Origin of the sequence: Phenylobacterium sp., from assembly GCF_041691455.1 — a bacterium.
Taxonomy (GTDB): Bacteria; Pseudomonadota; Alphaproteobacteria; order Caulobacterales; family Caulobacteraceae; genus Phenylobacterium.
Genome location: NZ_JBEPUO010000012.1, coordinates 1 through 54250, shown reverse-complemented (window position 1 = coordinate 54250; position 54250 = coordinate 1). Strand labels below are relative to the sequence as shown.

Here is a 54250-nt window from a genome sequence, read left to right as displayed (position 1 = left end):
ACAAGAACGACATCTCCACCCTGAATTCGGCGAACCGGTCGCTGTTCATCGACACCCATACGACGCCGACCGAGTTCCACGACGGCGCCTTCACCACGACCCAATGGACCAACAACCTCGATATCACCCGCGGCTTCGACGTGGGCATGGCCACGCCGCTGAACGTCGCCTTCGGGATCGAGCAGCGCAACGAGAGCTATGAGATCACGCCCGGCGATCCGGCCTCGACCTACAAGGAAGGCGGCCAGTCCTATCCCGGCTTCCTGCGAAGCGACGGGGGCAAGCACACGCGCAACAACTACGCCGGCTACATCGACATCGCCGCCTCGCCGGTGGAGGCCCTGAAGCTCGACGCGGCGGTGCGCTACGAGCATTTCAACGACTTCGGCGACACGACCGTGGGCAAGCTCACGGCGCGCTACGACTTCAGTCCGATGTTCGCGCTTCGCGGCACCGTCGCCAGCGGCTTCCGGGCGCCGACGCTGGCTGAAGAGTTCTATTCGGCCACCAACGTGTCCCCAACCTCGGCGGTGGTGCAGCTTCCGCCCAACTCGCCGGCCGCCGCTCTGCTCGGCTTCTCGCCGCTTAAACCGGAGAAGTCGACGAACTACAGCGTCGGCTTCGTGGCCCATCCGATCGAAAAGGCGACGGTGACACTCGACGCCTACCAGATCGAGATCCGCAGCCGGATCATCGGCTCCGGCCTCTACCTCGGCCAGAACGGCGCCACGGTGATCTCGCAGGCGGTGCTGAACGCCATCGTCGCGCACGGCAACGTGCTCGATCCGACGGTGACCTTCGTGGGGGTGAGCCTGTTCGCCAACGGCGCCGACACCCGCACCCAAGGCGTCGACCTGACAGCGGCCTACAGCACCGACCTCGACGCCTGGGGCCGCATCGATTGGACGCTGGCGGCCAACTACAACAAGACCACCATAACCAAGCAGACCCCGACGCCGGCCCCGCTGGCGGCCCAGGGCGCCCTGCTGTCGCCCACCGCCATCAGCGACCTGACGACCGCCTCGCCCCGCGAGAAGGTCAGCCTGGGCGGCGTCTGGGTGAAGGACCGCTGGGCGGTCAGCCTGCGCGAGACGATCTACGGCGAGTCCTCGGAGATCGTCAGTCCCGACGGGACCGGCGCGCCTCCGAATTTCACCGACAAGATCGGCGTGAAGGGGATCACCGACCTGGACGTTTCCTTCCAGATCACGAACGCGGTGCGGCTCTCGGCCGGAGCGAACAACCTGTTCGACCAGAAGACGCCGAACGTCATCCAGTTTCCGCCCACCGGCGGCCTGGCGGACGGCAGCAACGTCTATGACGCCCCGATGGGCTTCTCTCCCTTCGGGATCAACGGCGGCTACTACTACGCCAAGGTCGTCGTCACGTTCTGAGGTCGGGCGGCGGGGGCGCCGGCGGGGCAATTTGACGGACCCGTCAACTGTTCCGGGAGAGGCGCCCCCTCCGCCGGCTGATGAGATTCTGAGCGGCGCCGTGGGCAAATCCGCCTCTTCCGACCTTCGTCGCCTGACCACCCGAGACGGGCGCCGCGAAGCGCGTAGAAGATTCGCATGCCAACCGCTTCGCCGCGGCCGGCCAACCCACCCATCGTCAGTGAAGCGCACCAGCAGAGCGAGATGACGGAATGATCGACACGCTGAACGAAGAGACCAAGGACGACCTGTTGGTCCGGGGATATTCCCGCCGCCACCTCATGGGCATCGCCGCGGTGTTCGGCGCGGGCCTGGCCGCCACCGCCGGCCGGCCCGCCTGGGCCTCGGGCGGCAAGCCCGACGCCGCGCCCTCGGCGAAATTCCGGATCGGCGCCAACGAATGCTGGACCGGGCCGCTGGCTCCGGGCCAGGCGGCCGCGGCGGCGATGATCCCCTACGGCAATCGCTATTCCCCGAGGGATGAGCGCGGCGACTTCATCAAGGCGGTGAGCAAGGTCGAGGGCGTGCCCGAGGACCATGTCGCCCCCTGGCCGGGCTCGAGCGATCCCCTGTCCCGCTCGGTGGTCACCTTCACCTCGCCGACCCGCGGCCTGGTCACCGCCGACCCGACCTTCGAGCTCGCCGGCCGCACCGCGGAGTGGCTGGGCGTCCCGGTCAAGCGCGTGCCGCTGAAGGCCGACTACACCCATGACGTGAAGGCGATGCTGGCGGCCGACCCCAACGCCGGGCTCTACTACATCTGCACGCCGAACAACCCGACCGGCACGGTGACGCCAGTGGCCGACATCGAGTGGCTGGTGGCCAACAAGCCGGCCGGTTCGCTCGTGCTGATCGACGAAGCCTACACCCACTTCGCGGGCGTCCCGACCTGCTCCTTCATGGCGACGGCGGGCAAGGACGTCATCGTCATGCGGACCTTCTCCAAGATCTTCGGCATGGCCGGCATGCGCCTCGGCTACACGATGGCCAGGCCCGACATCCTCGACAAGATGATGCGCTACGACGGCGGCATGCAGTCGGGCGCCCTGCCCCTGCCGACGCTGGTCTGCGGCACCGCCAGCCTGACGGCCGCCCCGCTGATCGCCGCGCGGCGCAAGGAGATGCAGGAGGCCCGCGCCATGTCGATCGAGCATGTGAAGAAGCGCGGGCTCAGCGTCGTCCCAACCGACGCCAACATGTTCATGATCGAATGGAAGACCGTGCCCGCGCCCAAGATGCTGGCGGCCTTCCGCACCCAGGACGTGGAGATCGGCCGCTCCTGGCCGATCTGGCCCAACACCAGCCGCGTCACGGTGGGGTCGATGGAGGACATGAAGGCCTTCTGCGGGGCGCTGGACAAGGTCTGGACGTGACGCCCGGGGCTCCCGGCTTCGGACGCGGTGTGAACTCCAGAGGACAGTATTTTGCTTATTGACGGTTTTTCGCCGGTCACAATCGTTTTGCTCGTTGCGATACTTGCGGCCTCCGCGCTGATGAGCGGCCTCTCGGGCTTCGGCTTCTCGGCGATCGGGGCGCTGTGCCTGATCCTGCTCCCGCCGAAGCTGGGCGTGCCGCTCCTGATGACGCTCTCGGCGGCCAACCAGATCATGTCGCTGCGCCAGCTGAAGGCCGACATGAAGCCGATCAAGCACTGGTGGCCCGACGGACCCGCGCCCTATCTGCTGGGCGGACTGCTCGGCGTGCCGGTGGGGATCGCGATCCTCGGCTCATTGCCGACCTCCGACCTGATGATGGTGTTCGGCGCCTTCCTGGTGGTCTACGCCGGCTATTCGCTGCTCCGGCCGCACACGGCGCACGCGACGGTGCAGGGGAGCTGGCTGAGCTCTTCCCTCGTCGGCATGTCGGGCGGGGTGATCGGCGGGTTCACCGCCTTCCCGGGCGCGCCGGTGGTGGTCTGGAGCGGGCTGCGCCATCTTCCGAAGAAGGAATCGCGGGCCATCGTCCAGCCCTACATCTTCGTCCTGCAGATCCTGTCGATCTCGCTCCTGGCGCTGCAGCGGCCGGAGACCTTCGGCAGGACCTACTGGCTGCTGGTGGCGATCACGGTTCCGGTGGTCCTGCCCTGCACCCTGATGGGGGTGAAGCTCTACAGGTCGCTCTCGGACGTCAACTTCCGGCGGGTGACCTTCATCCTGTTGGGAATCTCCGGCCTGGGCCTGCTGATCAAGGCCGCCGACAGCTTCCCGGCGGTCGCCAGGGCGATCAAGACCGCCGCGCTCTAGTCCGCCGGTAGCGCCTCGATGATCACGAACGCCTGGGCGTAGGGGTGGTCGTCGGTAAGGCTGAGGTGGATGGCGGGCCTGTGCCCGGGCGGCATGATCTCCAGGAGCCGCGCCTGGGCGCCGCCGGTCAGCGCCATGGTCGGCTGGCCCGAGCGCAGGTTGACCACCCCCATGTCACGCCAGAAGACGCCCCGGCGCATGCCGGTGCCGAGCGCCTTGGCGCAGGCCTCCTTGGCGGCGAAGCGCTTGGCGTAGCTGGCGGCGCGGTCGGCCTTGCGCTCCGATCGGGCGCGCTCGATGTCGGTGAAGATGCGCTCGATGAACCGGTCGCCGAAGCGCTCCAGGGTCTTTTCGATGCGGCGGATGTCCGAGAGGTCGGATCCGAGACCGATGATCATGCAGCCCTTTCGGCGCGGGCTTCGTCCATCAGGGCGCGCATGCGCTGGATGGCCGGGCCCAGGCCGATGAAGATCGCCTCGCCGATCAGGAAGTGGCCGATGTTGAGTTCCATCACCTCGGGGATGGCGGCCAGCGGCTTGACGGTCTCGTAGTCGATCCCGTGGCCCAGGTGGACCTCCAGGCCCAGGCGCTGAGCCTCGGCGGCCGCCGCGCGGATCTTGTCGAGCAGGCGCTGGGCGCTCGGCAGCCGGTCGCGCACAGCCTGGCAATAGGCGCCGACGTGCAGTTCCACCACTTGGGACCCGGCGTCGGCCGCGGCGGCGACCTGCACCAGGTCGGCGTCGATGAAGCAGGAGACCCGGATGCCGGCGTCGGCCAGGCGGCGGACCACCGGGGCGATGGCGTTGTGACCCCTGACCACGTCGAGACCGCCCTCGGTGGTCACTTCCTCGCGGCGCTCAGGCACCAGGCAGGCGGCATGTGGCAGGTGGGCCAGGGCGATGGCCTCCATCTCCGGCGTCACCGCCATCTCGAAGTTGAGCGGGCGGCCCCGGCGGCGGCAGGTGACGGCCAGCGCGTCGATGTCGGCGTCGGAGATGTGCCGGCGATCCTCGCGCAGATGGGCGGTGATGCCGTCGGCTCCGGCCGCCAGCGCCATCTCGGCGGCCCGCACGGGGTCCGGATAGCCCTCGCCGCGCGCGTTCCGCACGGTGGCCACATGGTCGATGTTGACGCCCAGGCGGAGCTTGGTCATGCGCGCAGCCTCTTCGAGCCCGGCTCCTCGGCCGGCAGGGCGGCGAGCTCGGGCGGCAGTTGGTCGGCGGGATAGGACGGGACGTCCAGCGTCGCGAGCGCCACCAGCGGGAAGCCCACATCGGCGCGGCCGCCGGAGCGGTCGACGATGCAGGCGCAGCAGAGCACCACGCCGCCCGCCGCCTCGATCGGCTCGATCGCCTCACGGAACGAGCCGCCGGTGGTGATCACGTCCTCGATGACCACAACCTTGGCGCCGGGCGCGATCTTGAAGGCGCGGCGCAGCCTGAAGGCGCCCTCCTCGCGCTCGACGTACATCGCCGGCACGCCCATCCAGCGGGCGGTCTCGTAGCCCGGGATGATCGCGCCCACCGCCGGGGAGACGATGACGTCGGGCTTGCCGAACTGCGCCTCGATCTTCTCGGCCAGCGCCTTGCAGAGGCGCGCGGTGCGGTCCGGAAACTGGAAGACCAGATTCTTCTGCAGGAACATCGGGCTGTGCCGGCCCGACGCCAGGATGAAGTGGCCTTCGCGCAACGCGCCGGCGCCGCGGAACTCGTCGAGGACGTCATCAGTGTTCATATTCGCTGGATAACCTTCTTTCGGCCCTCTCGAAAGATATGGGCTTCGGATCGCGCCGGCTGTTGCAGCCTTGCGCGGCTCACCCTTAGGTGCCGACATGCGCAGGATGCTCATCGGCCTGGTTCTGGTTGTCGTCGCCTGGGTCGCGGCGGGCGCTCTGATGGTGGCGACGGCCGGGCCGTTCACGCCGTCGGGGACCTATGTGGACATCGGCGGGCGCAAGCTGAGGCTGGTCTGCGCCGGCCCCGCGCCCGGCGATACGCCGACAGTCTGGATGGAGGCCGGGGCTTTCGGCCTCGCCGCCGACTTCGCGGCCATTCAGGAGAAGCTGACCGCCAAGGGCATCCGCTCCTGCGCCTATGACCGGGCCGGCATGGGCTGGTCCGATCCCGGACCCCAGCCGCGCGACAGCGACGCCATCGTGAGCGACCTGGAGAAGCTGATCGCCGCCTCGGGCGAGCGCGGGCCCTTCATCCTGATGGGCCATTCCATGGCGGGCCTTAACACCCGCCTCTTCGCCGGGCGCGACCCGGACAAGGTCGCCGGCCTGGTGCTGATCGAGGCCACGACACCCGAGCAGATCGACAATCCCGGCACGCTGAAGTTCCTGAGTGCTTTCACGGCGATCTCCCGCGTCGCTGCGGTGTCGGCCTCGGTCGGCACGACCCTGCCCCTCTACTGGAAGGCCGGCGACCGCATCGGCCTGCCGCCGCAGGGAAGCGCGGAGAAGCGCCACGCCTATGTCTCCGGACGCCATGCGCGCACGGCCGCCAACGAGGTGGTCAACTGGCCGCGGAGCGCCGCGGAGGCCAGGCTCGCGCCGCCCTACGATCCGCGCTGGCCCGTGGCGGTGATCGTGGCCGGCGGCCGCGGCCTCGGACCCGGCTGGAACGAGGCCCGGCGGGTCCCGGAACGGGCGTCGAAGGCCGGCTATTTCGAGGCCGTCGACGGCGCCTCGCACACCACGATCCTCGGCCGGACCTACGGCGACGCCGTGGTGCGCGGCGTCGAGTACGTGCTGGCCCACCAATCCCCGAAAGGCTGATGACGGGCTGATGGCGCACCGCATCTGGCTTGAGCGCCTGTGGCTGGCGGCGGCGGCGTGTGTGGCGCTGGCGATCCTCGGCTTCTATGCGAGCCGGCTCCTCATGCCGTTGCCGATCTATGCGGCGGACGAGGCCGCCTACCTGATCCGGGCGATCTATCCCGACCCGGTGGTGGCGTTGAACCCCGCGGTCGCGCCGCTGAACAACGGCGTGCACCTGAGCGTCATCCGCGCCGTCTACCGGCTGGGCGCGCCGTTCATCGTCGGCGACCGGCTGGTGAACGCGGCGGCCTATCTCGGCGGCCTCCTCCTGCTCTGGCGGGCGAGCGCGGCGCGGCTGCCGCGCGGCGATCAGTTCGCCCTGCTGCTGATCGCAGTCGGCTTTCCCTACTATCGCTTCGCCTTCTCCAACCTGGCTGAGGGCCTGTTCGTCGGCGTGCTGGCGATGTTCTGCGTCGCCACGGGGCGCTGGTACCGGTCGCGCCCATCGGCCCACGCGCTGCTGGCCGGCCTGCTCGGCGCGACGCTGGTGCTGGTGAAGCCCAACGGGATGGCCAGCATCGCGGCCCTCGCGGTCCTGGCGATCCTGGAGGCGGCGGCGAGCGGTCAGTGGCGCCGGCTGCCGCTGCGCGCCCTGATCTTTGGCGTCGCCTTCTTCGTCGCCGGCAACCTGATCCAGATCGCCGCCGAGGCCCCGGCCGCCCATCCGCTGGCCTTCTTCGTCGGGGACCTCTACGGCGGCCAGCTGGCCTCGCAAATGCCGCCCGGCGCCCTGCGCTTCGGCCTGCTCACCCTGGACTCGATGATCTCGGCCATGGCGCTGCTGGCCGGTCCGCCGATCGTCGCCGGCCTGACCGACCTCTGGAGCCGCCGGCGCAAGGCGCGGGGTCCGTTCGAGGCGAACGGACGCGACCTGGTGTTCGTCCTGCTGGTGCTGTCGCTGCTCGCCACCCTCGCTATGGTCGCGATCTTTGCGATGAAGATCTCGTCCACCCACGGCGAGACCGAGCGGCTGTGGGGCCGCTATTTCGAGTTCCTCGCGCCGATGATCTGGCTGGCCGCCGCGCCGGCCCTGGCGCAGCCTATGACGCCCCGGGTGCGGCTGGCCTGCGCGGCCGTGGCCCTGGCGGGCCTCGCGGGCCTGATCGTGAGCTTTCAGGCCGGGATCGTGCTGTTCCCGTGGGACGCCAGCATCCTGACCGCCTTCTTCCATCCGGACCCGGTGCGCGCGCCGGTCTATTTCGCCTTCCCCTATCGGGCGCTGGCGGTGGCGGCCAGCCTGGCGGCCGCGGCCGCGATGGCGCTGCAGATCCGGCCGCTGCAGGCGGGCCTCGGGCTGATCCTCGCCCTGGGGGCGCTCTCCACCTGGCTCGACCATGTCTGGGTCGGGCCGATGGCGGCGCAGCGCGACGCATTGGAGCGCGACATCCGCGCCCTGCAGCCGCAGCTGCCGGTCACCGGGGAGATCGTCCTGCTGGCGCCGGACGAGAACGACGGCCACCTGGGATTCCTGCGCCTAGACGCCCGGCCGCGGGTCTTACTCGGGCCGCCCGGCCAGCTGCCGCTCGGCATCCTGACCGACGTGAAGGCGGTCGTGGCGGCAGGTCCGGAGGCGCCGCCCGGCGGGCCGTGGATCCAGACCTACAAGGGCGCTGAGCTTTCCCTCTATCGGCGGCCCTGACCGCCGCGGAATCGGGCCTTGCCCGCGGCGGCGCGGCCTGAAAGCCTGCGCCCATGGCCGCAGCCGCCGACACCCTCGTTCCCGCCGGCCCGAGCGAGGCGGAGCGCGCCTTCTTCGGCCATCCCGCGGGCCTGGGCTACCTGGCGTTCATGGAGGCCTTCGAGCGGTTCTCCTTCTACGGCATGCAGGCGCTGCTGGTGCTCTATATGACGAGCCAGCTGCTGCATCCCGGGCACGTCGAGCATGTGGCCGGCTTCGGGGCGTTCCGGGCCGGTCTGCAGGCGGTGTTCGGCCCGATGAGCCCGCAGGCGGTCAGCTCGGAGGTCTTCGGGCTCTACGCGGGGTTCTGCTCCTTCACCCCGGTATTCGGCGGCATCCTCGGCGACCGGGTGCTGGGCCAGAAGCGAGCGGTCCTGGTCGGCGGCGCGATGATGGCGGCGGGCCATTTCCTGATGGCGTTCGAGGCGCCGTTCCTGCTGGCGCTGGCGCTGCTGATGCTGGGCTGCGGCCTCTTGAAGGGCAATATCTCCGCCCAGGTGGGCAACCTCTATCGCGGCGCGGACCGCCGGCGGCAGGACGCCTTCCAGGTCTTCTACATGGCCGCCAACGTCGGGGTGTTCAGCGCGCCGCTGGTCTGCGGGACCCTGGGCGAGACCGTCGGCTGGCACTGGGGGTTCGGGGCCGCCGGGGTCGGCATGCTGGTGAGCCTGGCGATCTATCTGGCGGGTTACAGCCGCATGCCGCCCGACACCCTGCCGCCGCGGGGCGAGCGGCGCGCCGACGCGGCGCGACTGACGCGCGAGGACGCTCCGGCTCTCGCGGCCATGGGCGTGCTGCTGGTGGTGGTCGCGCTCTTCTGGATCGCCAACGGCGAGGTGCTGAACGCCTATATGATCTGGGCCAAGGCGCACCTGAACCGGCAGGTCGGATCCTTCACCCTGCCGACCACCTGGCTGCAGGCGGTGAGCGCCCTCGTCGGCATCACGCTCGCGCCCGTTTTGATCGCGCTCTGGACCGCCCAGGCGCGGCGCGGCGCCGAGCCCAGCGCGCTCGGCAAGATGGCCCTGGGCTGCGGCATGGCCGTTACGGCCTATGGATTGCTGGCGCTGGGCGTCGCCGTGACCGGGGCGGGCAAGGTGCCGCTCGTGTGGGCGCTGGGCTTCCACCTGATCGTCCAGACCGGCTACCTGTTCGTCTATCCGATCGGCATGGCGCTCTTCAGCCGGGCCGCGCCGCCGGCGATCAATTCGCTGATGATCGGCATCTATTTCCTGTCGGTGTTCGCTGGCTCCCTGCTGGTGGGCTGGGTGGGCCAGTTCTACGAGAAGATGAGCACGCCCGCCTTCTGGCTGCTGCACGCGGGCGCGGCTGGCGTGGCAGGTCTGATCATCGTCGTCCTGTGGAAACCGCTCAGCGCCGCGTTGGCGCCGCGATCCGTCACGATCCAGGCCTAGGAGCCCGATGATGAAGCTCTACCAGACCTACGCCTCGCCGTTCCCGACGCGAGTGCGGCTGCTGCTCTACGCAAAAGGGATCGAGGCGGAGATCGTCGAGCCGCCCGGCTTCCACGCCTCGACCGAGAGCAAGGGCGAGTACCTGCGGATCAATCCGATCGGCCGCGTCCCGACCCTGGTGCTGGACGACGGCCGGGCGCTGCCGGAGTCGGAGGTGATCTGCGAATATCTCGAAGACGCCTATCCGGAGCCGAGCCTGCGGCCCACCGACCTGTGGGCGCGCGCCCGCATGCGGCTGCTCAGCCGCATCTGCGACTTCTACGTGGTCATGGCCATGGTCCCGCTGTTCAGCCTGTCTGGCCGGTCACGGCGGCATTGGGAGCCGGCGGTGGTGGCGGCCGCGGTCGACAGGCTCGCCGACGCCCTGGCCTATCTGGAGGCCTATGTCGGCGAGGACGGATATGCCGTGGGCGGCGCGCTGAGCCAGGCCGATGGCGCGATCGCGCCGCAGCTGGTGCTGGCCAGCGAATGGATCCCCGATCTCTTCGGAACGCCCGATCCGCTTCTGCGACTGCCGCGGCTCGCCGGCTACTGGCGGGCGGTCCAGACCGATCCGATCGTCGCGCGGCTGGTGGCGGAAACCCGGCAGGCGATCGCCGAGCAGCAGGCCGCCTCGCGGGCCCTGGCGTCGCGGCGGACCTAGTCCTTCCGCCTATCCACGGTCTCGACGCTGGGGTTGGCGCGCAGGGCCGCGGCGATATGGGTCAGGTGCTTGGCGTCATGAACGTCGACGTCGATGTCCACGTCGAAGAAATCGGCCTGGCGATGGTGCATGCGCAGCTGGACGATGTTGCCGCCGGCCTCGCCGATGATGGTGCAGACCTGGCCCAGCACGCCGGGCGAATTACGGATGGTGGCGATCAGCTTGGCGCGGGCGACGGAGTTGCGCTCGGCCTCCGGCGTCCACTGCAGGTCTCGCCAGACTTCCTCATGGTCTTCGAAGCTCGCCAGCCGCTCGCAGTCGATGGTGTGGACGGTGAGGCCCTTGCCGCCCTCCTCGACGATGCCGACGATCCGGTCGCCGGGCACCGGCGAGCAGTGCTCGTCGAAATGGATGCTGACGCCCGGCGTCAGGCCGCCGCCGCGGACGTAGAGCTTGGCCGACTTGCCGTCCTCGATGCGATGGCGGGCGGCGGCGGCCTTGCGTTCGTCGGCCTTCAGGCCCGGGAACAGCGCCTCAAGCACCTGCGGCGGCGAGACGCGGCCGCGGCCGACGGCGTCGAACAGCTCCTCCTCGGTGGCGACAGCGAAGCGGTCGAGGGCGGGCCGCAGCGAGACGTCCTTGCGCGACTTGCCGGCCGCCTCGAAGGTCTGGTCGACGGTGGCGCGGCCAAGTCTCGTGAACTCTTCCTTCTCCGTCTGGCGGATGTGGCGGCGGATCGCCGAGCGGGCCCGGCCGGTGACGGTGATCGAGCGCCAGTCGGGCGGCACCACGGGCTTGCCGCCGCGGATCACCTCCACCACGTCGCCGTTCTGCAGCACGGTGCGCAGCGGCTTCAGCTCGCCGTTGATCTTCACCCCGATGGTGGTGTCGCCGACGTCGGTGTGCACGGCGTAGGCGAAGTCGAGCGGCATGGCCCCGGTCGGCAGGCTGACCAGCCGGCCCTTGGGCGTGAAGACGAAGGCCTGATCGAGGAACATCTCGAGCTTGGCGTGCTCCACCAGCTCTTCGGCGTCGCCGCCGTGTTCCAGCACCTGGACGAGGTGGCGCAGGTTGACCAGCGGGTCGCGGCCGCCGGCGGCGGCCTGGTGCTCGGCGTCGAAGCCGTAGGTCTGGTCCTTGTAGCGCCAGTGGGCGGCCACGCCCTCCTCCGCCACCCGGTCCATGGCCTCGGTGCGGATCTGCATCTCGATCCGCATGCCGCGGGGGCCGACCACGGTGGTGTGCACCGAGCGGTAGTTGTTGCGCTTGGGCGTGGAGATGAAGTCCTTGAACCGCTCGGGCACCGAGGGCCAGGCGCGATGGATGACGCCCAGCGCCCGGTAGCAGTCCTCCTCCGTGTCGACGATCACCCGGAAGGCGTAGATGTCGGAAAGCTGCGAAAAGCCGATCGATTTGCGCTGCAGCTTGCGCCAGATCGAATAGGCGTTCTTCTCGCGGCCGAAGACCCGGGCCGGCACGGCGGCGGCCTCCAGCCTGGCGGCGATTTCACCGGAGACCAGCGAGACCGCGCCGCCCTGGTCGTGGCGCAAGGTCTCGAGCCGGCGGCCGATGGCGTCGCGGGCCACCGGGTTCAGGTGCTCGAAGGCCAGCTCCTCCAGCTCCGTGCAGATCCGGTGGACGCCGATCGAGCGGGCGAGCGGGGCGTAGATGTCCAGGGTCTCGCGGGCGATCCGCTCGCGCTTGGCGGGGCTGGCGATGTGCTGCAGCGTGCGCATGTTGTGCAGCCGGTCGGCCAGCTTGACCATCAGGACGCGGACGTCGCGGCTGATCGCCAGGATGAACTTGCGCAGGTTCTCGGCCTGGCGGAGGTGCTCGGAGGAGAGTTCCAGCTTGGAGAGCTTGGTCACTCCCTCCACCAGCTCGCCGATCTCGGCGCCGAACAGTTCGTCGATCTCGCCGCGGGTGACCGGGGTGTCTTCGATCACGTCGTGCAGCAGGGCGGTGACGATGGTCGCGGTGTCGAGCCGATAGTCGGTGAGGATCCCCGCCACCTCGATCGGGTGGGCGAAATAGGGATCGCCCGAGGCGCGCTTCTGGGCCCCATGCATCCGCATGGCGTAGACATAGGCGCGGTTGAGCAGCGCCTCGTCGGCGGTGGGGTCGTAGGAGCGGACCTTCTCGATCAGCTCGAACTGGCGGAGCATCTTCGGACGCGGGGCCGGCCCCTTGGCGGGAGCCGCGATCCCCTTGGCCAGGACGGGGGCGTCCTTCAGCGGGGCGGCGGGGTCAGACGCCGCCTTGGCGGTGAGTGGTTCTGCGCCTTCCGGGCTCAGTACCGCTCCTCCTGACCGCCATCGCGGTCGCTCTGCAGGGCGCGAACCAGTTCAAGCTCGCTCATCTGCATGTGGGTCGGGTCGGCCAAGAGGGCGAGGGTTTCGGCCTCTTCCTCGGCTTCCGAACGCTCGTCCACCCGTTGCAGGGTGCCGATCAGGGTCTCACGCAGTTCCTCGGCGTCGACCACGTCATCGGCGATCTCGCGCAGCGAGACGACCGGGTTCTTGTCGTTGTCGCGATCGACCAGGATCTGGGCGCCCGCCGAGATGGCGCGGGCCCGATGCGCCGCCAGCAGCACGAGATTGAAGCGGTTGGGCACCTTTTCGATGCAGTCTTCGACAGTGACGCGAGCCATGGATTCCTCGGAACGGGGAGAGAACCAGTGAAAATAGAGGTTCGCTGCTCATTGTGCAACGCCGCAAAGGCCGCAGGCTCCGCTCCCGGGCGGCGATTAAGCATCATTCACCACAATAGGTTGCAAAGCTTCAATAGATGGCCGGCATTATGGCGCGGTTATTCCGCCGGAGCCTCCCATGTCGTCGCTCGCGCCCGCCGCCGCCCCAGCGCCCGCCCCTCGCCAGGAGCGGTTCCCCTGGGAGCCGGAGTCCGTCAACCGCGCCAATCTGGTGACGGCGGCGTTGCGCCAGCTGCTGCTGTCGAAGCTCCCCGCGAAGGGTGACCACGCCCAGACGCTGCTGGTGGCGGCCGGCGCGCTGGTGGGCTTCGCGGCGCAGAACGCGGCCCTGGAACAGGGCGAACTCCTGACCACACGCCGCGACCTGGTGGCCCCGGAAAGCCTGATGCTGCGCAAGACCAAGGACGGGCGGCGGTTCCTGGCCGGGCGCTGGATCAACGCCGCCCTCCTCCTGGGCTACGGACACGGCTTCCCGCTGCAACGGTTCGTGATCCAGGCCGCCGGCGCCGCAGGCGCGAAGCGGACGGAGTTCGCCGACTATTGGGAGATGGAGCGCCGCATCGCCAAGAGCGCCACGGAGGGCGAGTTCGGGCAGATGGAGGCCGGCGAGGGCCGGGTTCCGCTGGGCCGGCCGCAGGACCTCCTGCGGGTGTTCTGGCCCACGGCGCGCAAGGTGATGATCGCGCCCATGCCGATGGAAGTGGCCGACGAGCCGACGCTGAACGAGGCGCACTGGCCGATCGCCGCAGCCATCGTCGCCGCGCGCATGATCACCCAGACCGCCGAGATCGTGCCGGCCGGGATCGCCGCCAACCTGGTCATGGAAGGCGCCTTCATCGGCTCGAAGCTCGACCCGGACCTCGGCGACCCGGGCCGCTGGACGCTGGCGCCCAGCCCCCGCGGCCTGCAGATCGCCCGCGACGACCGCAAACGCGCCGCCGCGCGCCGGATCGCCTAGACCGGCGTCGCGTCCCGTCCGACGCTCGCCTCGCGCGCCAGCTCAGCCGCCGTCCTGCCGATCGCCGGATGCCGCCAATCCGGCGCGATCTCGGCCAGGGGCCCCATGACGAACAGGCGCTCGTGGGCGCGGGGATGGGGTAGGATCAGCCCCGGACCGTCGTTGAGCCGCCGGCCATAGGCGATCAGGTCAAGATCGAGGGTGCGCGGCGCGTTGGGCGCCCCGCGTATCCTGCCAAACGACCGCTCGATGGCAAAAAGCGCCTCCAGAACCGCCTCGGGAGGGGCGTTCGTCTCGACAATGGCGATCCCATTGCGATATTCGTTTCCGTTCGCGTCGGGCCAGGCGGCGGACCGCCACCAGCGCGACCTGGCCAAGACAGGCAATCCGGCCTGAGGGAACCGCGCCAGAGCCGCCTCCAGTAGCGCTTCGGACGACGTGAAATTGCCGGCGAGGTTGCCGCCCAGGGCCACGACGACGGCGTCGTCACCGCCCGCGGGGCCGACCTCCGGGATATTTTGATTTGGGAATTTTGAGACGATGACCTTCTACCCCACGGACCGGCTGGCGCTCTTCATCGACGGGGCCAACCTCTATTCGGCGGCCAAGGGCCTGGGCTTCGACATCGACTACCGCAAGCTCCTCGAGGAGTTCCGCAAACGCGGCGTCCTGATCCGCGCCTACTACTACACCGCCCTTGTCGAGGACGAGGAGTACTCGCCGATCCGGCCGCTGGTCGATTGGCTGGACTACAACGGCTACTCGCTGGTGACCAAGGCCGCCCGCCAGTACACCGACAGCCAGGGCCGCAAGCGCTGGCGCGGCGACATGGACGTCGAGATCGCCGTCGACATGATGGAGATGGCCGCCGCCTCGGCCGACCATCTGGTGCTGTTCTCCGGCGACGGCGACTTCCGCGCCCTGGTGGAGGCCGTCCAGCGGCGGGGCGCGCGGGTGACCGTCGTCTCGACCGTGAAATCGCAGCCGCCGATGGCCTCCGACGACCTGCGCCGCCAGGCCGACAACTTCGTGGACCTGGCCGACCTCTCCGACATCATCGGCCGGCCTTCGCGCCTGCCAAGGTTCATCCAGGAAAGCCGCTCCGAGCGCCACCACGAGGAGGAGCCGGAGGCCGATGCCGAGGCCTGATCTGGCCTCGATCGGTCCGGCGCTTGGCCCCGAGCCGCCGCGCGGCTGCCCGCTGTGCCCGAGACTGGTGGCCTATCGCGCCGAGAACGCGCGGGCTCATCCCGACTGGTTCAACGGCCCGGCGCCCTCGTGGGGCGACCTGGGCGCACGCCTGCTGGTGACCGGCCTCGCTCCTGGCCGCACCGGCGCGAACCGCACCGGTCGGCCGTTCACCGGCGACCACGCCGGCTGGCTGCTCTATGCGACGCTCGGCAAGACCGGGTTCGCCCACGGGACCTATGACCCGGACGGCGAAGACTACCTCACCCTGGTCGACTGCATGATCACCAACGCGGTCCGCTGCGCCCCGCCGGGCAACAAGCCGGAGACCTCGGAGGAGGCCAACTGCCGGCCGTTCCTGGCCAGCCGTATCGCCGCCCTGCCCCGGCTGAAGGTGATCGTGACCCTGGGCGACGTGGCGCGGCGCAACGTGCTGAGGGCGCTGGGCCTGAAGGCCTCCGACGGCCCTCCTGGCCACGGCTCGGAGTTCCGCGCCGGTCCCTATGTGGTGCTGAACAGCTATCACTGCTCGCGGCTCAACACGAACACCGGGCGCCTGACGCCGGCGATGTTCGAGGCGGTGTTCAGGCGGGCGCGGGCGTTGCTCGACGGCTAGGACTTGCCAAGTCCCCTGCGCCGGACATAGGTCGGGAAGCTGACGGTCGGGGGACCTAGATGATCTTCGAACAGGTCGCCACGGGCGGATGCCAATCCTATCTGGTCGGCTGCGAGGCCACCTGCGCCGCGGCGCTGATCGACCCGGAGCTCAGCCAGATCGACCACTACCGCGGCCTCTGCGCGCAGCACGGGCTGACCGTCAAATATGTCATCGACACCCACACCCACGCCGACCACTTCTCGGCGAGCCACGAGTTGGGCAAGGCGCTGGCGGCCCCCGTGGTCATGCACCGCCTGGCGCCGGCCCCCTACGCGGACCTGCGGCTCGACGACGGCGACATGCTGATCGTGGGCCAGCTGCGGCTGAAGGCGCTTCACACCCCCGGCCACACGCGGGATTCCATGAGCCTGGTGATGGACGACCGGGTGTTCACCGGCGACGCCCTGCTGATCGGCGGCACCGGGCGCACGGACCTGCCGACCGGCGATCCGCACGAGCTGTTCGAGAGCCTGTTCGGGCGCCTGCTGACGCTGCCGGCCGAGACGCTGGTCTTCCCGGCGCACGAGTACAAGGGCCGTTCGCACTCCACTATCGGCGCGGAGATCGCCGACAATCCGCGCCTGCAGAAGACCGACCGCGCCGAGTTCGTGGCCATGATGCAGGCGCTGGACCTGGCCGCGCCCACCCATCTGACCGAGGCGCTCAGGACCAATATGAGCGGCGGCAAGACGGTGGCGCAGCTGCTCTCCGAGGCCGCGGCCAAGATCCCCTTCATGTCGCTGGCAGAGCTCCATGAGCGGTTGGGCGGCAACCGGCGCGACCTGGTCATCCTCGACATCCGCGAGAAGGACGCCTTCGACGCCGGCCATGTGCCGGGCGCCGTCCACCTGCCGCGCGGCCAGCTCGAACTGCGGGTCGACACCGAGCTGCCGGACCCCACGGTCCGCATCCTCACCTGCTGCGAGTTCGGCAAGATCTCGACGCTGGCGGCCGCCACGCTGCGCGAGCTGGGCTATGGGCGCGCGGCCGCGCTCGACGGCGGCATGAAGGCCTGGCGCGAGGCGGGCTTCCCGCTGGAGGGCTGAGGGGCCTCGCTTCGCCCGGCGCCCACGGCTAGGGTCTGGCGACCTCGCCGTTCAGTGGATTTATTCGCCTTGAAAACCCGCTCCCTCCTCGGCCTCGCCGCATTGGCCGCCGCGCTCGCGTCCCCTGCCCTGGCCGCCCCCGCCGCGCCGCCCAAATCCGAGACGTCGCTCCACGACCAGGCGCTCGACCTACTGAAGAAGGGCATCGCCTTTCGCACCGTGATCCCGGGCGACCAGGTCCCGCGCTACGCGGCCTATCTGAAGAGCGTGCTGGTGAAGGCCGGCTTCAAGCCCGACGAGGTGAAGATCGAACCGGTGGCCGGCAGCGCCATCCTGGTCGCCCGCTACGCCGGGACGGACCGGACCAGGAAGCCGATCGTGATCATCGACCATATGGACGTGGTCGAGGCCAAGCCCGCCGACTGGACGCGCGACCCGTTCACGCCTGTGGTGGAGGACGGCTACGTCTTCGGCCGCGGCGCCGTGGACGACAAGTTCGACGTCTCCATCGTGGTCGCGGTGCTCTCGAAGCTGAAGCGCGAGGGCTGGAAGCCCGGCCGCGACGTGGTTCTGGCGCTTTCCGGCGACGAGGAGACCCTGCAGCGGACGGCGCGCAAGTTCGCGGGCGACCTGAAGGACGCCGAGCTGGTGCTGAACGGCGACGCCGGCGGCGGCCAGCTCGCCGAGGACGGAACGCCGGTGTTCTACGGCCTGCAGGCGGCCGAGAAGACCTATGCCGACTTCCAGATCACCGTCACCAATCCTGGCGGCCACTCGAGCCGGCCCGGCAAGACCAACGCCATCTACCAGCTCGCCCGCGACCTCGACCGGTTGGCCGCCTACCAGTTCCCGGTGATGCACAGCGAGATCACCACCGCCTCGTTCAAGGCCGCCGCGCCCAACACCCCCGGCGCCATCGGCGAAGCGCTCCGCCGCTACGTCGCCAACCCGAACGACAAGGCGGCGCTCGAGACCCTGTCGGCCGATCCGGACTTCGTGGGTCAGCTCAAGACGACCTGCGTGGCGACGATGATCAACGGCGGCCACGCGACCAACGCCCTGCCCCAGAAAGTCACCGCCAACGTCAACTGCCGCATCTTCCCCGGCACGCCGTCCGACGAGGTCCGCCAGACGCTTGTGAAGGTGCTGGCCGATCCGCAGGCCAAGGTGGAGCGGCAGAACGACGGGGCCATCGACGCCGGCCCCTCGCCCCTGCGCGCCGACGTGCTGGCCGCGGTGACCAAGGCGGTGCACGCCCGCTATCCCGGCCTGCCGGTGGTGCCGGACATGTCGGCGGGCGCGACCGACAGCATGTTCTTCCGCGCGCTGGGGGTGCCGGCCTATGGCGTCGGGGGCGTCTTCATGAAGTCCTCCGACGACTTCGCTCACGGCCTGAACGAGCGGGCTCCAGTGGCGACCATCGACGGCGCCCTGGCCCAGTGGGAGAGCATCCTGAAGGATCTGGCGAAATAGGCCTCAGCGCCAGTAGCGATAGCGCCAGATCGGCGTGAATCCCGCGGCGCGGTAGATGCGGCGGGCGGGATTGGCTTCCTCGACCTGCAGGAAGACGCGCTCGACGCCGCGATCCCGCGCGGCGCGGCCCAGCGCGGCCAGGATAGCGCTGGCGAGGCCCTTTCCGCGGTGGGCAGGGGCGGTTCGCATGCCGTGGATGCCCGCCCAGCGCGCGCCGAAGCTGATGACGCCGACCGCCTGTGTCTCGCCGCCGTCGCCGGCCGCACCGTAGACGGCGTCCGGCGATCGGGTGAGCGCGGCCACCCGGTGCGCCCCGTCGACGGGGTCGAAGCCCTCCCCCAGGAAGACCGCGCTCCAGGCGCCGTCCGGATTCGCGAGGATATTTGCTGAACCGTCTGAAAAGGCGGCAAGTTGTTTGATCGCTCCGATCTTGAAGACGGTCGGTTGAATCGGGGCGAATCCGCGCCGGGCGAGTTCTGCGCGCACCGGATCCAGGGCCGGGACGTCGGCGATGCGAAAGCTTGGCTTCAGGCCGCGATCGCGATAGGCCGCTTCGATCTCGCCGAGGGCGTCGGGGCCTAGGTCGTGGCGAAGCGGCGCGGCGCTCTTGGCGCGGCCCATGGTCCCGTCGTCGAGGGGGACGAGCCAGCCGCCGATCTCCAGGGTCTCCGGCGGGGCGACCGCGGCGACCGTGTCGCGCTCGAGGACGGCGATATCCTCGGGGTCCACCTAGCTGTGGTCCTTCATCAAGCGCGCCTTGTCGCGCTGCCAGTCGCGTTCGGCGGTGGCTTCGCGCTTGTCGTGCTCCTTCTTGCCCTTGGCGAGCGAGATCTCGAGCTTGGCCAGGCCCCGGTCGTTCCAGAAGAGCTTGGTCGGGATGATCGTGCGGCCGTCGCGCTGCACGGCGCCGATCAGCTTGTCGATCTCCTTGCGCTTCAGGAGCAGTTTCCGGTGGCGGCGCGGCTCGTGGTTGAAGTGCGGACCCGCCTGGGCGTAGGGCGGGATGTCGGCATTGACGAGCATGATCTCGTCGCCCTCCACCGCCGCATAGCTCTCGGCGATGTTGGCGCGGCCGTTGCGCAGCGATTTCACCTCTGACCCCGTCAGGGCCAGGCCCGCCTCGAACGTCTGCTCCAGGAAATAGTCGAACCGCGCGCGGCGGTTCTCGGCGATCACCTTCCCGGCCATCAGATCACGCCGGCGTCCCGCATGGCGGCGAGGACTTCCGTGCGCGAGGCCTCGGAGGCCGGGACGATCGGCAGGCGCACGTCCTCGGCGCAGAGGCCGAGATGGGCGAGCGCGAACTTGGTGGGTGACGGCGAGGCGTCGGTGAACAGCGCCTTGTGCAGGCGGACCAGCCGGTCCTGGCCGTAGAGCGCGCCCTGCCACTGGCCGGCGAGCGCGTCGTTGAAGAAGGTGGCGCACTGCTCGGGCGCCACATTGGCGGTCACCGAGATGCAGCCGTGACCGCCGTGGGCCATGTATCCGAGCGCCGTGGCGTCGTCGCCCGACAGCATCGTCCAGCCCTCGCCGCACATCAGGCGCTGGAAGCTGGCGCGGGCCAGCTCGCCCGTCGCATCCTTGATGCCGACGATGTTCGGCAGCTTGGAGAGCCGGGCGAGGGTGTCGTTGTAGATGTCGACACTGGTCCGCGAGGGCACGTTGTAAACCAGCACCGGCAGCTGCACGGCCTCATTGATCGCCGCGTAGTGGGCGTAGAGGCCCTCCTGGCTCGGCCGGTTGTAGTAGGGCGTGACCACCAAGGCGGCGTCGGCGCCGACGGTCTTGGCGTGGCGGACCAGCTCGATCGCCTCGTCGGTGGCGTTGGAGCCGCAGCCGGCCACCACCGGCACGCGCCCAGCGGCGGTCGAGACGCACAGCTCCACCACGCGGCGGTGCTCGTCGTGGCTAAGCGTCGCGGTCTCGCCGGTGGTGCCGACCGGCACCAGGCCGTGGACGCCGCCGGCGATCTGCCGCTCGACCAGGCGCACGAAGGCGTCCTCGTCCACCGCGCCGTCGCGGAAGGGGGTGACGAGGGCCGGAAGCACGCCCTTGAACAAAGCTTCAGACATTCTGTGCAATTTGCCGTGATTGGCCGCTTGTTGAAGCGGCGTTCAGATTCGCCGCGACAATATGGTGGGGTGGGCACAGCCCGCAATGTCCTATTGATTCGGCTCGAAATTCGTTGGGACGTCCTTTGAATTCGATCGCACGCAAAGCCTTCCTGATCGCCGGCGTCGCCATGATGGCGAGCGTGGCCGCGCGCGCACAGCCCGTCGACCCGTTGGGCGACCTGCTGGAAAGCGTCAGCAAATCCACGCCGCTGGACACGCCCGCGCCGGCGCACGCCCTCTCCCACGCCCTGTCCGACCGCGACGTCACCCTGTTCCGCCAGGCGATCGAAACGGCCAAGCGCGGCAATGTGAACGAGGCGCGCGCCGCCATCGCCGGGATCGCCGACCCCCTGGCGCGCAAGACGGCGACCTGGGTGCTGGTCGACTGCGCCGGCGACTCCGTCGGCTTCTTCGAGGTGGACAACGCCCGCCGCGATCTCGCCGGCTGGCCGCGCGCCGGACGCCGGCAGGCCGCCGCCGAACGCCTGCTGGAGACCGCCGGCAAGACTCCGCAACAGACCCTCGACTGGTTCGCCGGCGCCGAGCCCGCCACGGCCCAGGGCGCGATGGCCCTGGCCTCCGCCTACCGTGGCCTCGGCCGTCCGCAGGACGCCACAGCGCTGATCAGGCATTGGTGGCGCGACAAGAGTTTCGAGGCCGAACCCCAGCGGGCCATGCTGGCCCGCTTCGGCGATGTGCTGACGATGGACGACCACGTCCGCCGCGCCGACGTCCTGCTCTACGGCAGCCAGGGGCCCGCGGCCCGCGACATGGTCGCGATGCTGCCCGCCGACAGACAGGAGGCGGCCCGCGCCCGCCTGGCCCTGCGCGCCGAGGCCCGCGACGCCAACGAGCTGGTCTCCGCCCTGCCCGCCGATGTCGCCCAAAGCCCGGGCGTCGCCTTCGAGCGCGCCGCCTACCTGCGCCGCAAGGGCCTCGACAGCCTGGCGCTGGGCCAGGTTCAGAATTTCCCGCACGAGGTCGCCACGCCCGACCAGGGCGACCGCATCTGGGACGAACGCCGCCACCTGATCCTGACTGCGCTTCGGAGCGGCGACGCCCGGGCCGCCTATGCCGCCGCCGCCGACAGCGGCTTGACCGTCGGCTCCGACGCCGCGGACGCCGAATTCTCCGCCGGCTGGATCGCGCTGACCAAACTCAACGACCCCGCCAAGGCCGCCGTCCATTTCGCGGCCATCGAGCGGATCGGCACCTCGCCGATCACCAAGGGCCGGGCGCTCTACTGGGAAGGCCGCGCCGCCGAGGCGCGCGGCGACAAGGCCGCCAGCGCCGATTTCTATGCGCGCGCCGCCCAGAACTACACGAGCTTCTACGGCATGCTGGCGGGCGAGAAGCTGGGCCAGCGGCTGACCCTGCCGGGCGATCCGATCATCACGCCCCAGGCCCGCGCGACGTTCGAGAACCGCGAGGCCGTGCAGGCCACGCGCCTGCTGTTCGACTATGGCCAGCGCGACCTCTTCCGGGTCTTCGTGCTCAACCTCGACGACATCCTGCCGACCGCCGAGGACGAGGCCCAGCTCATCGACCTGGCGCGCAACTATGGCGAGATGGACGTCTCCATGAAGGCCGGGCGCGCCGCGGCCCAGCGCGGCTTCATCCTGCCCCAGCGAGCCTATCCGATCCGCAACCTGCCCGAGGTCGGCGGCCCGGCGGAAGCGGCCCTGATCCTGGCCATCACCCGCCAGGAAAGCGGCTTCGATCCCAATGTGCGCTCCGGGGCGGGCGCGCGCGGCATGATGCAGCTGATGCCGTCGACCGCCTCGATCCTGGCGCGTCGGATCGGGGTCAGCTATTCGCCGGGCAAGCTCGACGAGCCCGACTACAACATGCGCCTGGGCGCGACCTTCCTGGGCCAGCTGGTGAGCCAGTTCTCAGGCTCCTACATCATGGCCGCAGCGGGCTACAACGCCGGGCCAGGTCGGCCGACCCAGTGGACGCAGTTCTGCGGCGACCCGCGGGGCGGCGCCACCGATCCGGTGGACTTCATCGAATGCATCCCGTTCTCGGAGACCCGCAACTATGTGATGCGGGTGATGGAGAACATGCAGATCTACCGCGCCAAGCTGAACGGCGGCTCGGTCGCGCTGACCATGTCGGCGGACCTGAAGCGGGGCGCCTACGGCTATCCGGCCGCCCAGCTGCCGGCGGTGGCCCAGGGCGAGATGCCTTCGGGGCGCTAGGCCTTCGGGGTCCTCGCGTAGGCCACGGCGAACAGCAGGCCCCAGGCGATGTCGATGCCGGCGAAGCCCGCGACGGGCGTGGCCGCGCGGCCGTGCAGCCAAAGGAAGATGGCCGTGGCCCCGAACGGCAGCTTCTCAAGAACGCAGGGGATCATCGCGGGCCGCAGGCGGACGGGATCGCGCGCGATCACCAGGAACAGCACCTGGCAGGCCAAGGCCACCAGCAGGAACCCGTAGAAATATTCCGGGTGGTCTAGCCGGCGGGCCGGCGCGGCGACCTGGGCCTCGACGAACAGGAGCGGGGCCAGCACCGCGATCCCGTAGATCCCCGCCGCCGTGAACACCCATCTGGCGAGGCGCATGCCGATGGGCCTAGTCGACCACCAGGCCGTTCAGGAGGCCGTCGAGCGTGACCTGGATCAGTTCGTCGCGGTCGGCCCAGCCGAAGTTGGGGCGCGAAGCCAGCAGGGCCACGACGCCGTGGCAGGCCATCCACAGCGCCTGGGCGGCCGAATCGGCGGTTCCGGTGCGCAGGCGTCCCGAGGCGGCGATCTCGCGGACCACCATGCAGAAGGTCTCGTAGGCCTGGCTGGACACATCGCGGGTGTCCTCCGGCCACAGGCCGGTCTGGATCGGCCGGCCGCAATAGACCAGCTGGTAGGCGTTGGGATGCTCCATGCCCCAGCGCATGTAGGCTTCGAGCATCATCTTGGTGCGCACCACCGGATCGAGCGGCTTGGCGGCGATCTCGCGGTTGCGCTCAAGGAGCAGGGTCAGGGTCCGCTCGCAGATCTCGAGCAGGATGCAGCCCTTGTCCTGGAAGTGCATGTAGAGGGCGGTGGAGGAGACGCCGACCTCGTCGGCGATCTTGCGGATCGTGGCGCCCTCGTAGCCCTCGGCGACGAAGATGCGTTCCGCGGCCTCGAGGATTTCCGCGCGGCGGAGGTGCCCGTCGCCCTTGGCCTTGCGGGCGGACCGGCGGGGCGTAGTGACTGTGACCGACAAATGGAACCTTCCGCTGCTTTCCGTGAGGTACGGGACCCCAATTCCGCAACGGTGACAAGTCCGGGTTGCAAATCTGTAATGCAATTCGCGGCTGCAAATCGCCGAGGCGACGCCGACGCCCGCGCCTCGCGGCGCTGGACGAGCAGGCGCGCGACCGCGTAAGGCGCGGACCATGAGCGGAGCCGAGCCCACCGTCGCCGACCTGCCCAGCGTGATGCGCACGCGGGGCTGGGCCGACTATGCGCTGCTGGACTCCGGGTCCGGGCGCAAGCTTGAGCGCTACGGCCGCTTCACCGTGGTGCGGCCCGAGCCGCAGTGCCTGTGGGCGCCCGCCCTGCCCCCTGAGGCCTGGGACGCGGCCGACGCGGTGTTCGATCCCACCGATGAGGAGGACGCCGGGCGCTGGAAGCTGAAGGGCAAGCCGCCGGAGACCTGGCCGCTGGCCTGGGGCGAAGCGAGGTTCAGCGGCCGGTTCACCAGCTTCCGGCACCTGGCCTTCTTTCCGGAGCAGGCGGCGAACTGGGAATGGCTGGACGCGGCGGTGCGCGGCGCGGGCCGGTCGCCCGACGGCGGCCCGCCCCGGGTGCTGAACCTCTTCGGCTACACCGGCGTCGCCAGCCTGGTGATGGCGGCGGCAGGCGCAGCGGTGACCCATGTCGACGCCTCGAAGCGGGCCGTGCAGTGGGCGCGGGAGAACGCCCAGCTCTCCGGCCTCGCCGACCGGCCGGTGCGCTGGATCACCGAGGACGCGCGTAAATACGTCCAGCGCGAGGTGCGGCGCGGCTCGAAATACGAGGGGATCATCCTCGACCCGCCGAAATACGGCCGCGGGCCGGACGGCGAGGTCTGGCGGCTGTTCGAGAACCTGCCTGAGCTTACCGGCCTATGCGATGAACTTCTTTCGGAAAATGCCAAATTCCTGGTGCTGAACGCCTATGCCGAGCGGATCAGCGGGGCGGCGCTCTCCGGCCTCCTGGCCGACAAGCTGAAGGGTCGCGGCGGGACCATCGAATGGGGCGAACTCGCCCTGGTGCAGGAGGACGGCGCACGCGAGATCGGCATGTCGTTCTACGCCCGGTGGCAGGCATGAGCAGCCGCGCGGTCACCTCCCTGACCAACCCGACCGTGAAAGCCGTCCGCGCGCTCCACCTGCGCAAGGAACGCGACGAGACCGGCCTCTTCGTCGCCGAGGGCCTGAAGGCGGTGATCGAGGGGATCGAAACCGGCCACGCGCCGGCGATCCTGATGCACGGCGCCGAGGGCCACCCGCTGCTGAAGACCGCGATCGCCGCGACGCTGGCGGCCAAGGGGGCGGTGATCGAGGTCACCGAAGCCATCCTCGCCAAGGTCTCGCGGCGCGACAATCCCCAGGCCGTGGTGGGCGTGTTCCGCCAGGTGTTCCGGTCCCTCGAAGCCCTGGAGCCGCAAGCCGCGCGCTGCTGGGTCGCGCTGCACCGGGTGCGCGATCCGGGGAACCTCGGGACCATCGTGCGCACCGCCGACGCGGCCGGCTGCGGCGGGGTGATCCTGGTCGGCGAGTGCTGCGATCCCTATTCGGTGGAGGCGGTGCGCGCGACCATGGGCTCGATCTTCGCCGTCCCACTGACCAAGGCGAGCGAGGCCCAGTTCGCCGCCTGGCGCAACGGCTGGCCGGGCTCGGTCGTCGGGACCCTGCTCTCGGCCGACGTCGACCATCGGCGGGCCGACTACGCGCGTCCGACCCTGATCCTGATGGGCAACGAACAGCAGGGCCTGCCGCCGGACATGGCTGCGCTCTGCGACGTCAATGTGAAGATCCCCATGCGCGGGCGCGCCGACAGCCTGAACCTCTCGGTGGCCACCGGAATCATGATCTACGCAGCCACGGCCTGATCATGCGCGCAGCCCTGCTCCTCATCCTGCTCGTCGCGACGTCGCTCGCGGGCGCCGCCGAGGCCGCCGCGCGCTGGACGCGCCATGTCACCACCGCCGGCTATACCGTTGACCGCCCGCCCGGCTGGGCCACGGTCGAAGCGCCGAGCGACCGCCTGGACATCGTCAGCGGACGTTGCGGCCCGCAGGCCGGGGCCATCTGCGACGGCCAGGCCGAGATCTCGGTCAGGGCGGAGCCGTTCGCCGGCAAGCTGACCCGCGCCAAGGCCTGCTGGAACCTGACCGAAACGGTCTCCGAGACCGACGAAGGCCCGGGCCGCCGCGGCCAGATCAGCCAGCTCACCTGCACCATCGGCGCGCGCCGCTTCTTCATCGTCGAGCGTCACTGGAAGGGCGACAAGCACGCCGCCGCCTACGGCCGCGTCGCCCTGCGCATGGCCAAGAGCCTCCGCTACCCGGGCTGAGCGATCCTGGCCGGCGGCTGTCGGGCCGGGCCGGGCCGGCGCGTCTATGGGTCATCAAGCAAGGAGTAAGCTTATGACCCAACGACTGAACGTCTTCGCCGTGGCCCCCAAGGCGCTGGAGCCGCTCCAGCAGGTGGCGATCAACCTGGAGGCGGTGGGCCTGGAGACCAGGCTGACCGAGCTGGTGAAGATCCGGGCTTCGCAGATCAACGGCTGCGCCAACTGCCTGCACATGCACACCGCCGACGCCCGCAAGGCCGGCGAGAGCGAGGAACGGATCTATCTGCTCGACGCCTGGCGGGAGTCTTCAATGTACACGCCGCGCGAGCGGGCGGCGCTCGCCTGGACCGAGGCCCTGACCAAGATCTCCGAAACCCACGCGCCGGACGCCGACTACGAGGCCCTGGCGGCGCAGTTCAGCGAGGTGGAGATCGTCCACCTGACGATCCTGGTCGGGGCGATCAACGTCTGGAACCGCATCGCCATCGGACTGCGCTTCCAGAATCCGAGCGACAGGCGCCTCGCCGCGGCGGCTTAGGGACGATTTGGCGCGCCTGGCCTGAGGCGCGTCACAATCGGGGTGTCTCCTGCGTCCTTGCCGGATCAACCATGGAGACACCCCATGACCGCACGCATGAACCCCCTGGCCAAGGCCCAGAAGGCGCTCGAACCGATGCTGGCGCTGGAAGCCTATTTCAAGACCTGCAGCCTTGAGCCCAGCCTGATGCACCTCGTGAAGATCCGCGCCTCGCAGATCAACGGCTGCGCCTACTGCCTGCACATGCACACGCTGGAGGCCCGCAAGGACGGCGAGGGCGAGGCCCGGATCTACCTGCTCGACGCCTGGCGGGAGTCCGGCCTCTACACGCCGCGCGAACGGGCGGCGCTCACCTGGACGGAAACCCTGACCGAGGTCTCCACGACCCATGCGCCCGATGCAGACTACGAGGCGGCGGTGGCCCAGTTCGGCGAGCAGGAGATGATCGACCTCACCCTGGTGATCACCAATATCAACGCCTGGAACCGGATCTGCGTCGGCTTCCGCGCGCACCATCCGAACGACGTCATGAGGAAGGCGGCCTAGGTCCCGCGCGGCTTGGCCCTGGCTGTGGGCTCGGCGTTGGCCGGGTCCTCCGGCCAGAGGTGCTTGGGATAGCGGCCGCGCATGTCGGCGCGGACGTCCTTCCAGGACCCCGTCCAGAAGCCGGGCAGGTCCTTGGTGGTCTGCACCGGCCGATGGGCGGGCGAGAGCAGCGACAGCGTCAGCGGCAGGCCGGCGACGCTCGGGTGCTCCTTCAGGCCATAGACCTCCTGCACGCGCACCTCGACGGTCGGGCCGGCCTCCGCGGCGTAGTCGATGGCGAAGCTGTTGCCGGTCGGCGCGGTCCAGCGGGCGGGGGCCTGGGTGTCGAGCCGGCGCTGCAGGTCCCAGGGGATCAGGCTCCGGAGCGCGCCTTCCAGCGCGTCGGCCTTGAGGGCCGCGAGTGACCTGACCCCGGAGAGCAAGGGCTCAAGCCACGCCTCCAGCCGATCGACGAGCGCGGCGTCCGAGAGGTCGGGCCAGGCCGCATCGCCGGCGCGCAGGAACGCCAGCCGCTGACGCAGCGCCGCCGCGGCCTCGCCCCAGGGCAGGCCGCCGACCCCTTCCGCCCGGACGCGGTCGGCGAGTGCGCCGGCGATCAGGGCCGGATCGGGATTGTCGTCGACGGTCTCGCGTACGACGAGGCGGCCCAGGCGCGTCAGGCGCTTGGCGCGCAGCCGACCTGCCCCGCTCTCTTCCAGCCGGTCCTCAGTGGTCAGCTGGCCGTAGAAAGCGGCGAGCAGTTCGGCCTCGTCGAGGGGCGCGGCCAGCAGGATGCGGTCGCGGCGCTCGCCGCCGCCCAGTTCAGCCACGGCCAGCCAGGTCTCGCGGGCCAGCGCATCGGTGGGCTCGACAAAGGCGCCGCGACCGCTGACGAGCTGGAACTCGCCCTGCGGACCGCGGGCGCGGGCCACCCGCTCCGGATAGGCGAAGGCCAGCAGCAGGCCATCGGAGAGCGGCTCGCCCTTGCCGGCGCGGGCGGTCAGCCCGGCCCAGCGGTCGGCCAGCGCCTTGGCGTCGCGGGCGCGCGGGCTTCGATCGCGGTCGAAGGCCTCCAGGCGGTGGCGCAGGTCGACGTCGCGACCGCCCAGGTTTCGCTCGGTGATCAGGGCCGCGATCCGCGCCGCCCGGGGCGCCTGGCCGGTCCCGGCGGCCTTGAGCACCATGTGCGCGAGCCGCGGCGCGAGCGGCATGTCGGCCAGCGCCCGCCCGTGCGCGGTCAGCACGCCATCGCCGGTCAGGGCCTCGAGGCGGAGCAGGAGCGCGCGGGCCTCGGCGAAGGCGGCGGCGGGCGGCGGGTCGAGGAAGGCCAGCGCGCTCGCGTCCCTGGCGCCCCAGCGGGCGAGGTCGAGGGCGAGGCCTGACAGATCGGCGTCGAGGATCTCGGGGTCGGCGTAGGCGGGCAGCGCACGGGTCTCGGCCTCGTCCCAAAGCCGGTAGCAGACGCCCGCCTCGGTCCGGCCCGCCCGGCCGCGGCGCTGGTCGGCGGCGGCCCGGGAGACGCGAACGGTGGCGAGACGTGTCAGGCCGCTTGAGGGATCGAAGCGCGGCACGCGGGCCTGGCCGCTGTCGATCACCACCCGCACGCCCTGGATGGTCAGGCTGGTCTCGGCGATGGAGGTGGCCAGCACTACCTTGCGCTTCCCCGGCGCCGCGGGCGCGATCGCGCGGTCCTGGTCGCGGGGGTCGAGCGCGCCATAGAGCGGCGCGATCTCCACATCCGGCCGCACCCGTTCGGCCAGACGCTCGGCGGTGCGCAGGATCTCGCCCTGGCCGGGCAGGAAGACCAACAGGCTCCCGGTTTCCTGGGCCAGCGCCCGCTCGACGGCGCGAACGGCTCGGTCCTCCAGGCGCAGGCGCTCATCTCGGCCGAGGTAGTGGGTTTCGACGGGATAGGCGCGGCCGAGGCTCTCGATCACCGGCGCATTGTCGAGCAGGCGCGCCACCGCCGCGCCGTCGAGGGTCGCGGACATCACCAGGATGCGCAGGTCCTCGCGCAGCAACCGCTGGGCGTCGCGGGCCAGCGCCAGGCCAAGGTCGGCGTCGAGGCTGCGTTCATGGAATTCATCGAAGATCACGCAGGCGACGCCCGCGAGCTCCGGGTCGGCGAGGATCTGGCGGGTGAAGACGCCTTCGGTGACCACCTCGATGCGGGTGGCGGCCGAGACCTTCGACTGCATGCGCACCCGGAACCCGACCGTGCGGCCGACCGGCTCGCCCAGCGTGGCGGCCATCCGCTCGGCGGCGGCGCGGGCGGCCAGGCGACGCGGCTCGAGGACAACGATCTTGCCCGCCCCGACCCAGGGCTCGGCGAGCAGCTCCAGGGGAACAACGGTGGTCTTGCCGGCGCCGGGCGGGGCGACGAGAACGGCGGCGCTGGCCTGCGACAGCGCCGCCTTCAGCCCGGGAAGGGCTTCGTCAATCGGCAGTCCGGACGGCGGCATGACCCATCTAGAGCGCGCCGCCGCCGGTTGCGAGCGTCGTTGCGCCAGCCTTGGGCGTCAGCCCTGGCCGGCCGGCGGCTCGCCCACGCGGTGCGGCAGCTCGCGCGGCTCACCCTCGGCCGGCGGGCCGACGACGATACCGCGGCCGAGCTTCGAGGCGCGGATCCCGTAGACGAAGTAGACGACGATCCCGACCACCAGATAGCCGAGGAAGAAATTCCGCGTCGCCGGCGTCGACATCAGGCTCATCAAGAGCACGACGCACATGATCGCGCCCAGGACCGGCACGACCGGATAGAGCGGCGTGCGGAAGGGACGCGTGAGGCCCGGCTCGCTGATCCGCAGGTAGATGACCGTGATGCAGACCAGCGCGAAGGCCGCCAGCGAGCCGACGTTGGAGAGGTCGGACAGCGCGTCGAGCGACAGGAAACCCGCCGCGCCCATCGCCAGCAGGCCGACGATGATGGTGTTGATCCAGGGCGTCATGAACTTCTTGTGGACGCGCGCCAGGGCGGTCGGCAGCAGGCCGTCGCGGCTCATGGTGTAGAAGATCCGCGTCTGGCCGTAGAGCAGCACCAGCATGACGCTGGAGAGCCCGGCGATGGCTCCGATCTTCACCACCACCGAGAACCACTTCAGCCCCATCATGTCGGTCGCGAGCGCGATCGGCGCGGGCACGTCGAGCAGGTTGTAGGGCACGATGCCGACCAGCACGGCCGAGGTCATGATGTAGAGCACGGTGCAGATCACCAGCGCGCCCAGGATGCCGATCGGCATGTCCTTGCCCGGATTGCGCGCCTCGGCGCCGGCGGTGGAGACCGCCTCGAAGCCCAGGTAGGCGAAGAAGATCACCGCCGCGCCGTGGATCACCCCGCCGATGCCGTACTTGTGGGAGGTGTCGCCGGTGATGACGCCGGTGAGCGCCCGACCGATCTGATGCCAGATATCCATGTTGGTGCCCGGCGGACGGGCCGGGATCTCGGCCGGCACCAGTGGCGACCAGTGCGACGGGTGCACGTATTTGATGCCGATCACGATGAAGGCGATGACCACCGTCAGCTTGATGGCCACGATGATGTTGTTGACGGTCGCCGATTCCGAGACGCCCCGGATCAGCAGCAAGGTCGCCAGCGCCAGGATGAACATGGCCGGCAGGTTGACGACCCCGGTGGCGATGATCGCGCCGGCGGCGTCCTTGACGGCCACCCCGGGGGCGGCCGTGAACTCTGGCGGTATGATCACCCCGATGTCCTTCATCAGGCTGACGAAATAGCCGGACCAGCCGAGCGAGACCGTGGAGGCCGCGAGGCCGTATTCCAGGAGCAGCAACAGGCCCATGACCCAGGCCGCCCCCTCGCCCATCGAGGCGTAGGTGTAGGAGTAGGCCGAGCCGGAAACCGGCAGGGCCGAGGCGAGCTCGGCGTAGCAGAGCGCCACGAAGGCGCAGAGCGTGCCGGTGATGACGAAGGAGATCATGATCCCCGGGCCGGCGAACTGGGCCGCGGCCCGGCCGGTCAGGACGAAGATGCCGGTGCCGATGATGCAGCCGATGCCGAGCAGCACCAGGTTCAGCGCGCCCAGCGAGCGTTTCAGCTCTCCGTGCTCATGCTCGGCCTGAATCTGGCCGACGGACTTGCGCAGGAAGATGCGCGCTACCCCCGTTACCCCTGAAGCGTTCGCCATAGCGTGGGAATTCCCCCGTTGTCGTGATCAGCGCCGCCCCCCAAGGCGAGCGTTGGCGCGCAGGCTAGCGGGGCCGACGCACGGCGGCAATGCGTCGTCGCGCACGGTTTTGCCCTCAGCCGGCGGAGTTTGTTGTGAATTCGGTCGCGGGGGTGAATTTTCAGGGGCGAGTCGACGACGAGAGAGCCACTACGCGGGGCTGGAGGCCTGTTGCGGCGGAGCCGCCGCCACCTGGGCCGCGGCGTCGAAGGCCTCCTCGGTGAGCGGGTTGCGGGCGATCAGCAGGGTGCAGCCGAGATGGTCGCTGAGATAGCTGTCGGTCGATCCCGACCACCACCGCGACAGGAACCCCTGGCGATGGTGTGCGACCACCACCAGATCGGCGGCGACCTCCTCGGCCACCGCCCCGATGACCGGCGCGGGCTCGCCGACCACGAGCTTGGCGACGGGCCGGTATCCGCGCGCCTCCAGCCAGGCGACAGCGCCGGCGAGAAGCTCCTTGTAGGTGTCGATCTGCTGGGCGACGGCGCCAGCGTACACGCCGTCCGCCAGGCGGGTCCCCGCGCTCTCCGGCACGACGGCCAGGAGGATGATCTGCGCGCAGCACTGCTTGGCCAGCAAGGCGCCTTCGCGAAGCGCCAGAGCGCCATCAGCAGTGCCGTCGTAAGCAAGCAAGACCCGCTGGTACATCCTGTCCCCCTTGATCCCCGCCGCCACCGTACACCGCCGCTTCCGCCACGCCACCTCCCGGGACCGCCTCCGGGGGCGCCGGGCTTTCAATTTGACCGCGTAACCCCGATCATAGGGGCGACATGAACGCGCCCACGCCGCTCCCCCTCCCGATCCGCGCCATGGTCGCGCCGGTCACGCCCTTGCAGCAGAACTGCACGATCGTCTGGTGCGCCAAGACGATGAAGGCCGCGGTGATCGATCCGGGCGGCGAAGTGCCGCGCCTGTTGCAGGCCCTGAAGGACCAGGGCCTGACGCTCGAGAAGATCTGGATCACCCACGGCCATCTGGACCACGCCGGCGGCACGGCGGCGCTGAAGGACGCGACCGGGGTCCCCATCGAGGGGCCGCACCCGGACGACGCCTTCTGGATCGACCAGATCGACGCCTCGGGCGCCAAGTGGGGCATGCCGGACGCCCGCGGCTTCACCCCCGATCGCTGGCTCCAGGACGGCGACGTGGTGACCCTGGGCGAGACGGAATTCGAGGTCTACCACTGCCCGGGCCACACGCCGGGGCATGTGATCTTCTTCCACCGCGAGGCCCGCTTCGCCCAGGTGGGCGACGTGCTCTTCCAGGGCTCGATCGGACGCACCGACTTCCCGCGCGGCAACCACGCCGACCTGATCGCCGCCATCACCGGCAAGCTCTGGCCGCTGGGCGACGACGTGCGCTTCGTGCCCGGGCACGGGCCGATGTCGACCTTTGGCCAGGAGCGGAAGACCAATCCCTTCGTCGCCGATGCGGTCTTGTCGCACTCGTGATTTCAACCGCGAAATCTGCACGTTACCCGCCGCGGCCAACGTCTGGCCCATGGAGCAAATTCTCGACATGAGCACCGCGGGGGCCCGCATCCTGATGGTCGACGACGACCCCGGCATCCGGGACGTCGTTTCCGACTTCCTGGGCAAGCACGGCTATAAGGTCGACACCGCCGGAGACGCCATCGAGATGGAGGCCGCGCTGGAGCGCGGACCGGTCGACCTGATCGTGCTCGACGTCATGCTGCCGGGCGAGGACGGCCTGGCCATCTGCCGCCGGTTCGCCAATGGCGAGGGCGGCCCGCCGATCATCATGCTCTCGGCCATGGGCGAGGACACCGACCGGATCGTCGGCCTGGAGCTGGGCGCCGACGACTACCTCGCCAAGCCGTGCAATCCGCGCGAACTGCTGGCCCGGGTGCGCGCGGTGCTCCGCCGCGCCGAACAGCGCAGCGCCTCTGGCGGCGTGGGCGCCGGCTGCGAGTTCGCGGGCTGGCGGCTCGACCTGGTCCGCCGCGAGCTGCGTTCGCCGCAAGGCGTGGTGGTCAACCTGTCGTCCGGTGAGTTCTCGCTGCTCAGGGCCTTCGTCGAGCGCCCCCAGCGGGTGCTGACCCGCGACCAGCTGCTGGAGTTCGCCCGCGGTCCGGACTCCGACGCCTTCGACCGCGCCATCGACGTGCAGATCAGCCGCTTGCGGCGTAAGCTGGACGACGGCGGCGGCAGCCACGAGCTGATCCGCACGATCCGCAACGAGGGCTATATGTTCACCGCCAAGGTGAAACGCACGTGATGGATTGGGCGAGGGCGAGGCCGACCGGGTCGCTGTTCGTCCAGCTCCTGACCCTGACCGGCCTGACGCTGGTGCTGTCGTGGGCGATGAGCACCCTGCTCCTGTTCATGCTGCCGCCGCCCGCCCCGGACTTCTATCGCCTCACCGAGATCGAACGCACCTATCGCGGCGCGCCGATCACGCTGAACGACCGCAAGCCGCTTGAGCGGCTCGCCCTAGCGAAGCCGCCGTCGCCAGCCTTGGACGGCCAGAACATGCCCGCCATCCGCGGCAAGCTGGCGCAGGACCTGGGCGTGCCGGCCGCCAGTGTCGTCGTGGCGGGCGAGCGTGGCCCGCTCTCCGACCGCCGCGTCGGCCGCATCATCCGCGACCGGGCCGCGAAGGTGGGCGTGCGTGACGAGGAGCATTTCCTGGTCGCCCCGTTCCAGGTGGGCGTCAGGCAAGCCGATGGCCATTGGGCCGTGGTCCGTTCGCAGCCCGCCTTCGGCCTTAGCCCCTGGCAACAGCGGGTCGCCCTGTGGTTCGTGCTGACGGCGATGGCCATGGCGCCGGTGGCCTATGTGTTCGCCCGCCGCCTCGCCGCGCCCATCCAGCTGTTCGCCGACGCCGCGGAGCGACTGGGGCGGGACCCGCGCGCCGAGCCCCTGGTCTTGAAAGGGCCCTCCGAGATTCGCGTGGCCGCTACGGCCTTCAACGACATGCAGGAGCGGCTGCGGCGCTATGTCGAGGACCGCACGGCCATGGTCGGGGCCATCGCCCACGACCTGCGCACGCCGCTGACCCGCCTGCGCTTCCGCATCGAGGGCCTGCCGGAGGACCAGCGCGCCAAGATGTCCAACGACATCGACCAGATGGAGGAGATGATCTCCGCGGCGCTGACCTTCGTGCGCGACGCGAGCCGACCGGGCGAGCGCACGCCGCTGGAACTCTCCTCGCTGCTGGAAAGTCTCTGCGACGAGATGGCCGAGACCGGCGCCTCCACCGAGGTGGAGTCCGGCGAGAAGGTGGTGCTGGACGGCGACCCGATGGCGCTTCGGCGGCTGTTCACCAACCTGCTCGACAACGCGGTGAAGTTCGGCGGGCGGGCGCGCACGCGGGTGTTCCGCGACGCCACCAACGCGGTGGTGGAGATCGAGGACGACGGGCCCGGCATCCCACCCGCCGACCGCGAGAAGGTCTTCGAGCCCTTCTACCGGCGCGAACCGTCGCGCAGCCGCCAGACCGGCGGCATCGGCCTGGGCCTGGCGGTGGTGCGCTCGATCGCGCGCGGACACGGCGGCGACGTCGCCCTGGTCAACCGCGTCGGCGGCGGCCTGACCGCCCGGGTGCAATTGCCCCTCTAGGCGCCGCTGCGGCATACTGCGACGCTTCGTCGCGGACAAAGCGCGGATTCCGACGCAACCTTGGCCGCGCCTTGGGGGTTAGCGCCATTGCAACGCCAATGGATACCTCGAGGAGCGCACCCCCATGCCCACCGTTGAGACCGGAAAGCCAAGAGCCCGTCGAGGGTTCGCAGCCATGAACCCCGAACGTCGCCGAGAGATCGCCCGCAAGGGCGGGGCCAGCGTGCCCGGCGAGAAGCGCAGCTTCGCCAAGGACCGCGATCTCGCGGCCTCCGCCGGCCGCAAGGGCGGCGAAGCCAGCCGTGGCGGCGGCCGCACCCGCGGGCGCGAGTCCTAAGCCAGCAGCGACACCACTGCGAAGGCGGGTTCCTCGCTGAGCCAGCTGGTTTCCAGCGTCCAGCCCGCCTTTCTAGCCAGATCCGCGAAGCCCGCGACGGTGAACTTGCAGGAGTTCTCCGTGTGCAGGGTTTCGCCCTTCCGGAAACGGAAGCTGTGGCCGGCCACCCTCACCTGCTGATCCTTCAGGCTCTCCAGGTGCATCTCGACGCGGCTGTCGGCGGCGTTCCAGATCGCCCGGTGACGGAAGGCCGCTAGGTCGAAGTCAGCGCCGAGTTCGCGGTTGATCCGCACCAGCAGGTTCTTGTTGAACGCCGCGGTGACGCCCAGCGCGTCGTCATAGGCCGCGACCAGGGTCTCCTCGGCCTTCACCACATCGATACCCACCAGGAACCGCGCGCCGGGCCCCAGCAGCGTTCGCGCGCCCGCCAGGAAGGCCTCGGCCTCCTGCGGCGTGAAATTACCGATGGTCGAACCGGGGAAGAAGCCGGTGACCGGCCGCCCCTGCGCCGCCTCAGGCAGGGTCAGCGCGCGGGTGAAGTCCTCCAGCAGCGGCGCGACGGTCAGCTTCGGATAGTCCCGGCCGATCGCCGCGGCCGCCTCGTCGAGGGCCGCGCGGCTGATGTCGATGGGGGCGTAGACCCCGACCTGCGGCGCGGCGTCGAGCAGGATCCGGGTCTTGACGCTGGCGCCGGAACCGAACTCCACAAGCGTGGCGCCAGGCGAGATGAGGCCGGCGATCTCGGGCGCGATGCGCTGCAGGAGCGCGATCTCGGTGCGGGTCGGATAGTACTCCGCCACCTCGGTGATCGCCTCGAACAGGCGCGAGCCCTCGGCATCGTAGAAGTATTTCGGCGGCACGGCCTTCTGCGGCCGGGCCAACCCAGCCAGCACGTCGGTCTCGAAATCACTGGTCACGTCGGCGTCGGCGCTCCGGGCCACGTCGCGGGCCAGTCTGACGCCGGAAAACATCCAGCGCTGTTGGGGATAGAAGAAATTGCGGTAGCTAGCCCGCGCGTGCCCGGCGGGCGTCACGCAGGCGCCGCCCCGTAGCACGAACTGGCCGGCCATGAACTTGCCGTTGTACTCGCCGACCGCGCCACCCGCGGGCTTGAACCCCGGATAGGGCGCGTAGGCGCTGCGGGTCCACTCCCAGAGGTCGCCGAACATCTGGCGCGGGCCCGCGCCCGGCGGGGCGGCCGCCGGCGCAAGCCGGCCCGAGGCGGTGAAGTTGCCGGCGACCGGCAATCCCTGCGCGGCGTGCTCCCACTCCGCTTCGGTGGGCAGGCGCGCGCCGGCCCAGGCGGCATAGGCTTCGGCCTCATAGAAGCTGACGTGGCCGACCGGCGCCGCCGGATCGAGCGGGCGCAGGCCGTGCAGCGTCATGCTGCTCCAGCCGCCACCCTCCGGCTCGGGGCGCTCCTGCCAGTAGAGCGGCGCGTCCCAGCCCTCGGCCTGGGCGCGGGCCCAGCCCTCGGCCAGCCAGAGTTCGGGGCGCCGGTAGCCGCCGTCCGCCATGAAGGCCAGCCATTCGGCGTTGGTCACCAGCCGGTCGGCGATTTCGAACGGCTCCAGCCACACCTTGTGGCGCGGGCTTTCGTTGTCGAAGGCGAAGGCTTCGCCCGTATGACCGATTTGCGCCAGGCCGCCCTCGAAGGCGACAAAGCGGAGCGGGTCCGGCTCATGGCTGGTCGTCGCGGGCCGGGGCGGGGCATAGGACGGCTGCAGCGGCGACTGGGCGAAGAGGTGCAGGATGTCCATCAGGATGAGTTCCTGATGCTGCTCCTCGTGGGCGAGCCCCAGGTCGAGGAGTTCGGCGAACTCGCCGGCGCCGCCCGCCAGCAGCCGCGCCATGGCCTCGTCCACATGCGCCCGGTAGGCGACGACGTCATCCAGCGACGGCCGCGTGAGGAGGCCGCGCTCGGGCCTCGGCTGCCGCGGCCCGAGCGCCTCATAATAGGAGTTGAAGAGGTAGTGGAAGCGCGGGTCGAAGACCTTGTAGCCCTCGAGGTTCGGGACCAGCAGGAAGGTCTCCCAGAACCAGGTCGAGTGCGCGAGATGCCACTTGGTCGGGCTTGTGTCCGGCATCGACTGCGCCAGCTGGTCCTCGGGCGTCAGCCCGCGGGTCAGCGCCTCGGTCGTCTGGCGGACGGCGCGGTAGCGGTGGACGGCGGTCGGTGTGGGTCTTGCGCCCCACCACAGACCATGGGTTGAGGTCTGCGCGTGGGCAAGCGCCTGCGGATCGTCGGGTTCAGCCATCTGTTCCTCTCCGCGTCCCAGTCCCCGGACGCGTCTCTCGCCGCCACCTCAGACCTAAGCATTAACCGCCCCGGCGCAACCGGCGCTCGGCAAACAGGGTTCGGAAAAAGCGACGATTTCAGCCGGTCAGGGATCGGAACGGATGCCGCGGGCCTCGCGTTCCCCGACGACCTGAGCGGCAGATGACGGACCGCCCTGCCGCCCGCGAACCCTATTGAGGCCGTCATGAGCGCGCCATCCAGCTGGCGGGACGAAGTCGTCGGATTGATCCCGGCGTTGCGGGCCTTCGCCTGGTCGCTCAGCCACAATGCCGCGGACGCCGACGACCTGGTCCAGGACTCCCTGATCAAGGCCTGGACCAACCGTGAGAAGTTCGAGCCGGGCACCAACCTGCGCGCCTGGCTCTTCACGATCCTGCGCAACACCTACTACAGCCAAATCCTGCGCCGCCGCCGCGAGGTGCGCGACGAGACCGGCGAATACGCCGGCACGCTGAAATCCCCCGCCACCCAGGACTGGAGCATCGCCATGCGCGCGCTGCAGGCGGCGTTGCAGAAGCTCCCGGCCGAGCACCGCGAGGCGCTGATCCTGGTGGGCGCGGCCGGCCTCTCCTATGAAGAGGCCGCCGAGATTTGCGGCTGTGCGCTCGGCACCATCAAGAGCCGGGTCAACCGCGCCCGCGCCCGCCTGCTGAAGATCATGGACGCCGAGGACGCCACCGACCTCATGGCGCTCGAGACCGTGGCGGTCGCCGCGCGGGGCTGATCGGCGGCTACTTTCCGTCCGGATAGACCACCGGCAGCACCAGGGCCGAGGGATGGGCGGCGTCCATGTAGACCGTGTTGGTGGCGACCCGCGGCGGCTGTTTGTGTTCGCCGGCCGCATCGCCGGTGTTGGGGTTCACCTCGAAGCGCGGGCTGTTGGACGAGGTGATGTGCAGGGCGATCCTGTGGCCCTTCTCGAAGGTGATCGCCGTCGACCAGAGGTCGATGTCGAGCTCTTCCGGCGCGCCGGGCGTCATCATCCTGATGTCGTCGGGCATGCGGCCGTGGCGGAAGCGGGCGCGGATCGGGGCGTCCAGCACCAGGGCCTCGTAGCCGTCCGGATAGACATCGACGAGCTTGGCCATGAAGTCGGTGTCGAGGCCGTCGGTGGCGCCGTAGAGCTCGACCTTCACCGGGCCGGCGATGGTCAGGTCCTTGTCGAGCGCCGGCGTCTGGAAACGCAGGTAGTCCTGGCGGACCGGGATCGCGCGCTGGTCCATCGGCCCGCGCTCGAAGGTAAGGTTCGCGCCGCCGACCGTCGGGACCGGATCGGCCGGATCGAAGCGGTAGGAGACCTTCACGTCGTCGCCGCCGGGGGCCTTGCCGCTCAGCGTCTTGTCGGGGGTCAGGTAGTAGCGGACCTCGCGGTTGGCGGGCGGCCAGTTGGCCGAGGTCAGGAGCCGGCTCTTGGGCGACAGCGCGCCCTTCTCCGCCGCAGCCATCATGTAATAGCTGACCGGCGGCTCATCCATGATCCCGTTCTGCTCGCCCTTCAGCCAGTAGGCGAACCAGCGGATCTCCTGGTCGCCGGCGAGGTTCAGGCGGTCGAACCCGGGATACTCCAGATTGCCGCTCAGCGGGCCGTGGCCGAACGGGCCCATCAAGAGCTTCTGATTGCCGCGCGCGCCCTTGGCGCCCTCGTTCTGCAGGTACTCGAAGTTCGAGATGTTGCCGTGGTTGAAGATGTCGTACCAGCCGCCGACGTTGTAGATCGGGATCTGGATGTACTTGCGGTTCGTGCTCATCGCCGACCGATTCCAGACGATGTCGTCGCTGACCCGGCGGCGCTGGGTGTCGAGCACGGCGTCGGAGACGCCCTGCCCCTTCGACCAGCCCAGCACGTCCTTCTCCTTCAACACCCCGCCCATGTAGCTGTTGGCCAGCAGGTCGTAGGGGGCGACGACGACATAGGCCGCCTTCAGGTGCGGCGGCGCGGCCATGGCGGCCTCGTTGGAGGTGATGCCCATGGCGGAGCCCCCGGAGAGGCCGATCTTGCCATTGCTCCAGGGCTGGGTGGCGGCCCACTCGACGCTGTCGTAGCCGTCCTCCACGTCGTTCTCGAAGGCGGCGTAGAAGCCCTGGGAGCGTCCCTTGCCGCGCACGTCCTGGTGCACGAAGACGAACCCGGCGTCGGTATAATGCTTGGCCAGCTTGACCTGGGCCTCGCGCATCTTCGACCCGTCGGGATCGTGCTCTTTGTCGATGCGGCCGTCCTTCAGATAGGGCGTGCGCGTCATCACCGCGGGCCAGGGACCCTTGCCGGCCGGCTTGTAGACATCGGCGGCGAGCTTCGTCCCATCGCGCATGACCGCATATTCCTCCACCGCCCCCGGCGGCAGGCCCGGCCACTTGGCGGGCGCCGCAGCGGCGGCTCTCGCGGCGGGCCTGGCCACCGGCGTGTCGGCCGCAGAGGCCGCCCCGCCGGCCAGGCTCAGCGCCAGGACGGACGCCAAGGCGAAATGGGTCAGCTTGCTCATGGTGGACTCCCCCTCGGCGGGTCTTCGCCCGCGCGAAAATGTCTTTGGTTCAAAGGCGGCGGACGCCGAAGTCCCCGCCGCAGCATCTAAGCACAGCCGCGCGCCGCCCGTCAGCCCGCGACGCGCTCCAGCCAGGCGGTCAGGTCGGCGACCACTTCGGCGCGGTTGGTCTCGTTCAGCATCTCGTGGCGGCCGCCGGGATAGACCTTGACGGTGAGGTCGCCGAGCCCGGCGTCGCGGTAGCGGTCGACCAGAGGCGCCAGGAGCGCCAGGTCCTGGTTCACCGGGTCCTGGTCGCCCACGAAGATGTAGATCGGCAGGTCCTTGCGGATCCTGGCGATCTCGCCCGGATCCTTCAGGCGGGCGGCGACCCGCGCGAAGGATCCGTCGCCGGACGGCTTGCGCGAAAAGCCGCAGAACGGATCGGCGATATAGGCGTCGACTTGCGCCGGATCGCGCGACAGCCAGTCGAAGGGCGTGCGCGGCGCCTCGCCGCCCTGGCCGATCTCGTCCAGGCGCCGCACGGGACCGGTCCGGTCGCCGAAGGCCGCGGTTCCCGACAGCACCAGCCCGTCGATGGCCTGCGAATGGTCGAATACATAGGCCTGGGCGAAGAACGAGCCCAGGCTGTGGCCGAGCAGGATCCTGGGCAGGTCCGGATGCTCGGCGCGGGCGAGCGAGGTCAGGCTGTGGAGGTCCTCGACCACCATCTCCGCGCCGTTCTCGCCGAAGTCGCCGAGCGCCTCGGGCCCCGCGGCGGTCTGGCCGTGGCCCCGGTGGTCGTCGGCGTAGACCGCCCAGCCGGCCGCGATCAGCGGCTCCAGGGGCTTGAGGTAGCGGCGGGCGTGCTCGCCCATGCCGTGGGCCACCTGCAGCACGGCGTGCGGCGTGACCCTGTCGTCGACCCAGCGGAAACCGGCGATCTCGGCGCCATCGGCGCCGGTGAACCGGAACGGCCGCTCGAGCGTGGCCATCGGCGTCATCCCTTCCTGCCAGCGCCGCGGCGCACTAAGAACCCTTGATGCCCCGCCAGAGCCCAGGACCGCAACCGTGACCCGCGAAGAGGCCCTGGCGCTCGACGCCGCCGATCCCCTGGCGCGGTTCCGGGCCGCCTTCGCGCTGCCCGATGGGGTGATCTACCTGGACGGCAATTCGCTGGGTCCGCCGCCGATCGCGGCGCACGAGCGGCTGGCCCAGGCCTCCCGCGCCGAGTGGGGCGAGGGCCTGATCAGGAGCTGGAACACCTCCGGCTGGATCGACGCGCCGCTGAGGGTGGGCGGGAAGATCGCCCGGCTGATCGGGGCCGATCCCGGCGAAGTCACCATCGCCGACTCCACCTCGGTGAACCTCTTCAAGCTGGCCGCCGGCGCGCTCTCGCTGCGGCCCGGCCGTAAGACCATCCTGTCGGAAGCCGGCAACTTTCCCACCGACCTCTACGCCCTGCAGGGTCTCGCCGCCCTCCTGGGGGATCGCGCCGCGCTGAAGGCCGTCGCCGCGGCGGACCTGCCGGGCGCGATCGATGAGGACACCGCCGTCGTGGTGCTGACCCACATCCACTACAAATCGGCGCGGCGCTGGGATATGGCGGCGATCACCGCAGCAGCCCACGCCAAGGGCGCGCTCGTGCTCTGGGACCTGTGCCACAGCGTAGGCTCCGTCGCCGTGGACCTGAACGGCGTGGACGCGGACCTCGCGGTGGGCTGCAGCTACAAATATCTGAACGGCGGTCCAGGCGCCCCGGCCTTCGTTTTCGTCGCCGAGCGTCACCAGGCCGCGATCGTCTCGCCGCTGACCGGCTGGATGGGCCACGCCGAACCCTTCGCCTTCGAGGACGGCTACCGCCCGGCGGCCGACATTCGGGGCCAGATCACCGGCACCCCGCCAATCCTCGGCCTGGCGGCGCTGGAGGCCGGCGTCGACCTGCAGCTCCAGGCCGATCCGGCGCAGGTGGAGGCCAAGGGCCTGGCGCTGGCGGAGCTGTTCATAGCCGAGGTCGAGGCCCGCGCCGCCGACCGCGACCTGCGGCTGGCGAGCCCCCGCGACCCTGCCGCCCGCGGCCTGCACGTGGCCTTCGCCCATCCGCAGGGCTACGCGCTGGTCCAGGCGATGATGGCCCGCGGGATCGTCGGCGATTTCCGCGCCCCCGACATCGCCCGGTTCGGCTTCTCGCCGTTGTTCTTGAGTTACGTCGAGGTCTGGGAGGCCGCCCATGCGCTCGGCGAAGTGCTCAATACAGGTTCCTGGGACCAACCGGAGTTCCGCAAGCGCGCGGCGGTGACATAGCGTCAGTCGTTATCCGCGTAACCGCAACTCTCGGTCGTAACCTTACGTCAGCCTTTGTCGGCGAACCTGAAGCTGCTGAGAGGAGCTTCAGAAATGTCTCCCCGCCCAGGAACCTCGACGGACGCCAACTACGGGCTGCCGCACGCTGTCGCCTTTACGATTCAGGCCAGCCGCAATCTCGTCGTGCAGGCGGTCGGCGTCGGCATGGTCGTCATCACCGGCCTGATCGTCCTGCCCTGGCCGCTGGTGGCCGGCTGGGCGGCCGCGACGACGGCTGTGGTGACCCTGGAGCATCAGCTGCTGCGCGTCGTCACCAAGGGCGGCCGGTTCGCGGGCCGCGCCGCAGCGTTCGCACCGGTGCTGCGGGTCATGGCCACGACGCTCTATGCGCTCGCGGCGCTGTTCCTGGTGTCGAAGGGCGGCGGCGGAGAGCGGCTGTTCGCCTTCGCGCTGATCTGCGCCTCCATGGTGCATGTGCTGATGCGCTACTACCGCACGCGGTGGATCCTGCTGGTGAGCCTCGCGCCGCACGTGGCGGTGCTGGCGCTGATCGCCTTCGTCCAGGCGCGCACGGCGCTCGCCGCCGGGCACAGGCTTCAGGCCCTGGCCGCCACCTTCACGCTCGGCACCTTCGCGCTGCAGTTCTGGTCGGCGCGCGCTCAGCTGATCGGCGCCTGGACCGAGCTGGCGAGCGCCCGCGAAGCGGCCGAGGACCGCGAGCGGGCCGCCGAGGCCGCCAACCGCGCCAAATCCGACTTCCTGGCCACCATGAGCCACGAGCTGCGCACACCGCTCAACGGAGTCCTGGGCATGGCCCAGGTGCTCACCACCGAGCAGCTGACGCCGGCGCAGCACGAGCGGGTGCGGATCATCCGCCGTTCGAGCGAAAGCCTGCTGGCCGTGCTGAACGACCTGCTCGACCTGTCGAAGATCGAGGCCTGCGCGCTGGAACTGGAGGTCGCCGAATTCGACCTGGAGCACCTGGTGCGCGGCGTCGTCGCCGCCTATCAGCCGCTGGCCGACAAGAAGGGCCTCTCCTTCGCCTTCGACGTCGACGAGGCGGCGCGGGGCCGCTACCTCGGAGACTCCCCGCGCATCCGCCGCATGCTCTACAGCCTGGCCGACAACGCGGTGAAGTTCACCGACACCGGCGGGGTGACCCTCAGCGTGGCGCGCGAAGCCGGCGCCCTGGTGTTCCGCGTGGCCGACACCGGCATCGGCATCGCCTATGAGCATCAGGCGCAGCTCTTCGACGGCTTCTTCCAGGCCGACGGCGGCCGCACCCGGCGCTATGGCGGCGCCGGCCTCGGCCTCGCCATCTGCCGGCAGATGACCCAGATGATGGATGGCGCCATCGAGGCGGTGAGCGCGCCCGGCCAGGGCTCGACCTTCATCCTGCGGCTGCCGCTGAAGCCGATCGCCGCCGGCGTCGCCGCCGATGACGCGCAGCGGTCCGGCGCCGCCGAGCCCTCGGCCGAGATCCGCGTGCTGGTGGCCGAAGACAACGCCACCAACCAACTGGTGCTGAAGGCCCTGCTCGCCCAGGCCGGCATCGTCCCGACGATGGTCGAGAACGGCCGCCAGGCGCTGGAAGCCTGGGAAGCCCAGGATTGGGACATGATCCTGATGGACATCCAGATGCCGGTGATGGACGGCGTCGCGGCCACCCGGGCCATCCGCGAGCGCGAACTGGCGACCGGGCGCGGCCATACCCCGATCATCGCGGTCACCGCCAACGCCATGACCCACCAGGTCGCCGAATACGAGGCGGCCGGCATGGATGACATGGTCCCCAAGCCAATCGACGTGCCGACGCTGTTCGCGGCCATGAAGCGGGCGCTCGACAAGGACGCCACGGCCGAACCGGCCAAAGCGCGCCCGGGAGCCTCCGCCGCCTGAGGCGAACACCGCCCACTTGGCCCCGAACCTGCAGCGCCGTCCCGTAGAATTCCTCTATTGGGACTGGAAAACATGCGGAAACTGCTTCTCGGCGCCGGCGCGGCTGCGCTCATGGCCATCGCCCTGCCGGCCTCGGCCGCCACGGTATTCTTCAGCGACTTCAACGACGTCGCGGTCGCCGACCACGGCTACACCACGGTGAGCTCGGTCGACGGCTGGACCGGCGGCGCCAACGGCATCGAGCTGCAGGACAATGTCGCCGGCTCGCCGGTCTCGGGTCTGCTGAACGACAACTTTGTCGAGCTGGACTCCACCGCCAACAGCTCCATGTTCCGCACCATCGACGCGGGAACCTACGACCTGAGCTTCCTCTATTCCGCCCGGCCGGGCATTGCGCAGGGCAGCAACGGCATCAGCGTCTATCTGAACGGCGTGCTGCTGAACCCGCCCGGCAACCTCGACGTCGCCGGCGGCTCGGACACCCAGTGGACGACGCAGACGGCGCACTTCACCGCCACGGCCAATTCGGTCCTGAGCTTCGCCGCGACCGGCACCAGCGACTCGCTCGGCGGCTATCTCGACAACATCCAGCTCTCGACCGCAGTGCCGGAACCGACCTCCTGGGCGATGATGATCGTGGGCTTCTTCGGCCTCGGCGCGACCCTGCGCCGCGCCCGGCGCACTCCGGTGCTCGTTCGGGCCTAGGCCCGCCGCCGACCTCCGGCCGCGACCCGAAGGCTGAGCCCCGGCGTTCCCGCGTCGGGGCTTCTGCCTGTCTGGAAGGATGGCGGTGACGGAGGGATTCGAACCCTCGATACCCTTTCAGGTATGACGATTTAGCAAACCGTTGCCTTCAGCCACTCGGCCACGTCACCTTGTTGAAAACGCTCCGATATTCCGGACGCCCTCAGGACCAGTTCGCAGCCGGTTTGCAGCCGGCTTCTGCTGGGACCGCGGTTTCTAGCCGACGACGGCGGTTCTGCCTAGACGGCTAGAGCGGCCCCGGCGGCGGCGGACGCGGAAGCGTGAGTTTTGGGTTCGATACGGCGGGCCGTGGCGGCCGGCCTATGCGCGGCTCACAAGGCCGCGCCGATCCTCGGTTGCAGACTCGGCGAGTCAACTCGCCTGAGCTGCAAGAGCGCGCGCGACGCCGCGGTCGGCGGTCAGGCGAACGGCGGCCTCGAAAGGCCGCGAGGGCTCAGCCCTGAGCCAACCACTCGCGCGCCTGACGCTGCGCCTCGGCCACCTCGTCGGAAGCCATCTCCTCGGAGAGCTCCTTGCGGTAGACCTTGGCTTCGACCGAACCGCGCATGGCGGCCAGGTTGAACAGCATGTGGGCGGAAACATAATCCAGCGGAGCTCCGCCCTGGCCGGTCGAATAGAGCAGACCCAGGCGGAAGAGTTCGTCGCCGGTCGCTTCCGCGCCCGGTAGCGGCAGACCCTCGTTGGCGACTTGCAGTTGCGCAAGCATGACCTTTGTCCCTGTTGCGGCCGCCGGAACCCCGTTCTGGAGCGCCTGTTACGGCCCTATCGCAACTGCAGGAAACAGGACCCACGCTGAACACATGGTTAAGGCCACCGTTGTCCCGCCTTCATCTTGCCCAAGTGGTTAAAAGGTCGCAGTTGGGACCCTCGCCCCTCGGCAAGCCGGTCTTGCACCGATGCGCCGGGGCGCTTTGTCGGCGCTCGTTCAGGCCCAGTTCAGGCGTCGCTGACATTGTAAGCATCGACCGAGGACGCGTTTTTGAGGATGATTGGCGAAATGCGACGCCTGATCTCCGTCCTGGCTGCCGCTGCGCTCGTGGTCACCCCGCTGGCTACGGCCGGCTCGGCTATGGCGAAGGACCATCACGACCAGGGCGCCCGCAGCGAGCAGCACGGCCGCGGCGATGACGGCCGTGCGCCCGGCGGCAATCGCGGCGCGCCGGCGCCCTGGCGCGGCGGCGAGGATCGCGGCGGCGGACGCGAGTATCACGGCGGCTATCCCGCGAGCCCCTACCCGAACGGCGGGCGCGGGGATCGGGCCGATCCGCGCTACGAGCAACGCGCCGACCCCCGCTATGACCCTCGCGTCTACGCGCCGCCGCCCAGCGCCTATGCGCCGGCGCCGCGCCGCGGCGGCTACCTGGCCCCGCAGGCCGGCGGCGATGTGGTCCAGGATTACAACCGCTTCCGGCTGCGGCCGCCGCCGCGCGGCTACGAGTGGCGCAGGGTGCCCGGCGGCACGGCGCTGGTCTCCCGGTCCGGTCAGGTGTTCGACGTGGTGCCCGACTAGCGGCTATTCCACGCCGAGCTTGGCGCGCAGCAGCTGGTTGATCACGCCGGGATTGGCCTTGCCGCCGGTCTCCTTCATCACCTGGCCGACGAACCAGCCGATCGCCTGGGGCTTGTCCTTGACCTGGGCGGCCTGGCCGGGATTGCCGGCGATCAGCCGGTCGATGATGGCGTCGAGGGCGCCGGTGTCCGACACCTGCTGCAGCCCCTGCTTTTCGACCACCTCACGGGCGCGGCCCTCGCCGGCCCACATGCGTTCGAAGACGTCCTTGGCGATCTTGGACGAGACCACGCCCTCCTCGATCAGCTGAACCAGCTCGGCGACGCCGTCCGGCTTGATGGGCGAGTCCGCGATATCGAGGCCCCCGGCGGTCAGCCGCGCGGCCAGGTCGTTGGTCACCCAGTTGGCGGTCAGCTTGGCGTCGCGGCCCTTGGCGGCCGCTTCGTAGAAGTCCGCCCGCGCCTGTTCGGTGATCAGCACCTGGGCGTCGTAGGCGGTCAGGCCGTACTGCGACTGCAGCCGCGCCTTCTTGGCGTCCGGAAGCTCCGGCAGCGTCGCCTCGATGGCCTTGACCCAGGCCGGGTCGAGGTCGAGCGGCAGCAGGTCGGGGTCGGGGAAGTAGCGATAGTCGTGCGCCTCTTCCTTCGAGCGCATCGAGCGGGTCTCGTTCTTGGTCGGGTCGAACAGGCGGGTCTCCTGGTCGATCTTGCCGCCGTCCTCGAGGATCTCGATCTGCCGGCGCGCTTCGTACTCGATGGCCTGCTGTATGTAGCGGTAGGAGTTGACGTTCTTGATCTCGCAGCGCGTGCCCAGGTGGCTGAAGCTGCCGGTCTCGCGGAATTTCTCATAGGCGCCGGGGCGGCAAACCGAGACGTTGACGTCGGCCCGCAGGTTGCCTTTCTCCATGTCGCCGTCGCAGGTGCCGAGATAGACCAGGATGGTCCTGAGCTTCTTCACGTAAGCCGCGGCTTCTTCTGAACTTCTCATGTCCGGCATGGAGACGATCTCCATCAGGGCTGTGCCGGCGCGATTGAGGTCCACGTAGGTGGCGTTGGGGTCCTGGTCGTGCAGCAACTTGGCGGCGTCCTGCTCCAGGTGCAGCCGTTCGATGCGCACCGTGAAGGTCGAGCCGTCGTCGTGCTCGACGATCACCTCGCCCTCACCGACGATCGGGTGCTTGTACTGGCTGATCTGGTAGCCCTGCGGCAGGTCCGGGTAGAAATAGTTCTTCCGGTCGAAGTGGCTCTTCAGGTTGATCTGCGCCTTGAGGCCAAGTCCGGTCTTCACCGCCTGCTCGACGCAATGGCGGTTGATCACCGGCAGCATGCCCGGCATGGCGGCGTCGACGAGGCTGACCTGGGTGTTGGGGCCAGCCCCGGCGCCCACGGCCGCGCCGCTGAACAGCTTGGCGTTGGAGGCCACCTGGGCGTGCACCTCCAGCCCCAGGACGATTTCCCACGGCCCGGTGCGGCCCTCGATCAGCTGGCTCTTCTCAGTCATGCGGCCTCACTAGCGCCCCGGAGCGCCAAGAGAAAGCGTGACGCGAGCGTCAACTTGCGCGCAAGTTCAAACCGCGCTCAAAAGACGCTGCTTGCCCGGCAGGGTGAGTTACAGCGCCGCGCTGTCTGGATTGTAACTTGCGTCGCACCCCGCTGTTGCGCTCATGCTGCACGGGCAACACCACCTCGGGGAAGGAACCCACACCATGAAGACCAAGCTCGTCGCGGGCCTCGCGGCTCTCGCGACCCTCGCGGCCCTCCCGGCCTTCGCTCAGGCGCCGGCCGCCGGCACCACCACGACGACTACGACCACGACGACCGCCGCCGGCGGCTTCTCGGTCGAAAAGACCACCATTGGCGCGCTTTGGGCCAACGAGAAGACCAAGGCCGTCCTGCAAAAGGACGTGCCCGGGATCGATCAATACATGGACCAGATCAAGGACATGACGCTCGCCCAGGTCGCCCCGATGAGCCAAGGCGCCATCGACGACGCCAAGCTGAAGGTCATCCAGGCCGACCTCGACGCGATCAAATAAGACGCATACGGCGTTCGAACGCCAAGGCCCCTCGCCTCGCGGCGGGGGGCCTTTTGCTTTTGGACGGGCCTACGGCCGGGCGGTGTCGGCGGCGACGGTGGGCCCTACCACCACTTCTGCGGCTTGGCCCGGAAGTCGGCGGCCTTTTCCAGCGCCCCGCCCAGCGAGAACAGCGTGCCTTCGTCCAGTGCGCGGCCGATCAGCTGCAGGCCAAGCGGCAGGCCCGAAGCGTCGAGGCCGGCCGGAACGCTCATGCCGGGCAGGCCCGCCAGGTTCACCGTCACCGTGAAGATGTCATTCAGGTACATGGCCACCGGATCGTCGGACCGGTCGCCCAGGCTGAAGGCGGCGGAGGGCGCGGTGGGGGTCAACAGGGCGTCGACCTTCTCGAAGGCCCGGTCGAAGTCGTCGGCGATGCGGCGGCGGACCTTCAGGGCCTTCAGGTAGTAGGCGTCGTAGTAGCCGGCCGAGAGCACATAGGTGCCGATCATGATGCGGCGCTTCACCTCGGCGCCGAAGCCCTCGGCGCGGGATTTCTCATAGGTTTCGGTGAGGTTCGCACCGTCGACGCGCAGGCCGTAACGCATGCCGTCGTAGCGGGCGAGGTTCGACGAGGCCTCGGCCGGCGCCACGATATAGTAGGCCGGCAGGGCATATTTGGTGTGCGGCAGGCTGACCTCGACGATCTCGCAGCCGGCGTCCTTCAGCCAGGCGATCCCCTGCTCCCAGAGCGCGTCGATCTCGGCCGGCATGCCGTCGACGCGGTACTCGCGCGGCACGCCGATCCGGAGACCTTTCACGGACTTGCCGACGAAGGATGCGAAGTCCGGCGTCTCCACCGGCAGGCTGGTGGAGTCCTTGGGATCGTGGCCGGCCATGGAGGTGAGCAGGATGGCGGCGTCCTCGACGCTGCGCGCCATGGGCCCGGCCTGGTCGAGCGACGAGGCGAAGGCCACCACGCCCCAGCGCGAGCAGCGGCCGTAGGTCGGCTTGATGCCGACCGTGCCGGTGAACGAGGCCGGCTGGCGGATCGAGCCGCCGGTGTCGGTGGCGGTGGCGGCGAGGCAGAGCTCGGCGGCGACCGCCGAGGCCGATCCGCCGGAGGAGCCGCCGGGCGTCAGCTGGGCGTTCCCGCCTTTCGAGCGCCAGGGGTTCACCACCGGCCCCCACGCCGAGGTCTCGTTGGACGAGCCCATGGCGAACTCGTCCATGTTGAGCTTGCCCAACATCACCGCCCCGTCGCGCCAGAGGTTGGCGGTGACGGTGGACTCATAGGTCGGCTTGAACTCGCCGATGATCTTCGAGCCGGCGGTCGAGCGGACGCCCTGGGTGCAGAAGAGGTCCTTGATGCCGAGGGGCGCGCCGTCCAGCGGGCCCGCGGTCCCGGCCGCGCGGCGGGCGTCGGACGCCCTGGCCATGTCGAGCGCCTGTTCCGGCGTCTCCAGCACGAAGGCGTTCAGCGCGCGGGCGGCCTCGATGGCCTCGACGTGGGCCTGGGTCAGTTCGACGGAGGAGAAGGACTTGGACGCCAGCCCATCGAGGGCGGTCTTCAGCGTCAGCTTGGTGAGGTCGGACATCTATTCGACCACCTTGGGCACGACGAAGAAATTGCCAGCGCGCTTCGGCGCATTGGACAGCACGACCTCCGGATCGCCGCCCTCGGTGACCACGTCGTCGCGCATCGGCGCGGGCATGTGGACGGCCGAGGTCATCGGCTCGACGCCGTCGGTGTCGACCTCGTTCAGCTGTTCGATCCAGGCCATGATGCCGTTCAGCTCGCCGGCGAGCTTTTCGAGCGTCTCTTCCGGCTGGGCGATCCGCGCCAGCTTGGCGACCTTGCGCACCGTCGCCACGTCGATGGTCATGCCATCCTCCTCGAACTCAAGGGCGTGGGTTAGCCGTGCGACGCATGGTTTTGCAAGCTATGAGGGGCCCATGGCCGTTATCGACCTCCTTGAGCTCCCTGCCCTGCTGGCGCCCTACGCACCAATCGTGGGGCTGGACCTGGGCGAGAAGACCATCGGGGTGGCCGTTTCCGACGCCACGCGGACGGTGGCGAGCCCGCTGGAGCTGATCCGCAAGGTGAAGTTCACCGACGACGCCGCCGCGCTTTTCAAACTGATGGAGAGCCGTGGCGCGGCCGGGATCGTCATCGGCCTGCCGATCAATATGGACGGGACCGAAGGTCCCCGCTGCCAGTCGAGCCGGGCGTTCGGGCGCAACCTGCTGCGGCTGAAGGACATCCCGATCGCCTTCTGGGACGAGCGAATGAGCTCCATGGCCGTCAACCGCGTGCTGATCGACGAGGCCGACGTGACCCGCGCCCGCCGGGCCGACCTGGTGGACAAGATGGCCGCCGCCTGGATCCTGCAAGGGGCGCTGGAACGGCTTCGATCGGCCGCTTGACTCCGTACCGGGGTACGGACGCTAGAAGGGTCTTCGACGCGAACGGAGGCGATCAGCATGATCCAGCGCCGAACCATCGGACGCCTGGCCCGCGAGGCGGGCGTGGGGGTCGAGACCATCCGCTTCTATGAGCGCCGCGGCGTGCTTCCACGGCCTCCCCGGCCCGCCGACGGCGGCTACCGCCACTACGACGACGAGGCGGTGCGGATCCTGCGCTACGTCCGTCTGGCCCAGGCGCTCGGCTTCACCCTGAAGGATGTCGAGCAGCTCCTCGCCCGGGTGGGCGATGGGCCCGGAGCCTTCTGCGGCGCCGTTCGCGAGACCGCGGAGGCCAAGCTGACGATCGTCGAGGCGGAACTGGCGGCGCTGGCGGCGCAGCAGGAAAGGCTGCAGACCTTCCTCACCGGCTGCCGCGCGAGAGCCACGACCGGAACCTGTCCCGTGCTCGCCGACTTCGCCTCGCATTCGGGAGGCGGCCATGTCGTTCGCGCCTAGGCTGGGCCTAGCGGTCCTCGCGCTCGCGGCCGCCGTGGACCCTGTGGCCGGCGCTCCAGCCTTGCCAGCCGCCGTCGAGGCCCTGCAGCATGGCTATGTCGAGGCCTGGGACCGCGCCGATCCCGCGGCCATCGCCGCCTTCTTCGCCCGCGACGGCGACTTCACCAATCCGACCGGCTTCCACGCCCAGGGCCGCGCCGACATCGCAGCCTTTTACGGCCAGGCCTTCGCGGCGGGCTACGCCGGCAGCCGAGGCGGCCTGAAACTCCTGCGGACGCGAATGGTGGCGCCCGGCGTGATGGTGGTCGACGGGGAATGGTCGATCCGCGGCGCCCATACGCCGAAAGGCGCCGAGCGGCCCGGCGAACAGGGTCTCGCCACCGCCGTCCTGGTCCGGACCGGTCACACCTGGCGGATCGCGGCGCTGCGGGAGCAGGAAGCGCCGGCCGACTGAGCCCCTAGAGGCCGCTCGCGAAGAAGTCGATCTTGCCGATCGGCACGCCCTTCGACCGCAGGATGCCGTAGGCGGTCGAGAGGTGGAAATAGAGGTTGGTCGTCGCGAAGACGGTCAGCCACTGGCCGGCGGGCAAGGTCGGCTCCATGCCGGTGCCGATTGCGACGGTCAGCGGGACGTCGTCGCGGCCGGCGAACTGCTCGGGCTTGAGGGCGGCCAGATAGGCCTTGGCCTCGGCGATGGCGGTTCTGAAGCCCGCCAGGTCGAGATCGGCGGAGATCTCCGCCGGGACCGGCAGGCCCGCGACCCGCGCCAGCCACTGGCGCGAGAAGTTGCAAACGACCATCGTCTGGAAGCGCAGCGCGTTCATGTCGTCGATCAGACGCCAGTCCAGCATCTCGTCCTCCGACACGCCCTGCGCCTTGGCGTATTCGGCGCCCTTGGTCAGCAGGCTGTCGAGCGTCCCAAGCTGGCGCGAGAACAGGTCGACGAAGGTGTAGAGGCAAACGGTCATGCGGCGCTCCCTGGCCGGGCGAATCTGCCCGATGCGGCTGGGACCCTAGAGGGCCGGGCCCGGCGAACTCAAGGCCCGCAACGCGGCGCTTCCCTTGAGCTGCGGCGGCCTCTAAGACGGCGCTTTAATGACTGACACGCCCCCTGGCTTGAACGAGGTCCTGCAACGGACCTTCTCGTTCCCGAAGCGGCATTTCCTGTCGGCGACCGATCTAAACGAGGTGGAGGTGGCAAATTTGCTCGACCTCGCCGACGGGTTCGTCAGCCTGAACCGCCAGACCTCGAAGAAGCTCGACCTGCTCAAGGGCCGGACGCTGATGAATCTCTTCTTCGAGAATTCGACGCGGACCCAGAGCTCCTTCGAGCTGGCCGGCAAGCGGCTGGGCGCCGACGTGGTCAATATGAGCCCGCGCTCCTCGGCGATGTCCAAGGGCGAGACTCTGATCGACACGGCGGTGACGCTGAACGCCATGCAGCCGGACCTGCTGGTCATCCGCCATTCGTCGTCGGGCGCCGCCTCGCTGCTCTCACAGAAGGTGAGCTGTTCGGTGGTCAACGCCGGGGACGGCCAGCACGAGCATCCGACCCAGGCCCTGCTCGACGCGCTCTCAATGCGCCGCGCCTTCGGACGGATCGCAGGGCTGAAGGTGGCGATCTGCGGCGACGTGCTGCACAGCCGGGTCGCGCGCTCCAATATCGCGCTCCTGCAGATGTTGGGCGCCGAGGTGCGCCTGGTGGGGCCCCCGACCCTGATGCCGCCGCAGGCCGACCGCTGGAACGTCGCCGTCCATCACGACATGCGCGAGGGCATCGCCGGCTGCGACGTGGTCATGATGCTGCGCCTGCAGCTGGAGCGCATGGACGGGGTGATGGCCCCGTCGCAGCGGGAATACTTCCGCTTCTTCGGTCTCGACCGCGAGAAACTGGCCTGCGCCGCGCCGAACGTGCGGGTGATGCACCCCGGGCCGATGAACCGCGGCGTCGAGATCGATTCGGACGTGGCCGACGATCTCTCCGTCAGCCTGATCCAGGACCAGGTGGAAATGGGCGTCGCCGCGCGGATGGCGGTCCTGACCTCGCTCGCCGCGCGGCTGGACAACGACCGATGAGCACTCCCTCGAAGGCAAGCCGGCCCACCGCCTTCACCAATGTGCGACTGGTCGATCCGGCCAGCGGCTACGATGGGCCGGGCGCCCTGATCGTCGCCGACGGCGTCATCGCCGACGTGGCGCGCGGCGGCGCCCTGGGCTTGCTCTCCAAGGACCTCGAGGTCATCGACGGCAAGGGCGCGCTGCTGATCCCCGGCCTGGTGGACATCCGGGTCAAGACCGGCGAGCCGGGCACTGAGACCAAGGAGACGCTGAAGTCGGCGGCGCTGGCCGCGGCGGCGGGCGGGGTCACCTCCATCGTGCTGCAGCCCGACACCGACCCGGTGATCGACGAGCCCTCGGTGGTGGACTTCATCCTGCGGCGAGCCCGCGACATCGAGCTGGTCAAGGTCCACGTGGCCGGAGCCGCCACCAAGGGCGCGCTGGGCGAGCGGATGGCCGAGATCGGCCTGATGGCCGAGGCGGGGTGCCTCTACATCTCCGACGCCGACCGGCCGATCGTGGACTCCAAGGTCATGCGCCGCGTGCTCTCCTACGCCAAGGCCTTTGGCGTGCTGGTGGCCCACCGCCCGGCCGACCCGTGGCTCTCGGCGGGCGCGGCGGCCAGCGAGGGCGAGTTCGCCTCGCGCATGGGCCTGCCCAGCGTGCCGGCCATCGCCGAGAAGATCATGCTGGAGCGGGACCTGGCGCTGGTGGAGCTGACCGGCGCGCGCCTGCTGGCCGACCAGCTGACCACCGCCGACGCCTTGGAAAGCTTCCGCCGCGCCCGCGACAAGGGCCTGCCGGTGACCGCCACGACCTCGATCAACCACCTGTCGTTCAACGAGATCGACATCGGCGACTACCGCACCT

The 54250-nt window shown here is 69.8% G+C and carries 54 protein-coding genes, 1 tRNA gene and 1 pseudogene (1 of these 56 cut by a window edge); 33 read left to right on the top strand and 23 right to left on the bottom strand.

The window, feature by feature from the left end:
* From ACESMY_RS14905 to ACESMY_RS14895, 3 genes are all read left to right on the top strand, one after another.
* On the top strand, window positions 1–1394 hold the 3' portion of the coding sequence (locus tag ACESMY_RS14905) for a TonB-dependent receptor plug domain-containing protein (RefSeq protein ID WP_372785393.1). The gene continues 1072 nt to the left of window position 1, outside the view; the window shows 1394 of its 2466 coding nt (coding positions 1073–2466); its start codon lies off the left edge, out of view; its stop codon occupies window positions 1392–1394.
* A gap of 251 nt (window positions 1395–1645) precedes the next feature.
* On the top strand, window positions 1646–2806 hold the full coding sequence (locus ACESMY_RS14900) for a pyridoxal phosphate-dependent aminotransferase (RefSeq protein ID WP_372785392.1): 1161 nt from the start codon (window positions 1646–1648) through the stop codon (window positions 2804–2806).
* Between the two features lie 51 nt (window positions 2807–2857).
* Entirely contained in the window at window positions 2858–3676 is an 819-nt protein-coding gene (locus tag ACESMY_RS14895) for a sulfite exporter TauE/SafE family protein (RefSeq protein WP_372785391.1), read from the top strand.
* On the opposite strand, the gene acpS is transcribed toward ACESMY_RS14895, so the two are convergent.
* The 3 genes from acpS to pyrE are packed head-to-tail and all read right to left on the bottom strand — an operon-like array spanning window position 3673 to window position 5410.
* Window positions 3673–4074, bottom strand: a complete 402-nt coding sequence (gene acpS, locus ACESMY_RS14890; protein ID WP_372785390.1) for a holo-ACP synthase — start codon at window positions 4072–4074, stop codon at window positions 3673–3675. The two genes, ACESMY_RS14895 and acpS, sit on opposite strands and share 4 nt — an antisense overlap.
* Window positions 4071–4829, bottom strand: a complete 759-nt coding sequence (locus ACESMY_RS14885) for a pyridoxine 5'-phosphate synthase (protein ID WP_372785389.1) — start codon at window positions 4827–4829, stop codon at window positions 4071–4073. Before ACESMY_RS14885 ends, acpS begins: the two co-directional genes overlap by 4 nt.
* The gene (gene pyrE, locus ACESMY_RS14880; protein WP_372785388.1) at window positions 4826–5410 is read right to left on the bottom strand and encodes an orotate phosphoribosyltransferase; all 585 of its coding nucleotides are present in this window, start codon (window positions 5408–5410) and stop codon (window positions 4826–4828) included. Before pyrE ends, ACESMY_RS14885 begins: the two co-directional genes overlap by 4 nt.
* 97 nt (window positions 5411–5507) lie before the next feature.
* Here pyrE and ACESMY_RS14875 point away from each other — a divergent pair, with 97 nt between their 5' ends.
* Genes ACESMY_RS14875 through ACESMY_RS14860 form a run of 4 tightly spaced genes read left to right on the top strand, consistent with a single transcriptional unit; the run spans window position 5508 to window position 10293 of the window.
* Complete coding sequence (locus ACESMY_RS14875) at window positions 5508–6455, top strand: alpha/beta hydrolase (protein ID WP_372785387.1); 948 nt, start codon at window positions 5508–5510, stop codon at window positions 6453–6455.
* Between the two features lie 10 nt (window positions 6456–6465).
* Window positions 6466–8136: a hypothetical protein gene (locus tag ACESMY_RS14870; RefSeq protein ID WP_372785386.1), complete on the top strand. Its 1671-nt coding sequence runs from the start codon at window positions 6466–6468 to the stop codon at window positions 8134–8136.
* 53 nt (window positions 8137–8189) lie between these two features.
* Window positions 8190–9590, top strand: a complete 1401-nt coding sequence (locus ACESMY_RS14865; protein ID WP_372785385.1) for a peptide MFS transporter — start codon at window positions 8190–8192, stop codon at window positions 9588–9590.
* A 10-nt stretch (window positions 9591–9600) separates the two neighbouring features.
* Window positions 9601–10293, top strand: a complete 693-nt coding sequence (locus tag ACESMY_RS14860; protein ID WP_372785384.1) for a glutathione S-transferase family protein — start codon at window positions 9601–9603, stop codon at window positions 10291–10293.
* Here the strand turns inward: ACESMY_RS14860 and ACESMY_RS14855 are convergent.
* Window positions 10290–12458, bottom strand: a complete 2169-nt coding sequence (locus ACESMY_RS14855) for a bifunctional (p)ppGpp synthetase/guanosine-3',5'-bis(diphosphate) 3'-pyrophosphohydrolase (RefSeq protein ID WP_372785383.1) — start codon at window positions 12456–12458, stop codon at window positions 10290–10292. The genes ACESMY_RS14860 and ACESMY_RS14855 overlap by 4 nt on opposite strands.
* 125 nt (window positions 12459–12583) lie before the next feature.
* Window positions 12584–12943, bottom strand: a complete 360-nt coding sequence (rpoZ, locus tag ACESMY_RS14850) for a DNA-directed RNA polymerase subunit omega (protein ID WP_299544812.1) — start codon at window positions 12941–12943, stop codon at window positions 12584–12586.
* A gap of 178 nt (window positions 12944–13121) precedes the next feature.
* Here rpoZ and ACESMY_RS14845 point away from each other — a divergent pair, with 178 nt between their 5' ends.
* Window positions 13122–13961, top strand: coding sequence for a hypothetical protein (locus ACESMY_RS14845; RefSeq protein WP_372785382.1), 840 nt, complete (start codon window positions 13122–13124; stop codon window positions 13959–13961).
* Here ACESMY_RS14845 and folK read toward each other — a convergent pair.
* On the bottom strand, window positions 13958–14434 hold the full coding sequence (gene folK, locus ACESMY_RS14840; protein ID WP_372785381.1) for a 2-amino-4-hydroxy-6-hydroxymethyldihydropteridine diphosphokinase: 477 nt from the start codon (window positions 14432–14434) through the stop codon (window positions 13958–13960). The two genes, ACESMY_RS14845 and folK, sit on opposite strands and share 4 nt — an antisense overlap.
* A 67-nt stretch (window positions 14435–14501) precedes the next feature.
* Here folK and ACESMY_RS14835 point away from each other — a divergent pair, with 67 nt between their 5' ends.
* From ACESMY_RS14835 to ACESMY_RS14820, 4 genes are all read left to right on the top strand, one after another.
* Window positions 14502–15110, top strand: a complete 609-nt coding sequence (locus tag ACESMY_RS14835) for an NYN domain-containing protein (RefSeq protein WP_372785380.1) — start codon at window positions 14502–14504, stop codon at window positions 15108–15110.
* Window positions 15097–15765, top strand: a complete 669-nt coding sequence (locus ACESMY_RS14830; RefSeq protein WP_372785379.1) for a uracil-DNA glycosylase — start codon at window positions 15097–15099, stop codon at window positions 15763–15765. Before ACESMY_RS14835 ends, ACESMY_RS14830 begins: the two co-directional genes overlap by 14 nt.
* Window positions 15766–15824: 59 nt before the next feature.
* On the top strand, window positions 15825–16853 hold the full coding sequence (locus ACESMY_RS14825) for a rhodanese-like domain-containing protein (RefSeq protein WP_372785378.1): 1029 nt from the start codon (window positions 15825–15827) through the stop codon (window positions 16851–16853).
* 69 nt (window positions 16854–16922) lie between these two features.
* Entirely contained in the window at window positions 16923–18326 is a 1404-nt protein-coding gene (locus ACESMY_RS14820) for a M20/M25/M40 family metallo-hydrolase (protein ID WP_372785377.1), read from the top strand.
* Between the two features lie 3 nt (window positions 18327–18329).
* Here the strand turns inward: ACESMY_RS14820 and ACESMY_RS14815 are convergent, their stop codons facing one another.
* From ACESMY_RS14815 to dapA, 3 genes are read right to left on the bottom strand one after another with little or no spacing between them, the layout of a single operon-like run.
* Window positions 18330–19055, bottom strand: coding sequence for a GNAT family N-acetyltransferase (locus ACESMY_RS14815; RefSeq protein ID WP_372785376.1), 726 nt, complete (start codon window positions 19053–19055; stop codon window positions 18330–18332).
* Window positions 19056–19514 (bottom strand): SsrA-binding protein SmpB, encoded by a 459-nt coding sequence (smpB, locus tag ACESMY_RS14810; protein WP_372785375.1) that lies wholly within the window; start codon window positions 19512–19514, stop codon window positions 19056–19058.
* A complete protein-coding gene (gene dapA / locus ACESMY_RS14805; RefSeq protein ID WP_372785374.1) occupies window positions 19514–20398 on the bottom strand; it encodes a 4-hydroxy-tetrahydrodipicolinate synthase in 885 nt (294 codons plus the stop codon). Before dapA ends, smpB begins: the two co-directional genes overlap by 1 nt.
* 125 nt (window positions 20399–20523) lie before the next feature.
* On the opposite strand from dapA, the gene ACESMY_RS14800 reads away from it, so the two are divergent.
* The gene (locus ACESMY_RS14800) at window positions 20524–22641 is read left to right on the top strand and encodes a transglycosylase SLT domain-containing protein (protein WP_372785373.1); all 2118 of its coding nucleotides are present in this window, start codon (window positions 20524–20526) and stop codon (window positions 22639–22641) included.
* Here the strand turns inward: ACESMY_RS14800 and ACESMY_RS14795 are convergent.
* Together ACESMY_RS14795 and ACESMY_RS14790 are read right to left on the bottom strand one after the other, a co-directional pair.
* On the bottom strand, window positions 22638–23003 hold the full coding sequence (locus ACESMY_RS14795; protein ID WP_372785372.1) for a hypothetical protein: 366 nt from the start codon (window positions 23001–23003) through the stop codon (window positions 22638–22640). The two genes, ACESMY_RS14800 and ACESMY_RS14795, sit on opposite strands and share 4 nt — an antisense overlap.
* Before the next feature lie 10 nt (window positions 23004–23013).
* Window positions 23014–23646 carry a TetR/AcrR family transcriptional regulator gene (locus ACESMY_RS14790; RefSeq protein WP_372785371.1) on the bottom strand — a complete coding sequence of 211 codons (633 nt, stop codon included), beginning with the start codon at window positions 23644–23646 and terminating at the stop codon, window positions 23014–23016.
* Between the two features lie 172 nt (window positions 23647–23818).
* On the opposite strand from ACESMY_RS14790, the gene ACESMY_RS14785 reads away from it, so the two are divergent.
* From ACESMY_RS14785 to ACESMY_RS14765, 5 genes are all read left to right on the top strand, one after another.
* A complete protein-coding gene (locus ACESMY_RS14785) occupies window positions 23819–24736 on the top strand; it encodes a class I SAM-dependent methyltransferase (protein ID WP_372785370.1) in 918 nt (305 codons plus the stop codon).
* A complete protein-coding gene (locus ACESMY_RS14780; protein WP_372785369.1) occupies window positions 24733–25518 on the top strand; it encodes a TrmH family RNA methyltransferase in 786 nt (261 codons plus the stop codon). The genes ACESMY_RS14785 and ACESMY_RS14780 overlap by 4 nt, the downstream gene beginning before the upstream one ends.
* Before the next feature lie 2 nt (window positions 25519–25520).
* Complete coding sequence (locus ACESMY_RS14775) at window positions 25521–25982, top strand: hypothetical protein (RefSeq protein ID WP_372785368.1); 462 nt, start codon at window positions 25521–25523, stop codon at window positions 25980–25982.
* Between the two features lie 73 nt (window positions 25983–26055).
* Complete coding sequence (locus ACESMY_RS14770; protein ID WP_372785367.1) at window positions 26056–26520, top strand: carboxymuconolactone decarboxylase family protein; 465 nt, start codon at window positions 26056–26058, stop codon at window positions 26518–26520.
* An 84-nt stretch (window positions 26521–26604) separates the two neighbouring features.
* Window positions 26605–27066: a carboxymuconolactone decarboxylase family protein gene (locus ACESMY_RS14765; RefSeq protein WP_372785366.1), complete on the top strand. Its 462-nt coding sequence runs from the start codon at window positions 26605–26607 to the stop codon at window positions 27064–27066.
* On the opposite strand, the gene hrpB is transcribed toward ACESMY_RS14765, so the two are convergent.
* The 3 genes from hrpB to ACESMY_RS14750 all read right to left on the bottom strand — a co-directional run bounded on the left by hrpB (window position 27063) and on the right by ACESMY_RS14750 (window position 31880).
* The gene (gene hrpB, locus ACESMY_RS14760; protein WP_372785365.1) at window positions 27063–29507 is read right to left on the bottom strand and encodes an ATP-dependent helicase HrpB; all 2445 of its coding nucleotides are present in this window, start codon (window positions 29505–29507) and stop codon (window positions 27063–27065) included. The genes ACESMY_RS14765 and hrpB overlap by 4 nt on opposite strands.
* A 57-nt stretch (window positions 29508–29564) precedes the next feature.
* Window positions 29565–31190, bottom strand: a complete 1626-nt coding sequence (locus tag ACESMY_RS14755) for an APC family permease (protein ID WP_372785364.1) — start codon at window positions 31188–31190, stop codon at window positions 29565–29567.
* A gap of 189 nt (window positions 31191–31379) precedes the next feature.
* Window positions 31380–31880 carry a universal stress protein gene (locus tag ACESMY_RS14750; RefSeq protein ID WP_372785363.1) on the bottom strand — a complete coding sequence of 167 codons (501 nt, stop codon included), beginning with the start codon at window positions 31878–31880 and terminating at the stop codon, window positions 31380–31382.
* A 122-nt stretch (window positions 31881–32002) separates the two neighbouring features.
* Between ACESMY_RS14750 and ACESMY_RS14745 the strand changes: the two genes are divergently transcribed.
* From ACESMY_RS14745 to ACESMY_RS14730, 4 genes are all read left to right on the top strand, one after another.
* Window positions 32003–32683 (top strand): MBL fold metallo-hydrolase, encoded by a 681-nt coding sequence (locus ACESMY_RS14745; RefSeq protein WP_372785362.1) that lies wholly within the window; start codon window positions 32003–32005, stop codon window positions 32681–32683.
* 49 nt (window positions 32684–32732) lie between these two features.
* On the top strand, window positions 32733–33470 hold the full coding sequence (locus ACESMY_RS14740; protein WP_372785361.1) for a response regulator: 738 nt from the start codon (window positions 32733–32735) through the stop codon (window positions 33468–33470).
* Window positions 33470–34813 carry a sensor histidine kinase gene (locus ACESMY_RS14735; RefSeq protein WP_372785360.1) on the top strand — a complete coding sequence of 448 codons (1344 nt, stop codon included), beginning with the start codon at window positions 33470–33472 and terminating at the stop codon, window positions 34811–34813. Before ACESMY_RS14740 ends, ACESMY_RS14735 begins: the two co-directional genes overlap by 1 nt.
* Before the next feature lie 124 nt (window positions 34814–34937).
* Window positions 34938–35150 carry a general stress protein gene (locus ACESMY_RS14730; protein WP_331082896.1) on the top strand — a complete coding sequence of 71 codons (213 nt, stop codon included), beginning with the start codon at window positions 34938–34940 and terminating at the stop codon, window positions 35148–35150.
* Here the strand turns inward: ACESMY_RS14730 and egtB are convergent.
* Entirely contained in the window at window positions 35147–37408 is a 2262-nt protein-coding gene (gene egtB / locus ACESMY_RS14725) for an ergothioneine biosynthesis protein EgtB (RefSeq protein ID WP_372785359.1), read from the bottom strand. The genes ACESMY_RS14730 and egtB overlap by 4 nt on opposite strands.
* A gap of 225 nt (window positions 37409–37633) precedes the next feature.
* Here egtB and ACESMY_RS14720 point away from each other — a divergent pair, with 225 nt between their 5' ends.
* The gene (locus tag ACESMY_RS14720; protein WP_372785358.1) at window positions 37634–38173 is read left to right on the top strand and encodes a sigma-70 family RNA polymerase sigma factor; all 540 of its coding nucleotides are present in this window, start codon (window positions 37634–37636) and stop codon (window positions 38171–38173) included.
* 7 nt (window positions 38174–38180) lie between these two features.
* Here ACESMY_RS14720 and ACESMY_RS14715 read toward each other — a convergent pair whose 3' ends face one another.
* Window positions 38181–39929 (bottom strand): CocE/NonD family hydrolase, encoded by a 1749-nt coding sequence (locus tag ACESMY_RS14715; RefSeq protein ID WP_372785357.1) that lies wholly within the window; start codon window positions 39927–39929, stop codon window positions 38181–38183.
* Between the two features lie 110 nt (window positions 39930–40039).
* Window positions 40040–40903, bottom strand: a complete 864-nt coding sequence (locus tag ACESMY_RS14710) for an alpha/beta fold hydrolase (RefSeq protein WP_372785356.1) — start codon at window positions 40901–40903, stop codon at window positions 40040–40042.
* A gap of 76 nt (window positions 40904–40979) precedes the next feature.
* Here ACESMY_RS14710 and kynU point away from each other — a divergent pair, with 76 nt between their 5' ends.
* The 3 genes from kynU (at window position 40980) to ACESMY_RS14695 (ending at window position 44816) form a co-directional block, all read left to right on the top strand.
* A complete protein-coding gene (gene kynU / locus ACESMY_RS14705; RefSeq protein WP_372785355.1) occupies window positions 40980–42212 on the top strand; it encodes a kynureninase in 1233 nt (410 codons plus the stop codon).
* Between the two features lie 93 nt (window positions 42213–42305).
* Window positions 42306–44111: an ATP-binding protein gene (locus ACESMY_RS14700; RefSeq protein WP_372785354.1), complete on the top strand. Its 1806-nt coding sequence runs from the start codon at window positions 42306–42308 to the stop codon at window positions 44109–44111.
* 72 nt (window positions 44112–44183) lie between these two features.
* On the top strand, window positions 44184–44816 hold the full coding sequence (locus tag ACESMY_RS14695; RefSeq protein ID WP_372785353.1) for a PEPxxWA-CTERM sorting domain-containing protein: 633 nt from the start codon (window positions 44184–44186) through the stop codon (window positions 44814–44816).
* A gap of 80 nt (window positions 44817–44896) precedes the next feature.
* Here the strand turns inward: ACESMY_RS14695 and ACESMY_RS14690 are convergent.
* Window positions 44897–44986: transfer RNA gene (locus ACESMY_RS14690), tRNA-Ser, on the bottom strand.
* 323 nt (window positions 44987–45309) lie between these two features.
* Window positions 45310–45582, bottom strand: a complete 273-nt coding sequence (locus ACESMY_RS14685) for a sel1 repeat family protein (RefSeq protein WP_372785352.1) — start codon at window positions 45580–45582, stop codon at window positions 45310–45312.
* Between the two features lie 291 nt (window positions 45583–45873).
* Here ACESMY_RS14685 and ACESMY_RS14680 point away from each other — a divergent pair, with 291 nt between their 5' ends.
* Window positions 45874–46386 carry an RcnB family protein gene (locus ACESMY_RS14680; protein ID WP_372785351.1) on the top strand — a complete coding sequence of 171 codons (513 nt, stop codon included), beginning with the start codon at window positions 45874–45876 and terminating at the stop codon, window positions 46384–46386.
* Between the two features lie 3 nt (window positions 46387–46389).
* On the opposite strand, the gene gatB is transcribed toward ACESMY_RS14680, so the two are convergent.
* The gene (gene gatB, locus ACESMY_RS14675) at window positions 46390–47886 is read right to left on the bottom strand and encodes an Asp-tRNA(Asn)/Glu-tRNA(Gln) amidotransferase subunit GatB (protein WP_372785350.1); all 1497 of its coding nucleotides are present in this window, start codon (window positions 47884–47886) and stop codon (window positions 46390–46392) included.
* A gap of 205 nt (window positions 47887–48091) precedes the next feature.
* On the opposite strand from gatB, the gene ACESMY_RS14670 reads away from it, so the two are divergent.
* Window positions 48092–48421, top strand: a complete 330-nt coding sequence (locus ACESMY_RS14670; protein ID WP_372785349.1) for a hypothetical protein — start codon at window positions 48092–48094, stop codon at window positions 48419–48421.
* 104 nt (window positions 48422–48525) lie between these two features.
* Here ACESMY_RS14670 and gatA read toward each other — a convergent pair whose 3' ends face one another.
* Window positions 48526–49998 carry an Asp-tRNA(Asn)/Glu-tRNA(Gln) amidotransferase subunit GatA gene (gene gatA, locus ACESMY_RS14665; RefSeq protein WP_372785348.1) on the bottom strand — a complete coding sequence of 491 codons (1473 nt, stop codon included), beginning with the start codon at window positions 49996–49998 and terminating at the stop codon, window positions 48526–48528.
* Window positions 49999–50286, bottom strand: coding sequence for an Asp-tRNA(Asn)/Glu-tRNA(Gln) amidotransferase subunit GatC (gene gatC / locus ACESMY_RS14660; RefSeq protein WP_372785347.1), 288 nt, complete (start codon window positions 50284–50286; stop codon window positions 49999–50001).
* A 70-nt stretch (window positions 50287–50356) separates the two neighbouring features.
* Between gatC and ruvX the strand changes: the two genes are divergently transcribed.
* From ruvX to ACESMY_RS14645, 3 genes are read left to right on the top strand one after another with little or no spacing between them, the layout of a single operon-like run.
* Window positions 50357–50827 (top strand): Holliday junction resolvase RuvX, encoded by a 471-nt coding sequence (ruvX, locus tag ACESMY_RS14655; protein ID WP_372785346.1) that lies wholly within the window; start codon window positions 50357–50359, stop codon window positions 50825–50827.
* Window positions 50828–50884: 57 nt separating this feature from the next.
* A complete protein-coding gene (locus ACESMY_RS14650; protein WP_372785345.1) occupies window positions 50885–51322 on the top strand; it encodes a MerR family transcriptional regulator in 438 nt (145 codons plus the stop codon).
* Window positions 51306–51776: an SgcJ/EcaC family oxidoreductase gene (locus ACESMY_RS14645; protein ID WP_372785344.1), complete on the top strand. Its 471-nt coding sequence runs from the start codon at window positions 51306–51308 to the stop codon at window positions 51774–51776. The genes ACESMY_RS14650 and ACESMY_RS14645 overlap by 17 nt, the downstream gene beginning before the upstream one ends.
* A gap of 4 nt (window positions 51777–51780) precedes the next feature.
* Here ACESMY_RS14645 and ACESMY_RS14640 read toward each other — a convergent pair whose 3' ends face one another.
* A complete protein-coding gene (locus ACESMY_RS14640) occupies window positions 51781–52290 on the bottom strand; it encodes a DUF1993 domain-containing protein (RefSeq protein WP_372785343.1) in 510 nt (169 codons plus the stop codon).
* A 127-nt stretch (window positions 52291–52417) separates the two neighbouring features.
* Here ACESMY_RS14640 and ACESMY_RS14635 point away from each other — a divergent pair, with 127 nt between their 5' ends.
* Window positions 52418–53398, top strand: a complete 981-nt coding sequence (locus ACESMY_RS14635) for an aspartate carbamoyltransferase catalytic subunit (protein WP_372785342.1) — start codon at window positions 52418–52420, stop codon at window positions 53396–53398.
* A pseudogene (locus ACESMY_RS14630) lies at window positions 53395–54250 on the top strand (dihydroorotase); the annotation flags it as partial. The gene ACESMY_RS14635 and the pseudogene ACESMY_RS14630, both read left to right, overlap by 4 nt.

What these genes read in the sequence shown, in the direction of transcription:
- gatC (WP_372785347.1), bottom strand. Translation starts at nt 50,286, where the DNA reads ATGACCATCGACGTGGCGACGGTGCGCAAGGTCGCCAAGCTGGCGCGG.
- acpS (WP_372785390.1), bottom strand. Translation starts at nt 4,074, where the DNA reads ATGATCATCGGTCTCGGATCCGACCTCTCGGACATCCGCCGCATCGAA.
- ACESMY_RS14710 (WP_372785356.1), bottom strand. Translation starts at nt 40,903, where the DNA reads ATGGCCACGCTCGAGCGGCCGTTCCGGTTCACCGGCGCCGATGGCGCC.
- ACESMY_RS14635 (WP_372785342.1), top strand. Translation starts at nt 52,418, where the DNA reads ATGACTGACACGCCCCCTGGCTTGAACGAGGTCCTGCAACGGACCTTC.
- ACESMY_RS14700 (WP_372785354.1), top strand. Translation starts at nt 42,306, where the DNA reads ATGTCTCCCCGCCCAGGAACCTCGACGGACGCCAACTACGGGCTGCCG.
- ACESMY_RS14650 (WP_372785345.1), top strand. Translation starts at nt 50,885, where the DNA reads ATGATCCAGCGCCGAACCATCGGACGCCTGGCCCGCGAGGCGGGCGTG.
- ACESMY_RS14875 (WP_372785387.1), top strand. Translation starts at nt 5,508, where the DNA reads ATGCGCAGGATGCTCATCGGCCTGGTTCTGGTTGTCGTCGCCTGGGTC.
- ACESMY_RS14775 (WP_372785368.1), top strand. Translation starts at nt 25,521, where the DNA reads ATGCGCGCAGCCCTGCTCCTCATCCTGCTCGTCGCGACGTCGCTCGCG.
- hrpB (WP_372785365.1), bottom strand. Translation starts at nt 29,507, where the DNA reads ATGCCGCCGTCCGGACTGCCGATTGACGAAGCCCTTCCCGGGCTGAAG.
- ACESMY_RS14715 (WP_372785357.1), bottom strand. Translation starts at nt 39,929, where the DNA reads ATGAGCAAGCTGACCCATTTCGCCTTGGCGTCCGTCCTGGCGCTGAGC.
- ACESMY_RS14825 (WP_372785378.1), top strand. Translation starts at nt 15,825, where the DNA reads ATGATCTTCGAACAGGTCGCCACGGGCGGATGCCAATCCTATCTGGTC.
- ACESMY_RS14670 (WP_372785349.1), top strand. Translation starts at nt 48,092, where the DNA reads ATGAAGACCAAGCTCGTCGCGGGCCTCGCGGCTCTCGCGACCCTCGCG.
- ACESMY_RS14855 (WP_372785383.1), bottom strand. Translation starts at nt 12,458, where the DNA reads ATGCTCCGCCAGTTCGAGCTGATCGAGAAGGTCCGCTCCTACGACCCC.
- ACESMY_RS14885 (WP_372785389.1), bottom strand. Translation starts at nt 4,829, where the DNA reads ATGACCAAGCTCCGCCTGGGCGTCAACATCGACCATGTGGCCACCGTG.
- ACESMY_RS14870 (WP_372785386.1), top strand. Translation starts at nt 6,466, where the DNA reads ATGGCGCACCGCATCTGGCTTGAGCGCCTGTGGCTGGCGGCGGCGGCG.
- dapA (WP_372785374.1), bottom strand. Translation starts at nt 20,398, where the DNA reads ATGTCTGAAGCTTTGTTCAAGGGCGTGCTTCCGGCCCTCGTCACCCCC.
- ACESMY_RS14695 (WP_372785353.1), top strand. Translation starts at nt 44,184, where the DNA reads ATGCGGAAACTGCTTCTCGGCGCCGGCGCGGCTGCGCTCATGGCCATC.
- ACESMY_RS14860 (WP_372785384.1), top strand. Translation starts at nt 9,601, where the DNA reads ATGAAGCTCTACCAGACCTACGCCTCGCCGTTCCCGACGCGAGTGCGG.
- ACESMY_RS14765 (WP_372785366.1), top strand. Translation starts at nt 26,605, where the DNA reads ATGACCGCACGCATGAACCCCCTGGCCAAGGCCCAGAAGGCGCTCGAA.
- pyrE (WP_372785388.1), bottom strand. Translation starts at nt 5,410, where the DNA reads ATGAACACTGATGACGTCCTCGACGAGTTCCGCGGCGCCGGCGCGTTG.
- ACESMY_RS14735 (WP_372785360.1), top strand. Translation starts at nt 33,470, where the DNA reads ATGGATTGGGCGAGGGCGAGGCCGACCGGGTCGCTGTTCGTCCAGCTC.
- ACESMY_RS14845 (WP_372785382.1), top strand. Translation starts at nt 13,122, where the DNA reads ATGTCGTCGCTCGCGCCCGCCGCCGCCCCAGCGCCCGCCCCTCGCCAG.
- gatA (WP_372785348.1), bottom strand. Translation starts at nt 49,998, where the DNA reads ATGTCCGACCTCACCAAGCTGACGCTGAAGACCGCCCTCGATGGGCTG.
- ACESMY_RS14900 (WP_372785392.1), top strand. Translation starts at nt 1,646, where the DNA reads ATGATCGACACGCTGAACGAAGAGACCAAGGACGACCTGTTGGTCCGG.
- smpB (WP_372785375.1), bottom strand. Translation starts at nt 19,514, where the DNA reads ATGGCCGGGAAGGTGATCGCCGAGAACCGCCGCGCGCGGTTCGACTAT.
- ACESMY_RS14740 (WP_372785361.1), top strand. Translation starts at nt 32,733, where the DNA reads ATGGAGCAAATTCTCGACATGAGCACCGCGGGGGCCCGCATCCTGATG.
- ACESMY_RS14835 (WP_372785380.1), top strand. Translation starts at nt 14,502, where the DNA reads ATGACCTTCTACCCCACGGACCGGCTGGCGCTCTTCATCGACGGGGCC.
- gatB (WP_372785350.1), bottom strand. Translation starts at nt 47,886, where the DNA reads ATGACTGAGAAGAGCCAGCTGATCGAGGGCCGCACCGGGCCGTGGGAA.
- ACESMY_RS14780 (WP_372785369.1), top strand. Translation starts at nt 24,733, where the DNA reads ATGAGCAGCCGCGCGGTCACCTCCCTGACCAACCCGACCGTGAAAGCC.
- ACESMY_RS14680 (WP_372785351.1), top strand. Translation starts at nt 45,874, where the DNA reads ATGCGACGCCTGATCTCCGTCCTGGCTGCCGCTGCGCTCGTGGTCACC.
- ACESMY_RS14640 (WP_372785343.1), bottom strand. Translation starts at nt 52,290, where the DNA reads ATGACCGTTTGCCTCTACACCTTCGTCGACCTGTTCTCGCGCCAGCTT.
- egtB (WP_372785359.1), bottom strand. Translation starts at nt 37,408, where the DNA reads ATGGCTGAACCCGACGATCCGCAGGCGCTTGCCCACGCGCAGACCTCA.
- ACESMY_RS14745 (WP_372785362.1), top strand. Translation starts at nt 32,003, where the DNA reads ATGAACGCGCCCACGCCGCTCCCCCTCCCGATCCGCGCCATGGTCGCG.
- ACESMY_RS14750 (WP_372785363.1), bottom strand. Translation starts at nt 31,880, where the DNA reads ATGTACCAGCGGGTCTTGCTTGCTTACGACGGCACTGCTGATGGCGCT.
- ACESMY_RS14685 (WP_372785352.1), bottom strand. Translation starts at nt 45,582, where the DNA reads ATGCTTGCGCAACTGCAAGTCGCCAACGAGGGTCTGCCGCTACCGGGC.
- ACESMY_RS14720 (WP_372785358.1), top strand. Translation starts at nt 37,634, where the DNA reads ATGAGCGCGCCATCCAGCTGGCGGGACGAAGTCGTCGGATTGATCCCG.
- ACESMY_RS14795 (WP_372785372.1), bottom strand. Translation starts at nt 23,003, where the DNA reads ATGCGCCTCGCCAGATGGGTGTTCACGGCGGCGGGGATCTACGGGATC.
- ACESMY_RS14830 (WP_372785379.1), top strand. Translation starts at nt 15,097, where the DNA reads ATGCCGAGGCCTGATCTGGCCTCGATCGGTCCGGCGCTTGGCCCCGAG.
- rpoZ (WP_299544812.1), bottom strand. Translation starts at nt 12,943, where the DNA reads ATGGCTCGCGTCACTGTCGAAGACTGCATCGAAAAGGTGCCCAACCGC.
- ACESMY_RS14645 (WP_372785344.1), top strand. Translation starts at nt 51,306, where the DNA reads ATGTCGTTCGCGCCTAGGCTGGGCCTAGCGGTCCTCGCGCTCGCGGCC.
- ACESMY_RS14755 (WP_372785364.1), bottom strand. Translation starts at nt 31,190, where the DNA reads ATGGCGAACGCTTCAGGGGTAACGGGGGTAGCGCGCATCTTCCTGCGC.
- ACESMY_RS14865 (WP_372785385.1), top strand. Translation starts at nt 8,190, where the DNA reads ATGGCCGCAGCCGCCGACACCCTCGTTCCCGCCGGCCCGAGCGAGGCG.
- ruvX (WP_372785346.1), top strand. Translation starts at nt 50,357, where the DNA reads ATGGCCGTTATCGACCTCCTTGAGCTCCCTGCCCTGCTGGCGCCCTAC.
- ACESMY_RS14730 (WP_331082896.1), top strand. Translation starts at nt 34,938, where the DNA reads ATGCCCACCGTTGAGACCGGAAAGCCAAGAGCCCGTCGAGGGTTCGCA.
- ACESMY_RS14785 (WP_372785370.1), top strand. Translation starts at nt 23,819, where the DNA reads ATGAGCGGAGCCGAGCCCACCGTCGCCGACCTGCCCAGCGTGATGCGC.
- ACESMY_RS14770 (WP_372785367.1), top strand. Translation starts at nt 26,056, where the DNA reads ATGACCCAACGACTGAACGTCTTCGCCGTGGCCCCCAAGGCGCTGGAG.